The sequence below is a fragment of the Blautia sp. An81 genome (assembly GCF_002161285.1).
Lineage (GTDB): Bacteria > Bacillota > Clostridia > Lachnospirales > Lachnospiraceae > Blautia > Blautia ornithocaccae.
Genome location: NZ_NFHH01000012.1, coordinates 56,083 through 113,753, shown reverse-complemented (window position 1 = coordinate 113,753; position 57,671 = coordinate 56,083). Strand labels below are relative to the sequence as shown.

At 44.8% G+C, this 57,671-nt stretch carries 54 protein-coding genes and 3 pseudogenes (2 of these 57 only partly in view); 50 read left to right on the top strand and 7 right to left on the bottom strand.

The annotated features are described in order from the left end of the window. From B5G33_RS11910 to B5G33_RS11900, 3 genes are all read left to right on the top strand, one after another. Positions 1-1,027, top strand: the 3' portion of a protein-coding gene (locus B5G33_RS11910; RefSeq protein ID WP_087417805.1) for an AAA family ATPase. It extends 923 nt beyond the left edge of the window; only the last 1,027 of its 1,950 coding nucleotides appear in the window; its start codon lies beyond the left edge, outside the window; it ends in the stop codon at positions 1,025-1,027. A gap of 75 nt (positions 1,028-1,102) precedes the next feature. Further along, on the top strand, positions 1,103-2,848 hold the full coding sequence (locus B5G33_RS11905; protein WP_087417804.1) for an ABC transporter ATP-binding protein: 1,746 nt from the start codon (positions 1,103-1,105) through the stop codon (positions 2,846-2,848). Then, positions 2,787-4,772, top strand: coding sequence for an ABC transporter ATP-binding protein (locus B5G33_RS11900; RefSeq protein WP_087417803.1), 1,986 nt, complete (start codon positions 2,787-2,789; stop codon positions 4,770-4,772). The genes B5G33_RS11905 and B5G33_RS11900 overlap by 62 nt, the downstream gene beginning before the upstream one ends. A 4-nt stretch (positions 4,773-4,776) precedes the next feature. Here B5G33_RS11900 and B5G33_RS11895 read toward each other — a convergent pair whose 3' ends face one another. Continuing rightward, positions 4,777-5,211, bottom strand: a complete 435-nt coding sequence (locus B5G33_RS11895) for a hypothetical protein (RefSeq protein ID WP_087417802.1) — start codon at positions 5,209-5,211, stop codon at positions 4,777-4,779. 113 nt (positions 5,212-5,324) lie between these two features. Between B5G33_RS11895 and B5G33_RS21130 the strand changes: the two genes are divergently transcribed. The 8 genes and pseudogenes from B5G33_RS21130 (at position 5,325) to B5G33_RS11860 (ending at position 10,400) form a co-directional block, all read left to right on the top strand. Beyond that, on the top strand, positions 5,325-5,477 hold the full coding sequence (locus tag B5G33_RS21130; RefSeq protein ID WP_204247382.1) for a hypothetical protein: 153 nt from the start codon (positions 5,325-5,327) through the stop codon (positions 5,475-5,477). A gap of 124 nt (positions 5,478-5,601) precedes the next feature. Then, positions 5,602-5,985, top strand: a complete 384-nt coding sequence (locus tag B5G33_RS11890; RefSeq protein ID WP_087417801.1) for a DUF5655 domain-containing protein — start codon at positions 5,602-5,604, stop codon at positions 5,983-5,985. Between the two features lie 102 nt (positions 5,986-6,087). Next, positions 6,088-6,519 (top strand): MarR family winged helix-turn-helix transcriptional regulator, encoded by a 432-nt coding sequence (locus B5G33_RS11885; protein ID WP_087417800.1) that lies wholly within the window; start codon positions 6,088-6,090, stop codon positions 6,517-6,519. A gap of 95 nt (positions 6,520-6,614) precedes the next feature. After that, positions 6,615-7,946, top strand: a pseudogene (locus tag B5G33_RS11880) (citrate/2-methylcitrate synthase). A gap of 16 nt (positions 7,947-7,962) precedes the next feature. Then, positions 7,963-8,520 (top strand): hypothetical protein, encoded by a 558-nt coding sequence (locus B5G33_RS11875; RefSeq protein ID WP_087267715.1) that lies wholly within the window; start codon positions 7,963-7,965, stop codon positions 8,518-8,520. 77 nt (positions 8,521-8,597) lie between these two features. Then, complete coding sequence (gene bcp, locus B5G33_RS11870; RefSeq protein WP_087417799.1) at positions 8,598-9,050, top strand: thioredoxin-dependent thiol peroxidase; 453 nt, start codon at positions 8,598-8,600, stop codon at positions 9,048-9,050. Between the two features lie 37 nt (positions 9,051-9,087). Next, positions 9,088-9,918 (top strand): TrmH family RNA methyltransferase, encoded by an 831-nt coding sequence (locus B5G33_RS11865; RefSeq protein ID WP_087417798.1) that lies wholly within the window; start codon positions 9,088-9,090, stop codon positions 9,916-9,918. A gap of 125 nt (positions 9,919-10,043) precedes the next feature. Then, complete coding sequence (locus tag B5G33_RS11860) at positions 10,044-10,400, top strand: molecular chaperone Hsp90 (protein WP_087267724.1); 357 nt, start codon at positions 10,044-10,046, stop codon at positions 10,398-10,400. A gap of 67 nt (positions 10,401-10,467) precedes the next feature. Here the strand turns inward: B5G33_RS11860 and B5G33_RS11855 are convergent, their stop codons facing one another. Then, positions 10,468-11,562 carry a uroporphyrinogen decarboxylase family protein gene (locus B5G33_RS11855; protein WP_242974685.1) on the bottom strand — a complete coding sequence of 365 codons (1,095 nt, stop codon included), beginning with the start codon at positions 11,560-11,562 and terminating at the stop codon, positions 10,468-10,470. A 330-nt stretch (positions 11,563-11,892) separates the two neighbouring features. Between B5G33_RS11855 and B5G33_RS11850 the strand changes: the two genes are divergently transcribed. The 15 genes and pseudogenes from B5G33_RS11850 to B5G33_RS11780 form a co-directional block, all read left to right on the top strand. Then, complete coding sequence (locus B5G33_RS11850) at positions 11,893-12,765, top strand: AraC family transcriptional regulator (RefSeq protein WP_087417797.1); 873 nt, start codon at positions 11,893-11,895, stop codon at positions 12,763-12,765. Positions 12,766-12,865: 100 nt separating this feature from the next. Further along, positions 12,866-13,216 carry a DUF2200 domain-containing protein gene (locus B5G33_RS11845; protein WP_087267735.1) on the top strand — a complete coding sequence of 117 codons (351 nt, stop codon included), beginning with the start codon at positions 12,866-12,868 and terminating at the stop codon, positions 13,214-13,216. A gap of 250 nt (positions 13,217-13,466) precedes the next feature. Next, positions 13,467-17,852, top strand: coding sequence for an acyl-CoA dehydratase activase (locus B5G33_RS11840; protein ID WP_087417796.1), 4,386 nt, complete (start codon positions 13,467-13,469; stop codon positions 17,850-17,852). A 1-nt stretch (position 17,853) separates the two neighbouring features. Then, entirely contained in the window at positions 17,854-18,873 is a 1,020-nt protein-coding gene (locus B5G33_RS11835) for a sugar kinase (protein WP_087267741.1), read from the top strand. Positions 18,874-18,981: 108 nt separating this feature from the next. Beyond that, positions 18,982-19,284 (top strand): Dabb family protein, encoded by a 303-nt coding sequence (locus B5G33_RS11830; protein WP_087267744.1) that lies wholly within the window; start codon positions 18,982-18,984, stop codon positions 19,282-19,284. A 21-nt stretch (positions 19,285-19,305) separates the two neighbouring features. Further along, complete coding sequence (locus tag B5G33_RS11825; RefSeq protein ID WP_087417795.1) at positions 19,306-20,322, top strand: aldo/keto reductase; 1,017 nt, start codon at positions 19,306-19,308, stop codon at positions 20,320-20,322. Positions 20,323-20,563: 241 nt separating this feature from the next. After that, entirely contained in the window at positions 20,564-22,588 is a 2,025-nt protein-coding gene (locus tag B5G33_RS11820) for a HelD family protein (protein ID WP_087417794.1), read from the top strand. Positions 22,589-22,722: 134 nt separating this feature from the next. Further along, positions 22,723-22,935: a FeoA family protein gene (locus B5G33_RS11815; protein ID WP_087417793.1), complete on the top strand. Its 213-nt coding sequence runs from the start codon at positions 22,723-22,725 to the stop codon at positions 22,933-22,935. Between the two features lie 174 nt (positions 22,936-23,109). Beyond that, on the top strand, positions 23,110-23,424 hold the full coding sequence (locus B5G33_RS11810; RefSeq protein ID WP_087267752.1) for a hypothetical protein: 315 nt from the start codon (positions 23,110-23,112) through the stop codon (positions 23,422-23,424). Beyond that, a complete protein-coding gene (locus tag B5G33_RS11805; protein WP_087267755.1) occupies positions 23,402-23,881 on the top strand; it encodes a hypothetical protein in 480 nt (159 codons plus the stop codon). The genes B5G33_RS11810 and B5G33_RS11805 overlap by 23 nt, the downstream gene beginning before the upstream one ends. 50 nt (positions 23,882-23,931) lie before the next feature. Then, on the top strand, positions 23,932-24,150 hold the full coding sequence (locus B5G33_RS11800) for an aspartate dehydrogenase (RefSeq protein ID WP_087267757.1): 219 nt from the start codon (positions 23,932-23,934) through the stop codon (positions 24,148-24,150). Between the two features lie 19 nt (positions 24,151-24,169). Continuing rightward, positions 24,170-24,832, top strand: a complete 663-nt coding sequence (locus B5G33_RS11795) for a YkgJ family cysteine cluster protein (protein WP_087417792.1) — start codon at positions 24,170-24,172, stop codon at positions 24,830-24,832. Further along, positions 24,829-25,011 (top strand): annotated as a pseudogene (locus B5G33_RS22615) (DUF3990 domain-containing protein); the annotation flags it as partial. The gene B5G33_RS11795 and the pseudogene B5G33_RS22615, both read left to right, overlap by 4 nt. Before the next feature lie 3 nt (positions 25,012-25,014). Continuing rightward, positions 25,015-25,476, top strand: a complete 462-nt coding sequence (locus B5G33_RS11785) for a hypothetical protein (protein WP_087417790.1) — start codon at positions 25,015-25,017, stop codon at positions 25,474-25,476. A gap of 162 nt (positions 25,477-25,638) precedes the next feature. Further along, positions 25,639-25,863, top strand: a pseudogene (locus B5G33_RS11780) (HAD family hydrolase); the annotation flags it as partial. Between the two features lie 54 nt (positions 25,864-25,917). Here the strand turns inward: B5G33_RS11780 and B5G33_RS11775 are convergent. From B5G33_RS11775 to B5G33_RS11760, 4 genes are all read right to left on the bottom strand, one after another. Beyond that, positions 25,918-26,697, bottom strand: coding sequence for a prolipoprotein diacylglyceryl transferase (locus B5G33_RS11775; RefSeq protein WP_087417788.1), 780 nt, complete (start codon positions 26,695-26,697; stop codon positions 25,918-25,920). A 229-nt stretch (positions 26,698-26,926) separates the two neighbouring features. Next, positions 26,927-27,394 carry a hypothetical protein gene (locus B5G33_RS11770; RefSeq protein WP_087417787.1) on the bottom strand — a complete coding sequence of 156 codons (468 nt, stop codon included), beginning with the start codon at positions 27,392-27,394 and terminating at the stop codon, positions 26,927-26,929. 166 nt (positions 27,395-27,560) lie between these two features. Next, positions 27,561-28,139, bottom strand: a complete 579-nt coding sequence (locus tag B5G33_RS11765; protein ID WP_087417786.1) for a hypothetical protein — start codon at positions 28,137-28,139, stop codon at positions 27,561-27,563. 83 nt (positions 28,140-28,222) lie between these two features. Beyond that, positions 28,223-28,783, bottom strand: coding sequence for a DUF2798 domain-containing protein (locus B5G33_RS11760; RefSeq protein WP_143276520.1), 561 nt, complete (start codon positions 28,781-28,783; stop codon positions 28,223-28,225). 237 nt (positions 28,784-29,020) lie between these two features. Between B5G33_RS11760 and B5G33_RS11755 the strand changes: the two genes are divergently transcribed. The 9 genes from B5G33_RS11755 (at position 29,021) to B5G33_RS11715 (ending at position 38,379) form a co-directional block, all read left to right on the top strand. Next, entirely contained in the window at positions 29,021-30,250 is a 1,230-nt protein-coding gene (locus B5G33_RS11755; protein WP_087417785.1) for an exonuclease SbcCD subunit D, read from the top strand. Continuing rightward, complete coding sequence (locus B5G33_RS11750; RefSeq protein WP_087417784.1) at positions 30,225-33,692, top strand: AAA family ATPase; 3,468 nt, start codon at positions 30,225-30,227, stop codon at positions 33,690-33,692. The genes B5G33_RS11755 and B5G33_RS11750 overlap by 26 nt, the downstream gene beginning before the upstream one ends. Positions 33,693-33,706: 14 nt before the next feature. Further along, the gene (locus B5G33_RS11745; protein WP_242974687.1) at positions 33,707-34,222 is read left to right on the top strand and encodes a pyridoxamine 5'-phosphate oxidase family protein; all 516 of its coding nucleotides are present in this window, start codon (positions 33,707-33,709) and stop codon (positions 34,220-34,222) included. After that, entirely contained in the window at positions 34,209-34,745 is a 537-nt protein-coding gene (locus B5G33_RS11740; RefSeq protein WP_087417782.1) for a DUF2284 domain-containing protein, read from the top strand. Before B5G33_RS11745 ends, B5G33_RS11740 begins: the two co-directional genes overlap by 14 nt. Before the next feature lie 59 nt (positions 34,746-34,804). Further along, positions 34,805-35,080: a YabP/YqfC family sporulation protein gene (locus B5G33_RS11735; protein WP_087267792.1), complete on the top strand. Its 276-nt coding sequence runs from the start codon at positions 34,805-34,807 to the stop codon at positions 35,078-35,080. Between the two features lie 13 nt (positions 35,081-35,093). Further along, complete coding sequence (locus tag B5G33_RS11730) at positions 35,094-36,323, top strand: sporulation protein YqfD (RefSeq protein WP_087267795.1); 1,230 nt, start codon at positions 35,094-35,096, stop codon at positions 36,321-36,323. Then, positions 36,316-37,323: a PhoH family protein gene (locus B5G33_RS11725; protein WP_087267798.1), complete on the top strand. Its 1,008-nt coding sequence runs from the start codon at positions 36,316-36,318 to the stop codon at positions 37,321-37,323. The genes B5G33_RS11730 and B5G33_RS11725 overlap by 8 nt, the downstream gene beginning before the upstream one ends. Before the next feature lie 3 nt (positions 37,324-37,326). Beyond that, complete coding sequence (gene ybeY, locus B5G33_RS11720; RefSeq protein WP_087267800.1) at positions 37,327-37,827, top strand: rRNA maturation RNase YbeY; 501 nt, start codon at positions 37,327-37,329, stop codon at positions 37,825-37,827. A 72-nt stretch (positions 37,828-37,899) separates the two neighbouring features. Then, positions 37,900-38,379: a hypothetical protein gene (locus B5G33_RS11715; RefSeq protein WP_087417781.1), complete on the top strand. Its 480-nt coding sequence runs from the start codon at positions 37,900-37,902 to the stop codon at positions 38,377-38,379. 156 nt (positions 38,380-38,535) lie between these two features. Here the strand turns inward: B5G33_RS11715 and B5G33_RS21680 are convergent, their stop codons facing one another. Then, positions 38,536-38,754, bottom strand: coding sequence for a hypothetical protein (locus B5G33_RS21680; RefSeq protein ID WP_204247381.1), 219 nt, complete (start codon positions 38,752-38,754; stop codon positions 38,536-38,538). A gap of 310 nt (positions 38,755-39,064) precedes the next feature. Between B5G33_RS21680 and proB the strand changes: the two genes are divergently transcribed. The 15 genes from proB to B5G33_RS11635 all read left to right on the top strand — a co-directional run. Continuing rightward, positions 39,065-39,919: a glutamate 5-kinase gene (gene proB, locus B5G33_RS11705; protein WP_087268485.1), complete on the top strand. Its 855-nt coding sequence runs from the start codon at positions 39,065-39,067 to the stop codon at positions 39,917-39,919. 20 nt (positions 39,920-39,939) lie between these two features. Then, positions 39,940-40,161, top strand: coding sequence for a DUF896 domain-containing protein (locus B5G33_RS11700; RefSeq protein ID WP_087267809.1), 222 nt, complete (start codon positions 39,940-39,942; stop codon positions 40,159-40,161). Beyond that, positions 40,139-40,690, top strand: a complete 552-nt coding sequence (locus tag B5G33_RS11695; protein WP_087417780.1) for a 5-formyltetrahydrofolate cyclo-ligase — start codon at positions 40,139-40,141, stop codon at positions 40,688-40,690. Before B5G33_RS11700 ends, B5G33_RS11695 begins: the two co-directional genes overlap by 23 nt. 109 nt (positions 40,691-40,799) lie before the next feature. Further along, positions 40,800-42,275 (top strand): tRNA (N6-isopentenyl adenosine(37)-C2)-methylthiotransferase MiaB, encoded by a 1,476-nt coding sequence (gene miaB, locus B5G33_RS11690; RefSeq protein ID WP_087267814.1) that lies wholly within the window; start codon positions 40,800-40,802, stop codon positions 42,273-42,275. A gap of 9 nt (positions 42,276-42,284) precedes the next feature. Continuing rightward, positions 42,285-44,960, top strand: a complete 2,676-nt coding sequence (gene mutS / locus B5G33_RS11685; protein ID WP_087417779.1) for a DNA mismatch repair protein MutS — start codon at positions 42,285-42,287, stop codon at positions 44,958-44,960. 6 nt (positions 44,961-44,966) lie between these two features. Further along, entirely contained in the window at positions 44,967-46,955 is a 1,989-nt protein-coding gene (gene mutL, locus B5G33_RS11680) for a DNA mismatch repair endonuclease MutL (RefSeq protein ID WP_087417778.1), read from the top strand. A gap of 9 nt (positions 46,956-46,964) precedes the next feature. After that, positions 46,965-47,909, top strand: a complete 945-nt coding sequence (miaA, locus tag B5G33_RS11675; protein WP_087417811.1) for a tRNA (adenosine(37)-N6)-dimethylallyltransferase MiaA — start codon at positions 46,965-46,967, stop codon at positions 47,907-47,909. Beyond that, positions 47,909-49,198, top strand: coding sequence for a methionine gamma-lyase family protein (locus B5G33_RS11670; RefSeq protein ID WP_087417777.1), 1,290 nt, complete (start codon positions 47,909-47,911; stop codon positions 49,196-49,198). The genes miaA and B5G33_RS11670 overlap by 1 nt, the downstream gene beginning before the upstream one ends. Before the next feature lie 11 nt (positions 49,199-49,209). Beyond that, entirely contained in the window at positions 49,210-50,424 is a 1,215-nt protein-coding gene (locus B5G33_RS11665) for an NAD(P)/FAD-dependent oxidoreductase (protein ID WP_087417776.1), read from the top strand. 4 nt (positions 50,425-50,428) lie between these two features. Then, complete coding sequence (locus tag B5G33_RS11660; protein WP_087417775.1) at positions 50,429-52,036, top strand: NAD(P)/FAD-dependent oxidoreductase; 1,608 nt, start codon at positions 50,429-50,431, stop codon at positions 52,034-52,036. 78 nt (positions 52,037-52,114) lie between these two features. After that, entirely contained in the window at positions 52,115-52,801 is a 687-nt protein-coding gene (gene radC, locus B5G33_RS11655; protein WP_087267832.1) for a RadC family protein, read from the top strand. An 18-nt stretch (positions 52,802-52,819) separates the two neighbouring features. Next, positions 52,820-53,815: a rod shape-determining protein gene (locus B5G33_RS11650; protein ID WP_242974684.1), complete on the top strand. Its 996-nt coding sequence runs from the start codon at positions 52,820-52,822 to the stop codon at positions 53,813-53,815. A gap of 25 nt (positions 53,816-53,840) precedes the next feature. After that, positions 53,841-54,698 carry a rod shape-determining protein MreC gene (gene mreC, locus B5G33_RS11645; RefSeq protein ID WP_087417773.1) on the top strand — a complete coding sequence of 286 codons (858 nt, stop codon included), beginning with the start codon at positions 53,841-53,843 and terminating at the stop codon, positions 54,696-54,698. After that, the gene (gene mreD, locus B5G33_RS11640; protein ID WP_087267840.1) at positions 54,699-55,232 is read left to right on the top strand and encodes a rod shape-determining protein MreD; all 534 of its coding nucleotides are present in this window, start codon (positions 54,699-54,701) and stop codon (positions 55,230-55,232) included. After that, positions 55,217-57,671: the 5' portion of a penicillin-binding transpeptidase domain-containing protein gene (locus tag B5G33_RS11635; RefSeq protein ID WP_087417772.1), read on the top strand. The gene runs 446 nt beyond the window's last position; the window shows 2,455 of its 2,901 coding nt (coding positions 1-2,455); it begins with the start codon at positions 55,217-55,219; the stop codon falls past the right edge of the window. Before mreD ends, B5G33_RS11635 begins: the two co-directional genes overlap by 16 nt.

Sequence of the window (57,671 nt, the reverse complement as noted above, 5' to 3'; positions counted from 1 at the left end):
TTCCCTGGAAAAAGCCATGCTTACCGGTGTTCAGAGAGTGGCAAAGGAGAACATTTTTTCCGGTCTGAATAATCTGATGGTATGTACTGTAAAAGACCCGGAATATAAGGATTGCTTTGGGTTTACAGAGGAAGAAGTACGAGAACTTCTGGATTACTGTGAAGCGGAGTTTTCCGGGCAGGTAAAGGCAATGTACGATGGCTACAAAATAGGGGATACGGAACTTTATAATCCCTGGTCCATATCCTGTTACGGGGCCAGAAAAAAACTGGAGTCTTACTGGGTCAATACCAGTGAAAACAGTATTTTGAAGAATGCCCTTCGTGAACAGGGACAGCTTTTTTTCCAGTCCTATGAGGAGCTGCTGGAACGGGGCCAGGTTACAGTGAATGCAGATGCGGCAGGGGCTTATTACGAAAACCAGAATGAGACGGCTTTCTGGGGACTTCTGCTGAACGCAGGTATGGTGACCATAGAGGAGGAGATCCGGGAAGATCTGTATAAAGTCCGGGTACCGAATCTGGAAGTTTGGAAAGGATTTCAGGATTTGACGGCCTCTTATTTACAGGTGGAGGAGGGAAAAATAGACAAAATGCTGTATTATCTCCAGACAGGAGATATGGAGCGCTTTTCCCGAGAATATAAAAGGATCCTGCTGGAAATTCCCTCTTATTACAATCTGAAAGACGAAAACAGCTACCATATGATGAGGCTGGGGATGTGTGTTTTTCTGCGTGGAACTTACCAGGTGAGAAGCAATCGGGAGAGTGGCAGAGGAAGAGGAGATATCCTGCTGTATTCCAGAAAATGGGGATGTCCCAGTATGATCCTGGAATTTAAATATACCAGAGATAAGTCGGAGAACCTGGAAGACCTGGCACTGAAAGCTATCGGACAGATCAAGGAGAAAAATTACAGTGCAGACATGACCGGTCAGGTCTGGTATGTGGGCCTCGCTCACCGGGGAAAGGAGGCGTCAGTAAAGTGGGAAATGCAGATTGACTTTCCAGATAAGAGAAGAATATAATGAAAGAAGCGAGCAGTGCTATCACGTAAGTCCGGCGGATACCACTGCTCTTTTTTTACAGAAAGGAAAAGAAAAATGGTAAGACAACTGGCGAAAAGTATCAGGGAATACAAAAGAGCTTCCATTGCCACGCCTCTGCTGGTAAGCGGGGAAGTGCTGATGGAATGTACCATTCCTTTTATCATTGCGCGGCTGGTCAATGAAGTGAAAGGCGGCTGCGATATGGGGGTGATCCTGGGGTATGGAGGGATTCTGGTCTGTATGGCCATGTTGTCCCTTTTGTTCGGAGGTCTGGCCGGATCCACCTGTGCCACAGCCTCCTGTGGCCTGGCGAGAAATCTGCGGAAGGATATGTTCTACAGTATCCAGGGATATTCTTTTGAGAATATTGATAAGTTTATGACCTCTTCTCTGGTCACAAGGATGACTACAGATATCACCAATGTACAGAATGCTTATATGATGATCATCCGGACAGCGATCCGCTCGCCGCTGATGCTGATCTTTGCTTTTGTGATGGTATTTGTCATGGGCGGCAGGATGGCGTGGATCTTTCTTTTCGTGGTTCCCGTGCTGGCCTTTGGCCTGTCACTGGTTATTTATAAGACTATGCCCCTCTTCCGGAAAGTGTTTAAAAAATATGACAGGCTGAACAGCTCTATTCAGGAGAACATCAAAGCCATGCGGGTGGTGAAGTCTTTTGTCCGGGAAGACTACGAGCAGGAAAAGTTTAACCGGGCGGCTGAGGACGTATGTACAGATTTTACCAGGGCAGAGCGTATCCTTGCCCTGAATAATCCTCTAATGCAGTTCTGCATCTATACAGTTATGACCTTTGTGCTGTCTTTCGGCTCTTACACTATCATTACCTCCAGAGGGCTGGATCTGGATGTGGGACAGCTTTCTGCGTTGCTGACCTATAGTTTTATGATGTTGAACAGTCTGATGATGCTGTCCATGGTGTTTGTCATGATCACAATGGCTGTGGAATCAGGAAAGAGGATCGCAGAAGTGCTGGAGGAAAAAAGTTCTTTATCCAATCCGGAAGCCCCTGTATATGAAGTGAAAGATGGCTCCATCTCCTTTGAACATGTGAGCTTTAAGTATTCAAAGGAGGCAAAGCGGCGGGTTTTAAAGAACATTGATCTGGATATCCGTTCCGGAGAGACCATTGGCATTATCGGAGGCACAGGCTCTTCCAAATCTTCCCTGATCCAGCTGATTTCCCGCCTGTATGATGTGACGGAAGGAGCTGTGAAGGTAGGAGGGGTGGAAGTAAGAGATTATGACCTGGATACTCTGCGGAATCAGGTAGCGGTGGTTCTCCAGAAAAATATTCTTTTTTCCGGGACGATCCGGGAAAATCTCCGCTGGGGGAATAAGGAGGCTACAGACGAGGAACTGGTCCAGGCCTGTAAGATGGCCTGTGCCGATGAGTTTATTTCCCAGTTCCCTGAAGGATACGATACTTACATAGAGCAGGGAGGAGCCAATGTATCCGGCGGCCAGAAGCAGCGGCTCTGTATTGCCAGAGCTCTTTTGAAAAAGCCCAAAATCCTGATTCTGGATGATTCCACCAGTGCGGTGGATACCAGAACAGACGCCAGGATCCGGAAAGCAATGAAAGATTACATCCCGGAGACCACCAAGATCATTATTGCCCAGCGGACAGCTTCTGTAGAGGACGCAGACCGGATCATTGTGATGGAGGGCGGAGAGATCAATGCCATAGGAACTCATAAGGAGCTGCTGGCGTCCAATGAAATATACAGGGAGATCTATACCTCCCAGAATAAGGAGGGAAACCAGCTTGGAGAATAAAAAGAAAAATACGATTGTAAGACTGTTGAAAACCATGCTGGGTTTTTACCCGGTTATGCTGCCGGCAACGATTGCCTGCATAGTATTTAATGCAGTGGTAAGTTCTATACCCTCTGTCTTTATGCAGAATATTATCGCTGTTATTGAGAAGAACTGGCAGAAAGGAGACTGGGGCGCAGTGGGCGGCCAGATCCTGAGACTGGTTTCCATACTGGCAGTTTTTTATATTCTCTCTCTGGCAGCAGGCTTTACTTTTAATCAGCTGATGGCGATTATGACCCAGGGAACGCTGAAAAAAATGCGGGAAAAGATGTTTGGAAAAATGCAGCGCCTTCCCGTTAAATATTTTGATACCAATGATCACGGGGATATTATGAGTTATTACACCAATGATATCGACACGCTCCGCCAGATGATCTCCCAGAGCTTTCCCCACCTTCTTATATCCGGCGTAACGGTGCTTACCATCTTCGGGATCATGGTGTATTATTGTCTCTGGCTGACCCTGGTAGTGGTCCTTGGGGTAGCGGTAATGACTGTACTCATCAAGAAGGTAGGGGGCGGTTCGGCGAAATTTTTCATTAAGCAGCAGAATGCCCTGGGAAAAGTGGAAGGCTTTGTAGAAGAAATGATGTACGGACAGAAAGTCATCAAAGTTTTCTGCCACGAAGAAGAAAGTGAAGCAGACTTTGACCGTTATAATGATATCCTTTTTGAAGAATCCAGAAAGGCAAACCAGTATGCTAATATACTGGGCCCTATTTTGAATAATATCGGAAATATCCTTTATGTATTGGTAGCTATTACAGGAGGGCTTCTTCTTACTCTGAACGTCCAAAATGTGAGTATATCCGGTATTCCCATTGGAATCAGTATTGTAGTGCCCTTCCTGAACATGACGAAACAATTTGCAGGAAATATCGGCCAGGTATCCCATCAGGTGAATGCGGTAGTTATGGGAATCGCCGGCACGGAAAGGATCTTCAGCCTGCTGGATCAGGAGTCAGAACAGGATCAGGGGTATGTGACTCTGGTCAATGTCCGGGAAAAATCCTGCAAGAGTCAGGCGGGGGCAGATGATCAGCAATCCGGAGAGGGAGAAGTGCTATTTGAGGAATCCAAGGAGCGGACCGGACTGTGGGCCTGGAAACATCCCCATCGGGAAGCCGGCACAGTAACTTATACCAAACTGGAGGGGGACGTGAGGCTGCAAAAGGTAGACTTTGGATATGAACCTGGAAAGACCGTACTTCATGATATTTCTCTCTATGCGAAACCGGGGCAGAAGGTAGCTTTTGTAGGAGCCACCGGCGCAGGCAAAACGACTATCACAAACCTGCTCAACCGTTTTTACGATATCGCTGACGGCAAGATCCGCTATGACGGGATTAACATTAACAAGATCAGGAAAAGCGATCTCCGCCGTTCCCTGGGGATCGTACTTCAGGATACCAATCTGTTCACCGGTTCGGTGATGGAGAATATCCGGTATGGAAAACTGGACGCTGCAGATGAAGAGTGTATTGCCGCAGCAAAGCTGGCGGGAGCGGATGATTTTATCACCAGGCTTCCGGAAGGCTATGATACCCTTCTCACAGAAAACGGCGCAAACCTGTCCCAGGGACAGCGGCAGCTTCTGTCCATTGCCAGAGCGGCTGTGGCAGACCCGCCGGTCATGATCCTGGATGAGGCTACTTCTTCTATTGATACCCGTACAGAGGCTATCGTACAGCGGGGAATGGACGCCCTGATGAAGGGAAGGACTGTTTTTGTTATTGCTCACCGTCTGTCCACGGTGAAAAATTCCGATGTGATCATTGTACTGGATCACGGGCGGATCATCGAGAAAGGAAATCACCAGGAGCTGCTGGAAAAGAAAGGACAGTATTATCAGTTGTATACGGGAGCTTTTGAACTGGAGTAAAACGCTATGCCCGGTCCCCGAGAGCTCCGTAAATAATGGATTTATATGGAGCCAGTTTATCCCAGATCCACCGGTTGCTGTCAACTTCTGTTTCCCCGCAGTCAATAATCTCTGTATGGCTGCGGATACTGTGGATCAACTGTTTCAATGCCTGACGGAGAGAGAGGGGGAGCAGGGGCTGTGCAGCGGAAACCGCCTGGGAAAAAGAATCTACATAGGTATGGGCGAGGATTTCAATAGCCAGTGAATCCCGGCTGATCTTCAAGGGGGTATGCTGGCAGTTCTGATATTCTTTCAGGATATAATCAGCCAGCTGCAGAGAACCGTTGCCTTTTTCCCGGAGATAGTCCTTTAGATTTTGATCACAGACAATCTGTACCAGTTGAGGCTGATAATGAATCGAAATTTCATGAAATAAATTTTTTTCTGATGGTGTCATAGAGTATTCTCCTTTGTAATAGAATAAAGGTATTTTATCTCAGAACTTCAGGAAAGGCAAGGCAAAGATAAAGCGGAGTATGATGGATACAATGGAAAAGTAAAAATTAGGACTTGCCCGGAAGAATAAAGTGCGGTAAGATCGGTTCAAATCGTGTGGCGGCTGACGACAACCCTATGAAGCTTATAGCACTGGCCATGCGCCCCTTCGGAAGTTCCGGGATTTCCAGAGCAGATGTCCGGGAAATGACTGCTACTATGGAATAAATGTTTCAGGCCCTTTTCCAGGCAGGAACCGAGGGGAAGGGCCTGAAGATAAAAAAAGATAAAAGCACAGGACAGACCAGGAAAGATGTGATAGGATATAGAAAAAGGTATGGGAGCATATGGTATGGATACAAATATATTTTTATTTTTTGAAAAACATCAGGGGGCCCTTCCTCTGTATGAAAAGCTGGAAGAAGCGATCCAAAGAGAAATTGACAATGTAACGGTGAAAGTCCAGAAAACCCAGATCACTTTTTATAAGAAACGTCTTTTTGCCTGTGTATCTTTTGCCAGGGTGCGGAAAGCGGCTCAGCTTCCGGATCCTTATATGGTTGTGACCTTTGGTCTGGAGCATAGGGAAGAATCTCCCAGGATCGATATTGCCACAGAGCCTTATCCAAACCGGTGGACTCATCATGTCGTGATCCATGAAAAAGAGGAAATTGATGAAGAACTGATGGGCTGGATAAAAGAGGCAGCGGTTTTTGCAGAGACCAAGAAGAGATAGAAAGCCCGGGAACAGATAGGGAAAAACTCTTGACACAGAAGTGTGACAGGATATATACTTTAATAGTAAAATATTTATAATTAAAATAAATTAGAGGAAACCATGAATTATTCACTTGATACTCTGTTATATGGGATGCAATTCCGTAGACTGATGGAAAAGGAGATGGCTCCTATTGAAACAACCTATGGGCTGCAGAAAATCGATATGCAGATTTTGATCTATCTGAAACATGCAAAGGAACTGAATACGTCTAAAGATATCATGAAGATGAATATGTTTACAAGAGGACATATTTCCCAGTCTCTGAGCCGACTCCAGAAAAAAGGATACGTAAGAATGGAGCAGGATCTGGAGGACAGAAGATGTACCCATAATTATCTGACAGAGGACGCTCAGACTATTATCGTAAAGCTTGAAGAAATTTACCGAAAGATCAGGAATATTGTATTTGATGGAGTGACGGAAGAGGAAAAAAAGACCCTGGCTGCGGTAGCACAGAAAATGAACCATAATATCAGTAAATTTTTGTAAGAAAAAGAAAGGGATGTTTTACCGACACCCCTATCTTTTTTAAGTAAATAGTTTAAAAATAAAATATTTATAAATGACTGAAAGGAGATAGGCAAATGGATCAGAATAAACTGAGTGTTTATGCACAGAGCAAACAGGAAACCTGTATTTCAAATGATAAAATCCCCAAAAATCTGTATGAAAAATACGGGGTAAACTGCGGGCTTCGCGATAAAAACGGAAAAGGGGTCCTGAAAGGGCTTACGAGGATTTCTAAAATTGTCTCTTTTAAAGACTAGGATGGAAAGAAAGTTCCCTGTGACGGGGAATTATGGTACAGGGGCTATAATATTCACACATTGATTCGTTCAATTTCAAAAGAAGAGTATGGATTTGAAAAAATCGCATATCTTTTACTATTCGGAGAGTATCCGGACAGCCAGGAAACAGAGCGTTTTTCTGAAATTTTAGGAGAAGCCAGAGAACTGCCCCAGAACTTCACCAGAGATGTGATCATGAAGGCTCCTACAAAGGATATTATGAATACCATGACGAGAAGTATCCTGACCCTGGCCGCTTATGACAGCGGTACACAGGCGAATACCCTGGAAGACAATATCCGCCAGGCGGTTCAGTTGATCGCAGAATTCCCTCTGCTGGCGGTATACGGCTATCATGCCTATAACCATTATGACAATAACGGCAGTATGTATATCCACCGCCCGGATCCAAAACTGTCTACTGCCGAGAATTTCCTGCGGCTTCTGCGCCCCGATGCTTCTTACACAGAACTGGAGGCTAAGGTGCTGGATGTTGCGCTGATCCTTCACATGGAACACGGAGGAGGAAACAATTCCACCTTTACTACAAGGGTAGTGACTTCCTCAGGCTCGGATATCTATTCTGCTGTGGCAGCTGCCATGTCTTCTCTGAAGGGGCCTAAGCATGGAGGAGCCAATATCAAAGTAATGGAGATGATGGAGAATATCCGGGAAAATGTGTCAGACTGGAAGGATATGGACATGATAAAAAATTATCTGGGAAAGATCCTGGACAAGGAAGTCTTTGACAAAAAAGGTCTGATCTACGGTATGGGCCATGCAGTTTATTCTGTTTCAGATCCCCGGGAAAGAATACTGAAAGAGTATGTAGAAAAGCTTGCTGTGGAAAAAGACCGGGAAGAGGATATGAATCTGTATCAGGCCATCGAAAAACTGGCGCCGGAGATTATCGCAGAAAAACGGCATATTTATAAAGGGGTCAGCCCAAATGTAGATTTCTACAGTGGATTTGTCTATGACATGCTTGGAATCCCGCAGGAGCTTTATACGCCTTTATTTGCCGTGGCAAGGATCGTGGGCTGGAGCGCCCACAGGATCGAGGAACTCATTGATATGGACAAGATCATACGTCCGGCTTATATGAGTGTAATGGAAGAAAAAGAATAAGAAAGGTGGAAGCTCTTTGGACAAGTTCGTTATTTTTTATGATGACAGGAAAAACAGCTGCATAAATTGCGCAGAAAAATTCGGCCAGTATGAAAATGTAGAATGCAGGAAAATTTCGGATTATCAGGATCAGAGCCTGGTATATACCACCGGGGCCAGAGTGGGACTGATCTTTGAAAGTGAAAACGGGAAGCTGCCTTATGGAGTTTCTCACATCATATGGAAGATCGTTGCAGATAAAAACAGAAATCATATGATTTTGATCACCGGAGGAAGCCGGGAACTGAAAGCTGCCCGGGCTGCGGTAAGTGACCTGGATGAAAGAGGATATCATATATTAAATCTCTATACCAGATATGTCATGGAAAAAAACAAAATTACCCCAGAGGAAGCTGTAGAGTGGATCTTAAAAGATATTGAAACAGAAAAACCAAAACGCATGAAAGAGCGGGTAAAAGAAAAATATCAGGGCATGTCCAGGCGGGAGCTGAGGAAAGAGCTGCACAGAGAGCTAAAAGAATACAGAGAATATCAGAAAAAGCAGATCAAAATCCGTAAGCAGAAATTATCCTAGACGGAAGAGATTCCATTGCTATTATAGGAAAAGCAGGTTATAATGAGCAAGAACAGATACTATGAGGAGGATAAATTATGCTGGAAATCGGAACCAAGGCGCCGGCTTTTGAACTGCCGGACCAGAATGGCGATATACACAGGCTGGAGGAATATAAAGGGAAGAAGGTAATTCTTTACTTCTATCCAAAAGACAATACTGCCGGCTGCACAAAGCAGGCTTGCGGCTTCGGGGAACTTTATCCTCAGTTTTTAGAAAAAGGTGCGGTAGTGATCGGGGTAAGCAAGGACAGTGTAGCTTCCCATAAGAAATTTGAAGAAAAATATCATCTGCCCTTTACTTTACTGTCAGATCCGGATCTTACCTGCATCCAGGCCTATGATGTTTGGAAAGAGAAAAATATGTATGGAAAGAAAACCATGGGCGTAGTGCGTACTACCTATCTGATCAATGAAGAAGGTGTGATCCAAAAGGCTTTCGGGAAAGTAAAGGCTGCGGACAACCCAGCTCAGATGCTGAATGAATTATAGCCCCCTTTTGAAATTTACTACCCGAAGGAATTTTACTATGGCAGAAATTATTGAAATAAAAGATTTTAATACCCCTGAACTGGATGTTTATGCCAGGCTGACGGAGAACCAGCTTTTGAACCGTCATGAACCGGAAAAGGGGATTTTCATTGCAGAAAGTCCTAAAGTCATAGAGCGGGCTTTAAATGGAGGCTGCGTTCCACTTTCTTTTCTTGTGGAAAAACGGCATCTGGAAACCCAGGCCAGAGAAATTTTGGAGAGATGTTCTCAGATTCCTGTATATACAGCGGAATTTGACGTGCTGACCCAGCTTACCGGATTCAAACTTACCAGAGGCATGCTATGTGCGATGAGGCGTCCCAAACTTCCAAATCCAGAGGAAATATGCAGAGACGCGAAGAGGATCGTTATATTGGAAAATGTTGTAAACCCTACAAATGTAGGGGCAATTTTCCGTTCTGCCGCAGCTCTGTATATGGATGCAGTGCTCCTGACCAGCGGATGCAGCAATCCTTTATACCGGAGAGCCGCCAGAGTCAGTATGGGAACAGTTTTTCAGGTTCCATGGACTTTTCTTGAGGGGGACTTTTCCTGGCCGGAACAGGGAATTTCCCTCCTTCGTAAAATGGGATTTAAGACAGCAGCTATGGCTCTCAGGGAAGATTCAGTGAGTATTGATGATCCGGCACTTATGAGGGAAGAAAAACTGGCAGTAGTTTTGGGAACAGAAGGTGATGGACTGGCTTCTTCTACTATTGCAGACTGTGATTATACAGTAAAGATTCCCATGTCTCATAAAGTGGACTCTTTAAATGTAGCAGCAGCAAGCGCTGTGGCATTCTGGCAGTTAGGGAGAGGGCAGGACTAGGAAAAGCTTCGTCTCTATGATGCTATGGAACACCAGGAAAAATGTCTGCAGCAGGCGGGGAAGGGCATGGCGCCTGGAACAATGCCTGTTGATATATAAGTATATAAGAAGAAAGGATGCGTATTATGGAACAGAGCGTAAGAGAGTATGTAAGTGAAAAAGTAAAAGAGCTGATGAGTGCTCCTTCCTGCTGTGCAGAGGCAAAGACGGCCTGTGAAAACTGGCTGAAGGCAGCAGGAACAGACCAGGAAGCGGAGCAGACGAAAAAACTGATTGCAGAACTGGAAATGGACATTATGCCTGTAGACGGTCTGATTGCTTTTGCAGGATCAGAAGCAGGAGCTAAGGTGTTCGGAGCAGAGAAGGCAAAACAGATAGAGGCCCACGGAAAGGAAATTAAAGCGGCAGGAGCCAAATACTGCGACTGCCCTGCATGCGCGGCTGCAGAGGCAATTCTGGAAAAGAAAGACCAGATGCTATAAGTTTTTTAGACAGAGAAACACCGTTGTTATACCCAGGCATACCCGGGATAACAGCGGTGTTTTTTAACTATTTATCTCCGTTAAATTCTTTGATGGCCTCAATCATGGCCGCAATATTTTCAATAGGAACGTTTGCCTGAATATTATGGATAGTATTGAAAATATATCCGCCATCTTTAGAAAATATGTCCAGACGTTCTAATACCTGTTCCCGAACATCCTCTGGTTTTCCGAAGGGAAGTACCTTTTGAGTGTCCACGCCCCCACCCCAGAAAAGAATGTCTTTTCCATAAGTTTCCTTCAGCCTTTTTGGCTCCATTCCTTCAGCAGAGCATTGAACTGGATTAATGGCATCAAATCCCCCTTCAATGAGATATGGCAGGATAGGAAAAATCCCTCCACAGCAATGTTTTAGGGTTTTCCAGGTAGTATTTTCATGGACCCAGTTATTTACCTTTTTATAATAAGGCATATAGAGTTCTTTAAAAATTTCCGGGTTAATTAAAGGCCCTTTCTGGGTACCGAAATCTGTACCACAGATATACATTATGTCAATATCACTGCCAAAAGCATCCCAATATTTTTTTAGATTCTCAATTACGATATCTGTACCCTGCTCAAAAATTTCTTTTACGTATTCCGGATAGAGAAGGGGTGCAGTATACCATTCCTCAATGCTTCGGATACCTTTTGGATTTTTTAAATTTGGACCGGGAATATTATTGGCATCTCCCAGACCAAAATAACCTGGTGCCACCTGTATGGCCCTTTGGTTATTCTTTACGCTATCCAGAACTTTTTTGTGATAGGAAATCTGATCATCGGAGACCAGCATATAATCCTCCACATTATCTGCTGGATCTGCATGGTCTTCATCAAATTCCGGGGAACGCGTGAGATTGTCAAAATAGTAGCCATTTGCAGTCATATGCCCAGAGGGAGGACAGGATGTATCTCCTTTAGGATATACGTAATAGCCTCCCTGACCATCGTCAGTCACAGAGGCATCAGCAGGAATCAGCACAGGAATTCCCTGATAAACCCATTCCTTCCAATCTGTATTCGTATGTCCATAAGTATCTCCATAATTGTAAAGCTGTTGTATATCACAGCCCAGACAGTCTGCAAGGTCAGGCTCTACATAGGCAGTCATGGTAGACATATCATTAATCTTTGGAGGACGATATTCCAGCCCATAGTAGTCCCTTAGACTGTTTAATACAAAGCGTTGATCATGGAACAGCTCATGCCCCCAAAATCTACAGGTACTTTGTCTGGCTCTTTGTGGGCGAAGGCTGCCAGAACTCTTTCTTTTGATGTCATAAACATACTCCTTTCTACGGTATATTATAATAATTTTGTGCTTTAATTTTAAACTTTGATTTTTTCTGATATAATGTATAATATAACAAAAAAACCAGTCTGGCACTGTTGAAATTTGCCTGTTAATATACATTTTGTGCTATGTTAGAACTACCCATGGAGGAAGGATATGGAATTGGAAGAAATAGAGAAAAAAGTTGTCATACCCAATGAACAGGGAATTTTGAGCAAAAAGGGGCTTTATTTTTACGCACCTTCAGATTTTGCACGGAGATATCTGTTCTCCGTATTGTGGGGAGGCGAATACACGTGCGCTCCACCTTATCAGATACAAAGGGAAGGGCTAAAACTTTTTCTGGCTTTTCGTATTCTTTCAGGCAGACTTTATTTCCAATATGAAGAGCAGATTTTTATAGCCCAAGAAGGAGATATTGTCCTTCTCGATTGTATGAAATATCATTGCTACTATGCGAAAGAACAAGTTTCCTTTCAATTTTTTCATTTTACCGGCAACTGTTCCCAGGAATATCTAGAATTGCTTTATGAGAGAACAGGCCCCCTTTTTGGCCATAAATCTGGTACGGGTGTTGTGTTTGCCGAAATTCTGGAAGAATTGTCTAAAACTCAGCCGGAAGAGCACAGACTTTCTTATCTGCTCCATAATCTTCTTGGAATCCTGGCTGAGAACGAACCGGTTTCTATGGACACTGCTGTCATTCAAGCGGTCAGTTACATGCAGGAACATTATAAGGATGGGATAACCGTGGAAAATATTGCAGATAATGTATCTTTAAGTAAGTATCATTTTTCAAGAATCTTCCGAAAGCAGACAGGACAGTCTCCTCATCAATATCTTACAGCTCTCAGGATTAGGAAAGCTACGGAACTGATCATGGAAACCCGGCTGTCCATAGAAGATATCGGCGCCAGATGCGGTTATTCAGGAGCCTCTCATTTTATACGGGCTTTTAAAAAGGAAATGGACTTTACACCTGCTTCTTACAGAAAATATTTTGACTCTTCCGGCTTTCGAAAAATGTAAAGTATTCCAGATGATTTTAACAATCTTAAATATTCACTCAGCTCGTTGCTTTGTGATATAATGTCGGCAGGCAAAGTAATAACGGAAGGGAGGAAGACCCATGGAAGCTCATAAAATTTTTTCCATGAGTTTTGCGAAAGTTTATCCTCTGTATATTCAAAAGGCAGAGAGAAAGAATCGGACTAAAGAAGAAGTGGATGAGATTGTTTCCTGGCTTACCGGGTATAGCCGGGAAGAGCTGGAAGGCCAGATCAAGAAAAATGTGGACTTGAAGACGTTCTTTGAAGAGGCGCCCTGTATAAATCCCAATGCAGCTTTGATAAAAGGAGTGGTATGCGGTGTGCGGGTAGAAGAGATAGAGGACCCGCTTATGCAGAAAATACGATATCTGGATAAACTGGTGGATGAACTGGCAAAAGGAAAGAGCATGGAAAAAATATTGAGGAAATAAAAAAGGATGCGTAAAAGTCCCAGGTGACTTTGTTGCGGTAACTATGCAGGAGAGATGAAGAATATAAGCAATAAAAAAGTATTATTAATAATAAATAAAAGTATCTTACATTTCTGTCCATAATCTGGTAAACTAATATACTATGGATTAAATTATATGATGCCAAAAACAAAAGGCGGTATCATAGGGGCAAATTACTTTTGAACCCTTACCTCATTATATGTAACAAAAGATATAGGGAGTGTTAGTAATGATTCCAGAAAAAGAAAACAGGCAGCCGGAGCTTCTTGTGGGGATTGATGTAGGCTCTACCACTACGAAGCTGGTTGCAGCAGATAAGGACAGCAAAGAAATACTATATTCCAGTTATAAGAGACATAATTCCAGTCAGGTGCAGAGCGTTCAGGCTGCTTTGGGACGTCTGAAAGAACAGTTTCATGACAGACCGGTACGTGTGGCTATGACCGGGTCAGGGGCAAAGCCTGTGGCAGAGGCTCTGAATGTTCCTTTTATCCAGGAAGTTGTAGCCAACTCTGTGGTTTTGTGCGAGAAATATCCAAATGTCAGAACTGCCATAGAGCTTGGCGGACAGGATGCGAAAATTATTTTTTTCCGAAGAAACCAGGAAGACGGGAATCTTGCGGTTTCTGATATGCGTATGAACGGAAGCTGTGCAGGAGGTACCGGCGCTTTTATTGACGAGGTAGCATCGATTGTTAAGGTTCCTGTGGAGCAGTTTAATGCCCTGGCTCAAAAGGGCTCCTGCGTTTATGATATTTCCGGAAGATGCGGCGTATATGCCAAGACGGATATTCAGCCGCTGCTTAACCAGGGAATCGCAAAATCTGACCTGGCTCTTTCTGCTTTCCATGCCATTGCAAAACAGACAATCGGAGGACTGGCCCAGGGGCTGGATATTGAGAAACCAGTAGCCTTTGAAGGCGGTCCTATGACTTTTAATCCTGTGCTTATCCAGGTTTTTGCCCAGAGGCTGAACCTGTCCCGGGACGAGATCATCCGACCTGAAAGACCGGAGATCATTATTGCTTACGGTGCAGCTCTTTCCTTGAACACCATGTTTCAGGATCGAAAAGAAATTTACAGAATTGAAGAACTGGAAGACAGGCTGGGAGAGATCAAACACAGAAAAGAGCTTTCAGTGGGTAAGAAAGGAAGGCCTTTTTTTGTTGAAAAAAAAGAGTACAGGGAATTTATAGAGCGCCATAAGCTTCCGGCCATAGCAACACCTGAACTTCAGGAAGGGGAGACTCTTCATGTCTATCTGGGAATTGATTCCGGAAGCACTACCACAAAATTTGTGCTTATGGATGAAGAGGAAAATATCCTGGATTCCTTTTATGCGCCTAACGAGGGTGACCCACTCCTGGTAGCCAAAGGCGCGCTGATTTCCATGAGAGAAAAGTATAAAGAAAAAGGAGTACAACTGGATATTATCGCCGCCGGCACTACTGGATATGGAGAACAGCTTTTTTCAAAAGCCTTTGAGACAGAATGCCATGTGGTAGAAACGGTAGCTCACGCCCGGGCAGCCAGAAAGTATGTAGAGAACGCTACATTTATACTGGATATTGGCGGACAGGATATGAAGGCCATCTGGCTGGATAATGGAATTATCACCAACATTGTGCTCAACGAAGCATGCTCCTCGGGATGCGGTTCTTTTCTGGAGAATTTTGCAGCATCGCTGCATATTCCGGTGGGGAAAATCGCTGAAGCCGCATTTGCATCGGAGAATCCTGCAGAATTGGGCAGCCGGTGTACGGTGTTTATGAACAGCAGCATCATCACCGAACAGCGAAATGGCAGACTGCCTGGAGACATTATGGCAGGTCTTTGCCGTTCTATTATAGAAAATGTATTTACGAAGGTGATCCGTGTTTCTAACCTGGACAGTCTGGGGAACAAGATCGTTGTTCAGGGAGGAACTTTTCAGAATGATGCAGTGCTGAGGGCCATGGAACAGTATCTGGGGCGGAATGTGGTAAGAGCCCCATATCCGGGAATCATGGGAGCTATCGGGGCAGCATTGATTACAAAGGAAAGATTTCATGAACAGGGGGAGAAGAAAACGTTTATCGGCCTTGAAGCAATGGATGACTTTTCTTATACCCAGGAATCTAATTCTCCCTGTCCCTTCTGTACCAACCATTGTAAAAGAACCATTGTCCGTTTTTCTAATGGAAACTCCTGGATCACCAATAACCGCTGTGAGAGAGGAGAGGTTCTGGGAGACCCTAAGGACAAAGAGGTTCAGGCGAAAATCAGGGAGAAAAAGCAGGCGCTGAAAGAGGTGCCAAATCTTTTTAAACTCCGGGAAGAGCTTCTTATGAAAAAATATCCTTACCCGGAACCTGAAACAAACAGAGAGATTACCATTGGAATTCCAAGAGTCCTTTCTTTCTGGGAGACTATGCCGTTCTGGGGAACTTTTTGGAAAGCCCTGGGATTCAAAGTCAAAGTATCTCCTGCCAGTACAAGGAAGATATATGAAGAAGGGCTGTCTGCGGTGACTTCAGATACGGTATGCTTTCCGGCCAAACTTGTCCACGGACATATCCGCAGTCTGGCTAAAAGCGGAGTAGACAGGATTTTTATGCCCTCCATTACAACGGTAGAATCAGAGAATACAGAGGACACCAGCCAGTCTATGTGTGCAGTGGTAAAGGGGTATCCTATTGTTGTCAGAAATTCAGATAACCCTGAAAAACGTTGGAATATACCTTTTGATGCGCCATTATTCCACTGGTCTACTTATGGTGATCGGGAAAGACAGCTGACAAAGTATATGGAGGAGACTTTCCAGATATCACCGGAACAGACGCGAAAGGCCATAGAGGCAGGAGATGAAGCTCAGACATCTTTCCGTCAGGAACTTCTGCATGCAGGAGAAGAAGTGTGCCGGATGGTTCAGGAAAAAGGAACCTATGCGGTAGTTCTGGCTTCCAGACCTTATCAGAATGACGCGTTGGTAAATCATGACTTGCCGGATATGTTTACGAAAATGGGAATCCCTGTGCTCACCGCAGATTCTCTCCCAGGAGCAGACCATGGAGAATTAAAGAAAAGCCGGCTGGATGTTGTAAATAATTTTCATGCCAGAATGCTTTCCTCTGCTATTTTGACAGCAGAAAAAGACTATCTGGAATATGTGCAGATCGTAAGCTTTGGCTGCGGCCATGATGCCTATCTTTCTGATGAGATCATCCGTCTGATGAAAGATATTTCGGGAAAAACGCCGCTGATCCTGAAGATGGATGAGAGCGATATACAGGGACCTCTCCGTATCCGTATCCGTTCTTTCACAGAGACGGTGGCTATGCAGAGGAACAGAAGAAAGAAGCTGACAGTTCATGAACTGCCGGATCCTTATCCTGTAAAATATACGAAAACGTCCAGAAAAGAAAAAATAGCGCTGATTCCAAATACCTCTCATGCCTTCAGCAGGGTGATGGCTGCAGCTTTTGCCGGACAGGGAATCCGCACAGAACCTCTGGAGCTGGGAAGAGAAGAGGCAATCCGTCTGGGAAAACAATATGTACATAATGATATCTGTTTCCCTGCCCAGATTGTTATCGGAGAAGCATTAGCTGCATTGAAAAGCGGAAAGTATGATGACAAAGAAGTGGCTATCGCTATGGCGAAATATGTGGGAGACTGCCGCCTTACCCATTACAGCGCTCTTTTAAGGAAAGCTCTGGATGATGCGGGATATTCCCATGTACCGATACTGACCAATGATGACAAAGATTCTCATAACCTTCATCCCGGATTCCGAATGAATCTCCTCACTTCTGTCAGGATTGCATTCGCCATGCCTATGATTGATGTCCTTGAGGAGCTTCTGCGGAAGATACGGCCTTATGAGAAAGTTCCGGGAAGTGCAGATAAGGCTTTTGAAAAAGCTTTGGACCAGGTAATAGATGGTCTGGAAAAACATGGGATAATGGGAGCCAGACATGGCTTTGAGAAAGCTATAGACATTATGAATCAGGTAGAATATGACCGGTCTCATCCTAAACCCAGAGTACTGATCGTAGGTGAATATCTGCTGAATTTCCATCCGGGGGCAAACCATGATATTGAAGCTTATCTGGAAAAGAACGGATTCGAGATTATTGAGGCCAGAATGACAGATGTTATCAGAAAGACTTATTTCTATCAGGATGCCCAGATCCGGGAATATCATCTGGATAAACCAGTTCCTCAGAAAGTATGGCTGCGGACAGCAGATGTGGCTTTTAACCTGGCCCATGATGTGACAGATAAGATTGCCAGGAAGAGTCCTCTTTACACGCCGGCCTGCCGTATGCAGGATCTGGTAAAGGACAGCGATCCTATTATCCACCATACTTTTGATGCAGGAGAGGGAGTCCTGATTCCAGGAGAAATCCTTCACCATGCTAAAAATGGATGCAGGGCCTTTATAATCCTTCAGCCATTTGGCTGCCTGCCGAATCATGTGGTAGGCCGGGGAATTATAAAGAAATTAAAGGAACTGTATCCAGATGCCAGCATACTGCCTTTGGATTATGATCCAGATGTGAGTTTTGCAAATATTGAGAATCGTCTGCAGATGTTGATCATGAGTTTTCGAAATAAACAGGAGGACAGCTGATATGAAGATACTGACTTTTGGAGAAATTATGCTGCGGCTGAAGACCCCGGAGAACTTAAGGATTCTTCAGGCTCAGGATTTTGAGGCCAGCTATGGAGGAGCGGAGGCGAACGTAGCCGTGTCTCTTGCCATGATGGAAGATCCTGTAGATTTTGTGACAAAATTGCCGGATAATCCAGTAGGACTGGCCGCCCATAATGAGATCCGCCGCTTTGGAGTGGATACTTCAAAAATCCTGAAAGGCGGAGAGCGTCTTGGAATCTATTATTTTGAGAAAGGCACCAATATCCGACCTACCAATGTAGTCTATGACCGGGCATACAGTTCCTTTGCCCAGGCTGGTACGGAAGAGTTTCACTGGGAAGAGCTTTTAAAGGATGTGGATATTTTTTATTTTTCCGGAGTTACGCCTGCGGTAAGTGAGAATATTGAAAAGGCGGTGCTGGAGGCTGTAAAATACTGTAAGGCCCATTCTATTGAAGTGGTCTGCGATCTGAATTACCGGGGAAAAATGTGGAGTACCCAGAAGGCTCAGAAGGTTATGAAGGAATTGATGAATTATGTGACGCTGTGTATTGCTAACGATGAAGACTTTGAGTCTGCTTTGGGTATTCATGCCTTTGATGGGGACATGGCCCACGGGATTGACCAAATCCATACTTATAAGCAGGGAATGGAGGAAATCCTTCGCCAGTATCCCAACTGCAGGGCAGTGGCCAGCGTTCTCCGGAATATGAGGACTGTGGAAGACGGAGACTGGATGGGAATTTATCTGAAAGACGGGAAATTCTATGAAAGCCCGGTTCACAGGGTTCACAGCCTGGAAGCTGTGGGAGCCGGAGATGCCTTTGCAGGAGGTCTGCTCCACAGTCTGGCCCGTGGCTTTTCTCCACAGAAAACCATAGATTTTTCTATTACAGCCAGTGTATTGAAATTGATGATCCAGCACGATTTTAATGTGGTGAATGAGGCAGATATCCTGAAGATCATGAAATCCGGGGATACAAACCTGCAAAGATAAGAAAGATTATAACAGGGGACTGGATAAACCAGGAAACAGGTTTATTGACAGGCCCCTTTCCTTTATATTAAAATAATAGAAAAGTCAAAAAGATAGGAGAGAATACATATGGTACATCATATTGTAATGTGGAAATTTAAACCAGAAGTTGAGGAGAGCAAAAAACCAGAATTAAAGAAAGCAATGGCAGAAAATCTGAAAAGCCTGGTAGGCAAGGTGCCAGGGCTTCTTACTGTAGACTTTGTTTCAGAGCCTCTTCCTTCTGCTACCCATGATATGGCATTGGTAACGACTCTGGAAAAAGCAGAGGACATTAAGGTATACGGTTCTCATCCTGAACATGTAAAGGTGGCAGATACCTATGTACGGCCTTATACTACTGAGAGAGCATGTCTGGATTATGAAGACTAAGATTTCCGGAAGGGAGACATCATGGATAAAGTCATTTTAGGAAAAACAGGGATTGAAGTAAACAAAAACGGCTTTGGAGCGCTGCCAATCCAGCGGATCACCAAGGCAGAAGCAGTTTATATCCTGCAGAAAGCATTCTATAACGGAATCAATTATTTTGATACGGCAAGAGCTTATACAGACAGCGAGGAAAAGATAGGAGCTGCATTTTCCTATATAAGGGATAAACTGATCATCAGCACCAAGACTGCCGCTAAAACCGGAGAGGGATTAAAGAAGGATTTGGAGGAAAGTCTTCGGATGCTCCAGACAGATTATATTGACATCTATCAGTTTCACAATCCGGATTTCTGTCCCAGACCTGGAGATGGTACAGGACTTTACGAAGCAGCCCTGGAGGCAAAGCGTCAGGGAAAGATCAGACATATCGGTATTACCAACCATCGGATTCCCCTGGCAAAAGAAGCGATAGAGTCAGGACTTTATGAAACTCTTCAGTTTCCATTTTCTTATCTGGCTGCAGAAACTGATTTGGAACTGGTTGACGCTTGTAAAAAAGCAGATATGGGATTCATCGCTATGAAGGCCTTGTCAGGAGGACTGATCCAGAATTCCGCCTGCGCATACGCTTTTATGGCACAGGCCCAGTTTGAACATGTGGCTCCTATCTGGGGAATACAAAGAGAAAGCGAGCTGGATGAATTCTTATCTTACCAGGTCTGTCCGCCAAGCCTAACAGGGGAGCTGAAAGAAGTAATGGAAAAAGACAGAAAGGAACTTTCAGGAGACTTCTGCAGAGGCTGTGGATATTGTATGCCCTGTCCTGCGGGAATTGAGATCAACAACTGTGCCAGAATGGGACTGCTGCTGAGAAGATCTCCTCAGGCATCCTGGCTGTCTGCAGAATGGCAGGAAAAAATGAAAAAAATAGAGGAATGCAAGCACTGCGGTCAATGCATGAAGAAATGCCCTTATAGTCTGAATACACCGGAACTGCTGGCGAAAAACTACGAGGACTATAAAACATTTTTAGATTAAAGACAGACAGTGGGTTTACAGGTACATAAGTGAGGGGATGCCTCGCTGTGAGCATAAGAAAAGTTCTCCCAGGACAGACAGGGAGAACTTTTTTTGCCATAACAGGGCAAAGGAATAACATGAGGTTGGAAATCTTACGAAAATAGGATATAATAAACAGATACGCAGAGGCGTTTGGGCCCTTGTACACGAGGGTATGGTTTCATTTGTAATAGATTTGACGGCAACAGAAGGTGAATACATGAGTGAAGGAAAAAGATATTTAGATAAAGTAACCGGACAACTGAAGGAGAGGATTGGAGAAGTGAGAGAATCCATTCTCCAGGGACAGAAAGATATTGAGGGGATGCATGAGTATTACTGGGAAAACTATACAGAGATGGACCAGTACGGCTATGAGGATTTCGATAACCAGCAGGCACTTCTCCATCAGGTCAATGCAAACCAGGAGCAGCAGGCTTATCTTCACAGGCTGGAGAAAATGCTGGATTCTCCTTTTTTCGGAAGAGTAGATTTTCGCTATGAGGGGGAGGAGGAGTCAGAAAAGTTTTATATAGGGATCGGAAATTTTTCTCAGAAAGCAGGACACATGCCCCTGATTTATGACTGGCGGGCGCCGGTAAGCGGTTTGTTTTATGATTTTGACAAGGGGCCTGCTTCCTATGAGGCCCCTCTCGGTCTTATGGAAGGGGAGATTACCTCTAAATGGCAGTATAAGATCCGGGGTGGCCGGATGATTTACGAATTTCAAAGTGATATGAAGATTGATGACGAGATCCTGAAGGCAGAATTGGGCGGCAATGGAGATGTGCAGCTGAAAAACATTGTCCGGACCATTCAGAAAGAGCAAAATGCCATTATCCGGAATACGAAAGACCGGATAATGGTGATCCAGGGAGCAGCAGGATCCGGGAAAACTTCTATTGCGCTTCATCGGATCGCATATCTGCTGTACCATGATCGGAAAAATCTGAAATCGTCGGATATTTTGATCCTGTCTCCAAACAGTGTGTTTTCAGACTATATTTCCCATATCCTTCCGGAACTGGGAGAAGAAAATATCCAGGAAATGAGTTTTGATCTTTTTGCCTACCGTGAACTGCGGGATGCGATCAGAGACTGTCATGACCGGTATGATCAGATAGAGCTGGAATTACAGGGACTGACGAAGGAAGAGAAAAGAAGGCTGGAAGAAAAACAGTCAGAGACTTTTGTGTCTCAGGCGGAGGGATTTCTTGCATTACTGGAAGACGAGCTGATGGCCTTTAAAGAAGTGGAGTTCAGAGGATTAAAACTTACGGAAAATGAACTGATTCATCTGTTTTACTTTAAGTTTCAGGATATTCCTCTTTTGTCCAGGATGGATGCAGTTATGGAATATTTTATAGACGAATATGAAACTCTTCATGACTGTACTCTTTCAGAAGAAGATCTGGATACTATTGCCAAAAAATTTCAGAAACTTTATGTGACCAGGGACTTATATAAGATCTATAATAAATTTCTGGAAGAAAACGGCTATCCCATACTTCCTGATGTACCCCAGGAAAAGCGGGTGCTGGCCTACGAGGATGTATATCCTCTTTTGTATCTGAAGTACAGACTCTGCAGGGTCCGGGATCATAGAAATATCAAACATCTGGTCATAGATGAGATGCAGGATTATTCTTATCTCCAGTATCTGATCCTACGGCAGATGTTTAACTGCAGAATGACCATATTGGGAGACCGGGCCCAGACCATGGAGGAACGGAACCACGATGTTCTGGAATTTCTGCCGGGGATCTTCGGAAAGGATATGCGGAAGATCATCCTGAACAAAAGCTACCGGAATACAGTGGAGATTGCTGAATATGCCAATAGGACTGCAGGTATTCGGGATATGGAGATCTTTCAGCGCCACGGGAAAGAAGTGGAGGAGAAAAAGCTGGATGGAAAAGAGGAGGCTGTGGAGGAAATTTTCAAAAATCTGGCCCTGGGTTCCAAAGGCTATGAGACAGCCGCTCTGCTGACAATGAGCGAGGAAGAAGCCCTGGAGGTTTATAAGAATCTGAGGGAAAAAGAAATCCCGGCCTTTTATGTGGACAGAAACAGTTCTTCTTTTAAAAAAGGATTGACCGTTACCACCTTTTATCTGGCAAAAGGCCTGGAGTTCGATCAGGTATTTGTGCTGGCCAGAAAGAAGAAGACGCCTCTGCTGATCCAGGCAGAGTATATCTGTGCCACCCGGGCACTTCATGAATTGTATGTTTACGAATGTTTATAAAATCATAAATTTGGGCAATCCTATCCGTAAGGAGAATGTATCTTTTCAAAAGTTATTTACTGTTGACTAACTGGGAAGGGACATTTTAGAATATAGGAAAGATAACAGCCTTGACAACGGAGGGAGGTATTCTTATGCAGGCATTGTCGCAGACAAAGCGTGGTGAAAGCTACACCATTAAATGGATGTTCGGAATACCTGAGGTGCTGGAATTTATGAAGCGTTACCAGATTCAGGAGGGCAGTCAGGTTCAGGTGATCCAGAATCATAAGGACTGCGTGATCATTGGCGCCCGGGATAAGAGACTGGCAATCGGTAAAGAGATCGCAGACCGGATAAAGGTATGAGGATTCAGCCCATTATGAAATGCAGCGTTCAAAGAAGAACAAAAAGACTTCTTTGGACGCTGCATTTTTGCTAGGAATTTTGCCGGGGGTGTTATATAATGATACCAAAGTGGAAGAACAAATATTTTTGCGGACAGAAAATGACGTCTGTATAGCAGGAAGGGAGCAGAGGATATGAATACGATTGAATTATTAGATAAACTGCAGAGACAGGCTATGAGCGATGAAAAACTTAGAAAGGAGCTTCTGGAGACCAGAAAGGCAGAGAATCCACTGGGAGCTTTTTGCAGGAAATGCCGGGAATTAGGCTATGAGATCTATGAGATGGAACTGGTCACTGCAGGAGAAGAATTTTATGCGGAGATGAAGAGAAGTACCAATGGCGGAGGAGAGAATTCTCCGAAACTGGACGGGGAAGACGATTTTTATGAGATGTTCTTAGCAAGCATGGAGGAGGAAGAGGAGTATGAGCAGGGTAAAAAGAAGTGAAAAACTGAACTCTCTGTTTTCGGAGGACTATCGGGTGATCGATTTTCTTCCCTACCATGTGGCAGAACATGGCAACAGTATTTTTGAAGAGGTGGAAAGTTATTTCCTTCAGGATAAACAGCTTCAGGAATTCTGCGATAAAGCCATTGCCATTATTTTAAAGGTTATCTGTTATTATCCCTTTGAAGTATATGTAGAGGAGTATCCCCCTTTAAAACCGAAAAGAAACGGCTGGCTGAAAGAGAAACGATGTGATCTTCTGGTGAAGATCTTAAAAAGAGTCATTATGAAGAAAAAGGGGCAGGTAGATATTCTTCTGGGAAAAGAAAATTCTATCATCAGCATTACAGGAGGAGTCCTCAGCATTGCAGTATACAATGAGAGCGAATCCCTGAAAGATCTGCTGGATAAAGTGGTGGAGACAGAAGGACTGTATTATTGGAAATACAGGGTATGAATTTTTGAGGGTTAAGCCCGGTTTATTCTATCCGAGAGAGGAAAAGGAATATGTTCTTTAAGAAAAAAGAAAAGCGGCTGTCCTTTGACCGGAACAGACAGATTCCGGTAATACGTTCCAGTATCTGTACGGGAGAAAAGACTGCCGGATTTAAAGATCAGGAAACAGGAAAATTCCAGGATATCTGCTGCATCCGCAGCGACAAAGATCTGGAAGAATTTATGAAGACTTACGGAATCTCCAGGGAGGAGATCAGGACAGAATATTAAGACAGAGGAGAATACATATATGTTGAGAGAGATCAATCTGGCGGAAGTTTCCGACGGAAAGCTGTACACATCCAGAGATATGGTAAAAGCCGGCTGCGACGATTGCCGTGGATGCTGTGACTGCTGCAAAGAAATGGGAAAATCGGTGGTTCTGGATCCCTATGATGTATTCCGCCTGGAAGCGGGACTGGGCCAGAGTTTTCAGGAGCTTCTGACCTATGCCCTGGAGTTAAACGTGGTGGACGGGATCATACTTCCCAATCTGAAAATGGCCGGCGAGGCAGAACGGTGCAGTTTTCTTGATCCGGAAGGAAGGTGCAGCATTCATCCCCATCGACCTGGATTCTGCCGGATGTTCCCTCTGGGACGGATCTATGAGGAGGAGGGATTTCATTATTTTTTCCAGGTTCATGAATGTCCGAAACAGCCGAAGACCAAAGTAAAAGTAAGCAAATGGCTGGACACTCCGGAACTGAAAAAATACGAGGCCTATGTTTTGTCCTGGCATAACTTTTTAAAGAAAGCGGAAAAAATCCTGGGACAGTTCCAGAATCCGGAGGAAGCAAAAAATGTATCTATGTATATCCTGAAGAACTTCTTCCTGGCGCCCTGGGACTTTACCGAAGATTTTTATGGGCAGTTCGAAGAAAAGCTGAAAGTGGGGGAGAAGTATTTTTTCTGATTGGCGCAATGGCAAATGACCAAATTTATAACTATGTCTCGGATTATATGGATGGTGTCATTACAAGAGAACAATTCTGGGTATTAGCAAAGTTTAAATATCCTACACATCAGATTAACTTCTGTACTAAAGAAGCATTACAATGTTTAAAATACAGGGGCTATGAGGAGGTTAAATAGGTTATGGAGAATCAGGGAAGAGAAGACCGGAAGGATAATGATCTGTTTTTTACATGCAGCCTGATAGACTATATTGCCAGAAAGACAAAAAATAAGAGAGCCACAGTCGTTCAGTTATTGGGTAAAAAAAGGCTGGAAAAAATATATGATTTAGCAGATATTTACCACAGCGATAATATTGAACGGGTCAGCGATGATTTTATAGAGGAGGCCCATATTCCAACAGGAAACTTTGACAATGTGGGTGATTGTAAATATGCGATACCAACCCATTGGGATATTGGAAAAGTTTATAAGAGATTAATTAAAAACGTTGCCCAGGAAAAACATATAGGTGTTATTGAAGCGCTACAGATGGTGTATAATTCTTTTATCAGTGAAAAAATAGATGATTATAATAGTAGCGTATATTATGAAAATCCTTCATATTTGTATGAATGCTTTGTAGAAAATAAAATGCTATAGATCAGGCATCACAGAAAAATCTGCCAGAAAGCACTGGGGAATCGAGGACCGGGAAATCAGATGGATAATTCCGGAATATATGAAGAAGGTTATAAAAATTTTGATCTATTATAAAAATCTTGTAGATAGTATCACACCGGCTCCAGCACCAGAGCCAGTAAATATAACAGTATCGAAAATATAAGAAAAAGTCTGGGATTTTCCAAGAAGGAGATTGCAGTTTTTGGAGACGATATGAATGACTTGGAAATGCTGTCTGGATATGAACACAGTACTGCAATGGAAAACGGGGAAGAAAGAGTAAAAAATGCGGCAGGATTTATTACTTTGGACAATGACAGCAATGGGATTATTTATGGATTAAGCAAATATTTGGATATAATATAAAATTTCTCCCGTCAGGCTCACAGTTTTCGCTGTGTTCCCGGCGGGAGATTTTTACTATTCTTCAGGGGAAGTGGTGACCGCTTTTTCTGCCCTGTGGAAGAGCTTGCTGCTAAAAAACAGGATCAGTCCCACAGCTACAATCCCAATGGAGATAAATTGAGAGGTAGACAGGCTTCCCACAGTTCCCCGGTCATCTGCCCGCAAAAACTCAATGAGGAACCGTCCGATACCATAAAGAATCAGATAAAGAGCTCCGGTTCTGCCTTTTGGCCGTGTCTTTCTGCTGTAGAGGAGAAGAATGGCCATGATCAGAAAATCCCCTGCCGAAGAGAAAAGCTGAGTGGGCAGCAGCTTTACCCCTGAGGGAGCCATGCTGTGTTCCGGAAAGACCACACCCAGGAAGGAATCTGTTTCCCTGCCATAACAGCAGCCTGCCAGAAAGCAGCCGATCCGTCCGAATCCCTGAGCAACGGCGATGGAGGGAGCAAGTAGATCAAAGTACTCCAGGAATACCAGTTTTTTCTGCCGGCAGTAAATAACTGCGGAGAGAACACCTACAATGATTCCTCCATAGACCACAAAGCCCTCGCCGCCCATAACGGACATAGGATCTTCTATAAACTGATCAAACTCTACAATTACATAAAGCAGTTTTGCTCCGATAAAGCCGGAGAGCACGCCGATAATGGCGATGGTCAGAACTGCGTCATCACTCATTCCACGCTTCTTTGCACGGTACATTCCCATAGCAATGCATACCAGAATTCCCACAGCGATCATCAGCCCATAACTGTATATGGTAAATGGTCCTATGGAAAATAATTCCATTCTCATATCTTTTCAGCTCACTTTCCTGTATAAAATTTCGTCTCCTCATTATAGCATTTAATCCCAGAAGGAACAAGAAAGATTTGCCGGAGGAATTCTGAAGATTTTCTAAACAGGAGCGAGGCCGTAATAAATTTAAGACATGGACCCAACATATATAGCATAATTAATGTCTTGCTTTGTATAGTAGGCGATAGCTACTTGGCTGTCAACTGATATAGGGTCTGAAATCGGATCACAAACAGATAACAACGTAGTATTCGATAGTTACTTGGATTCCCGGGCTGATAAGATTATCTTTGGCAGGATTGAACTCTGAGATATTGGTTTGAACTTGCTCAGCATTCGATATATCAAATGCTACCTTACGATCTTCTCCTTCTCCAGGATAAAGTCTGCTGCCAGTGTTTTTTAAGTCTGCATACATTGTATTTTCATCAACGGAAAGGACATAACCTACGGTAGTCTGGATATCCGGGGTAGTCTCTGCTTCATCAGCATTTACGGAGGAAGCAGCGTATGAGGAATCTTCCACGTCAGATGAAGGCGTAGTTTCGTCTTCCGATGCTGCATTGTCCGATTCAGTAGTGTCCGCATTTGGCGCAGAAACTTCTATATCGGAAGAAGGATTGAAAAATGAACAGCTAGAAGTAAATGGTAGAGTAAAACAAGTTATGATGCTTAAGAGAACATATTTTTTCACAAAATTACCTCCTCGCTTTTTGTTTATAGAATAACAAATCATAATAATAATTCAACCTTTAAACTGACCAAAGGATTTAAACTTTTTATAAATTCTTATAAAGTATAGATAAAGATACTCAATGGCTTGGAAAAGTATCATCTAAAGGATGTTTTTAGATATTTTGTTATTGTCTTTGTGGTGGATTTTTTCGATTTTTAAAATATCTATGAATTTTTCCATAAGGAATCACAACCAATATAGCAGCCAATAATAGGCCGATAGCCGGAAGAAACGATAGAATAATTTCTTTTATATCATAAATCCGTTTGCTGTTTTGCACAATCCAATCATAGAGGCTTCCCATAGCAGATGCGGAACAGTGATAAGAAAATTGAATCAGCCGATTTTCTCCTTGGATTTCATTGTGAGAAATTTGGTATCCGTCAGGCATGGCAGAACTATCGATGGTCTCATCAGCCGGAACCTGAACTGTAACAGATATATAGCTCCATTCTGCATCAAAAGTATGCTGATAATAGCGCAACTTTAAAATCTTTGTGCTGTCAGGTAAAATGGACGGCCAAGGAATATTATCGCTAATAATGGCAATATTGTCCTCTATTTTTTCTGAAATGTCGTAAATCATATAAGGACTGTCTTTTAAAGCGATAGCAAGGAGCATTGCCAGGCAGCTTGCGAATAGTAATACAACGCATACAACTATACGAATCACCCCAAAGATCCATAAGCCTATTTTTTTCATAAGCTTTTCACCACCAATCTATAATAATTTGACATTATTATAGATTATTCATATTTTGCAATCAAGAGGCTGCTTTTTCTGTCTCAACCTTCCTTTCGAACCCGAAAAATCTTACGGAACAGGAAGCGTACCAGGGGCCCGCAGTAAAATACCTGCCAGATAAGAGCCATAGGGAAGTTGCAGGCAACGGTCTGGAGCCATACAGGAAGGAAATGGATCCCGGGATGTTTGAAGATAAAAGTGGCCCAGAGGCTCATGATCGGACACATAAAGGCAACGGTTACACAGGCCCTTACGGTAGTGACCAGCAGGGGATTATCTTTTCCCGGAACCGCCATTTTAAAAGCGATTTTAGGAGCCAGACGGTCAATGAAGAAAAACCCCATGACAAAGCAGATGGGAAACATAAAACGCATTTCTGACAAAGCATTGGGCAGGGCACTGTAAGTCAGCCCTCCGTCTCTCAGCCCTGCATTATAAAGCTCCATGGCGATGACCATGAAAAAGGTCATCAGCACTCCATAAGTCAAATCCTGTAGTTTGCTACAGGATTTGACTCCTGCGGCAGTCGCCAAATGGTCCTGCTGGGGCACGCCCGCTTGGCTCGTTGCCCGCAGAAATTCCTGAAATTTTGTTTTTGGCATAATTTAAGTCCTCCTTTGTTTTTTAGACAAACAAAAACGCAGTCTATACACATAGACTACGCCTGAAAGACTTATTTCTATTGTTTATGTAAGACATACGTATTGTCAGCTTTTTGCGGAACATATTATAGCAGGAAATATTTTGAACTTTAAGAGAAAATCAGACTTTTTTTCTATGGCCGCCAATGGTAGAATAGGAAAAGAATCTTATGTGATAGGAAGCCGAGGGCAGAAATTATGAAAATTTTACATACAGCGGACTGGCATTTGGGAAAGCTTCTGGAAGGAAGGAGCCGTCTGGAAGAACAGAAAATTGTTATGGAGCAGCTGGTGGCTATGGCCGAAGAAGGGCAGGCGGATATGGTCTGTGTGGCCGGAGATATTTTTGACAACGGCCATCCTTCTGCGGGAACGGAAGCTCTTCTCTACCAGACTTTGAAGGATCTGAGCAATGGAGGGGAAAGACTGGTGGTCCTGATTGCAGGGAATCATGATCAGCCATCAAGGCTGGAGGCGGTGATCCCTTTGGTAAGAGAACACGGGATCCTGATCTATGGAACGCCCCGCTCAAAGATTGAATCGGGACAGTATGGAAAGTTTCAGATAGAGTCCCTGGATGAGGGAGTCTTTTCTTTTGAAAAAGGGGGAGAGCAGGCAGTAGTTGCCTGCGTGCCCTATGCCAGTGAAAGGACCCTGAACGAGGTACTCTACCGGAACCAGGAAGAAGACCAGGAAAGAGCAGTTACCTATGCCCAGAAAATGCAGGAGCTTTTTGCCAAAAGAGCCCGGTGGTTTTCAAAAGACACTATAAATATCCTGATGGCTCATGTTTTTACTCTTGGCTGTATCAAGGACGGATCAGAGCAGAGTCTGAGCCTGGGGAACAGTTATCTCCTTCCTATGGAGACTTTTCCGGAAGAGGCAGATTATGTGGCGCTTGGCCATGTGCACCGGCCACAGAAGGCTGTGGGGAGTCAGGGCAGGATCCGATACAGCGGATCTCCTCTCCCTTACCGGCTCCAGGAAACTACGGTGGCAAAGGAATGTCTTCTGGTGACTTTGCACCCGGGCCAGAAGCCGGAGACAGAAGATCTGTATTTTGACAATCCAAAGCCTATTGAAAAATGGGTATGCGGGGACTACCAGGCAGCTTTGGAAAAGTGTATGGAAAATCAGGACAGGCCCTGCTATGTTTATCTCCATATCCATACGGACAGCTTTATAAGAGAAGAGCAGATCAAAGAACTGAAGAAATACAAAGAAGATATTCTGGAAGTGGTTCCTCTTTTTCCTTCCCGGGACAGGGAGGAAGAGAAGGGAAACTTTCTGGAAAAGAGTTTTCAGGAGCTTTTTACCGAATATTATGCGGAGAGAAAAGGCGTAGAACCGGAAGCGGAACTTTTGGAGACTCTCACAGAGATCATAGAAAAGGAGAGGGAATATGAGACCGATCTGGATAAAGATTAAAGGACTGAACAGCTTTCTGGAGCCTCAGGAGATTGACTTTCAGGAACTGACCGGAGAAGGGCTTTTCGGGATCTTCGGGCCGACGGGAAGCGGGAAAAGCAGTATCCTGGACGGGATCACCCTGGCTTTATACGGAACCACAGCCAGAAACAGCACGAATTTTATCCATGTGAGTACAGACAAAGCGTTGGTAGACTATATTTTTTCTGTAAAGACAAAGGAAATCCATACCTACCGGGTGACCAGAGGATTTAAGCGTTCAAAAGAAGGCAGCATCCGCAGCGACGGCGCCCGTTTTCTGGAAATCCTGGAAGACAGAGAAGAAGTGCTGGCGGATAAGGTGGGATCTGTAAATGAAAAATGCAGAGAAATTATCGGCCTGTCAAAAGAAGATTTTTTCCGGACCGTAGTCCTTCCTCAGGGAAAATTTTCCGAGTTCCTCAAGCTGGACGGTATGGAACGGAATAAAATGCTGGAGAGATTGTTCCATCTGGAAAAATACGGGGAATCTCTGGTCCAGATCATCCGGGGGAAAGTCCAGCAGTGGCAGGGGCAGGAGAAGGAGCAGCTTGGGGCCCTTTCCAGATATGGAGAAATCACCCGGGAGAAAGTCCGGGAGCTGAAGGAGAAAGAAAAGACCTGCCAGGAACAGTTCCAGAAGGATGCCCTGAAGCTTCAGGAGTCCAGAAAAAAACTGGAAGAAGAGAAAGTCCGGTTTGAAGCCCAGAAAGAGTACGACAGTCTGGAAAAAGAAGCCCGGCTGCTGGAAGGACAGCAGGGAGAAATGCTTCTGGCAGAAGAACGGATCGGACAGGCACAGAAAGCAGAGCGGCTTTGGAAGGTCCTGCAGGATTTCCTTCAGGGACAGGAGAACCTGACAGAGCGGAGAGAAAAACTGGAGCAGCTTTTGGGAGAACAGAAAAAACTGGAGCAGGAAAAAGCAGTTCTGGAAGAACAGGTAAAAACGGCCCAGGAGAAAAAACAGAAAGAGCTCCCTGCCCTGGAAATCCAAAGGATCCGGCTGGAAGAGGGAATCGCCCTTCTGGCAGGACTGAAAACCCTGGAAGCGGAATCACGAAATAAGAAAAAAGCCCTGGAAGACCGAAACCGCCAATTACAGGAAGACCAGGCCAAGCTGGAAAAACTGGAGAACGATCTGAAGCTGTACGAAGAAGAAAGAGAAAAGGCTGCTTTTGCTCTGAATAAGGTTAAAGTAACAGTCCAGGAGCAGGAGACGATCCAGGAGGGGTACCGGCTCTGGCTGGAACTGGGAAGAAGAAAAGAGGAAGAGAAGAGAAAAAAAGAGGAACTGGGACAGCTTTTGGCCCGGCAGGAAAAAGAAAATGGAGATCAGCAGAAACTGGCTGAGGAGAAGGCCCAGGCAGCGTCCCGGCTTTTAGAAGTCCAGGAAAAGAGAAAAGAGGATGAGGCTGCTCTGGCAGGGCTTGCTCATCTGGAAAGCTTTAAAGAGAAGCTTTTCCGTGTAGAAGAAGAACAGGTCAGGAAAAAGGCCCTGGAAGAGCAGAAAAAGGAACTGGCAGCCCAGGAAGAGAAACTTATGCAGGAGCTTCAGAGAGCCCAGGAAGTGAAGAACCTGGCTATGGAGGAAAAGGCCCGGGCAGATGAAGCCTACCGGAAGAATCTGGCTTACATACTGGCCAGAGATTTAAAGGAAGGACAGCCATGTCCGGTCTGCGGCAGCATACACCATGAAAGCCTTTCCTCTTCTATGGAGGACCAGGAAAATCCTGAGGAAAAGAGAGAACAGGCAGAAAGAAAGCTTCAGGAGATTTCCGGAAACATTACCCGGTTTAAGACTCTTCTGGAGAATAACCGGCAGCAGGAGAAAGTCCGCAAAGAGGAGGAGGGACGGCTGAACCGGGAGTTTCTTCATATGGATCTGGAGGAGGAGAAAAAGAACCTTTCTGTCAGAGAGCAGGAAAGAGAGAAACTGACAGAAAAGACAGAAACTGAAAAGAAAACAGAAACAGAAATCCAGAACAGGATCCTTGAGCTGGAAAAGTCCATTGCAGGGAAAAAGGCCCGAATAGAGAGCCTTGGAGGAGAAGGGACCAGAAAGCAGAAGGAGCTGGATAAGCTGCAGGAGGAAATAGTGGACCTGGAAAAAGGGTTTGAAAGCCTGCCCCGGAAAGTTTCAAAAGAAGATTTCCCCGGCATTTATCAGGAACTTCAGGAGAAAAATCAGCGCAGGGAAAGGTGTCAGGAATATCTGGAAAAATTAGAGACTGCCATTGAGGCCAGAAGAAAAAGCAGGGAAAAGGGATCCAGGATTATTCAGGAGGAACAGAACGAAAAGACCAGGCTGGAAGCAGAACTTTTGAGAATGGAAAAAGAGCTTCAGGAGAAGAAGGAGCAGATCCGGGAAAAGACAGGAGCTGCAGAAGGGCTGGAAGAGAAAAAGGAAAGCCTTCTCAGAGAAAAACAAACGCTGGAAACCTATATAAAAGAGCAGGAGGAGCAATGGCAGCTTTTTCAGGAAAGAGAAAAACGTATCGGACAGGAACTGGCCTCAGGCCAGGCTCTGGCAACAGAAGGAGAAAAAGAAGTCCGGAAACGGGAAGTAGCTCTGAAAGAGAGTATGGCAGAGGAGGAAGTAGAGAGTATTTCCTGGATCCAGGCCCAGCGGATGGAAAGGGAGGAGCTGGAAACTTTCCGGGAAAAACTGGAAGCTTTTCAGAATAAGGTTCTGTCTGTGAAATCCCAGATGGATTCTGTAAAAGCCCGGTCAAAGGGAGCAAAGATATCCGAGGCCCAGATGGAGGAGCGAAAAAAGGGAGTACAGGATCTGGAAAACCGTCAGGTCGAGACAAACCGGATCCTGGGAGGTCTGCGGAAAGAAAGAGAGCAGACTGAGAAAGCCTGGAAAGAAAAAGAGGCTCTGGAAGAAAAGATGGGACAGATCCGTCACAAGCTGGATCTTTTACAGGAGCTGGAAGGACTTTTCCGGGGAAAGAAATTTGTAGAATATGTAGCCCGGTATTATATGGAGTATGTATCCAGAGAGGCAGATGAGAAGTTGAAAGAAATGACCGGAAACAGTCTGGGACTGGAGACAGACCAAAGCGGTATGTTTATTATCCGGGATTATAAAAACGGCGGCGCCACCCGTCCGGCTTCCACTTTATCAGGAGGCGAGACTTTTATGGCTTCTCTGGCCCTGGCTCTGGCCCTTTCTTCCCAGATCCAGATGAAAGGAGCAGCTCCTATGGAACTGTTTTTCCTGGATGAAGGCTTTGGAACCCTGGATGAGAAGTATCTGGAGATCGTTATGGAAGCCCTGGAGAAAATCCGGGACCGGAAGCGGAGCGTAGGGGTGATCAGCCATGTGGAAGAGATCAAAGCCCGGATTCCGGTAAGGCTTATCGTAGAGCCCTCAAGGGCAGGAGAAGGCGGAAGTAAAATACACATAGAAAGGGAGTAAATCTTGTGAGAAAAATGCGGCTTGCAAAAAGAGAGATACAGGAGAAAAAACGGCTTATGGAAATCCTGGAGCAGGCAAAAGTGCTGCGGATCGGCACCATGGACCAGGATGGGATCTATATTGTCCCGGTAAATTACGGATATTCGTGGGAAGAAGGAGAACCTCTGAGATTTTATATCCATTCGGCAAAAGAAGGGAGAAAAGTCCAGGCCTTTGCCGCCAGGGAAGACGTGGGGTTTGAACTGGATCTGGAGCAGGGCGTGATCCGGGGAACTTACACCTGCAGTTATTCTTATGCTTATCAGAGTATTACAGGGACAGGAAAGATCCGGCTTTTAGAAAATAGGGAAGAGAAAGAACATGGACTTTCCAGGATCATGGAGCATATGGCCCCGGAGGCAGAACTTTCCTTTTCCCCGGATATGCTTCAGGCGGTAAATGTATATTGTCTGGAAACGGTTTCTTTTAGAGGAAAGGAGCGGAAACCGAAAAAAACTGAAGAGGAGGAAAAGACAGATGATCAGTTATGAACAGATCGAAGAATTTATCTGCCAGTACCCGGTGTATCAGTACGCTTTTTTTTCTCCAGAGGACATAGAGTTTTCTGAAAGAGTAAGGTGGATCTGCCAGAATGAATGTGAAAGATATGATACTACCTGGGCCTGCCCACCGGCAGTGGGAACTGTGGAGGAGTGCAGAGAAAAGTGTCTTACCTATAAAGAGTGCTTTCTTTTTTCCACTATTGCCTCAGTGTCAGATGTAATAAATTTAGAAGAGACTTTGGCTACCAGGGGAGAACATGAAGAGATTACAGCTTCTATTGAGAAGTTCATCAGAAGCCAGGGAACGGAGTGTATCGCTCTTTCTACAGAATCCTGTGATATTTGTGAACACTGCGCCTACCCTGAGGGACCTTGCAGATTTCCGGAGAAGATGCATCCCTGTCTGGAAAGCCATGGCATTATCGTCAGTGAGCTGGCAGACAGGTATTCCATGGATTTTACCCTGAGCCCTACGGAGATACTTTGGTTCAGTCTTATCTTTATGAAGTAATTTTTTCATAGAATCTGTCATAAGCTGTGGTAAGGACTATAGGCAGGGGGACGGAACTGTTGAAGAGAAGGCTGGGGGATTTTACAGGCAGGATCGGAGATTCTCTGGATATTCCCAGAGACCTGTCATACCGGGAATCTGTGCTGACCCTTACCGGGTCCAGAGAAGTATTTATTGAAAATTATAAATGTATCCGAAAATATCAGGATACCTGTATCCTGGTCCTTTCTAAAGAAAATAAGATCCAGATTGAAGGCACCAGACTGGCTATCGCCTATTACACAGATGTGGAAATGAAGATTACGGGAAATATCTGCAGAATTATTTTTCTGTAAAGGAGGCTGGAGCTTGCAGAAATTGGAATCCTATCGAAAAGGCTATGTGCGTATCCGCTTTTGGGGAGAATCCCCGGAGCGGTTCCTGAATCTCTGTGCCTATCATAAAATCCCTGTCTGGAATCTGGTGAGCAGAGACAATGCCTATGAGATGAATATGACCGTAGAAGGTTTCCGGCATATCCGGGGAATCTGCCGGAAGTCTCATGTGAAAATAAAAATCATCGGAAAGTATGGACTGCCCTTCTTTTTTTACAGAAATAAAAAGAGAAAGGCATTTTTTCTGGGCTTTTTTCTGGGGTTATGTCTTCTTTTTCTTTTGTCCAGACATATCTGGAACATCCATGTGGAAGGAAATGTATATAACAGCACCCAGAGCATCCTGAATTATCTGGAAGAACTGAATGTCCGTCATGGCGTACTGAAAAAGAATCTGGACTGCTCTTATATAGCTGCCCGGATGAGAGAAGAATTCCCGGATATCACCTGGGTATCTGCTAAGATTTCCGGCAGCAGGCTGATCCTGGAGATAAAGGAGAACGGTTCTCTGGAAGAAAGGGAGACAGGAGAGGGGGTGCCAGTAGATCTGACTGCTCAGACAGAGGGGATTATTGTATCTATGGTTACCAGGAAGGGAACGCCGCTGAAAAAGCAAGGAGATACCTGCACTGCCGGAGAGATACTGGTAAGCGGAAGGCTGGATATTAAAAATGACAGCGGGGAAATCATAGGGTATGAATATACCCAGGCAGATGCGGATATTTATATCCAGCATGACCTGGAATACTATCAGGAATTTTCCATGGATTATAAAGAACCGGTGTACACAGGGGAACAGAGAAAGGGAATCCTGCTGCAGGTTGGAGATTATTATCTCCGCCTGAAAAGAAAAAGTGCCTGGGAAGATTATGATACAGTCACGGAACTGAAACAGGTAAAACTGACAGAAAATTTTCGGCTGCCTGTTTACTATGGAAGTGTGACAGATTATGCTTATGAAGAAAAGACTTTCACCTATTCTCAGACAGAAGCCAGAGAAAAAGCCCAGGAAGACCTGAACAGCCTTTTAAGAACTTTAGAGGAAAAAGGGGTTCAAATCTCTGAGAATCATGTTAAAATAGGAACACAGGGCAAAACCTGCACTGCCAGAGGAACCCTGACAGTAATCGAGAAGAATGAGCAGAAAACTCTTACTGAAATATTAGAACAGCCTACAGAAAGGAACACACAGGAGAATGAGTAATATTTGTGAAGAGAGGATGGAATTTCCTGCGGAACATGAGAGGAATGTTTTCGGACAGTTTGATGAATATGTAAAAAAAATGGAGAGGACTTTGGGGGTGACGGTAATCTCCAGAGACGGGCAGCTGAAGATTCTGGGACCGGAGCATGCCTGCCGCCAGGCGGTAAAAATCTTTACCCAGCTTTTGGAACTGTCAAAGAGAGGAAACACGATTACAGAACAAAACGTAAATTATGCCCTGTCTCTGGCGGCGGAGGAAAGAACTTCCGCTATTACAGAGATAGATAAGGATTATATCTGTCATACTTTAAACGGCAGGCCCATCAAGCCTAAGACCCTGGGACAGAAAGCCTATGTAGATGAGATACGAAAGAAAATGATCGTCTTTGGACTGGGGCCTGCAGGAACGGGAAAAACTTACCTGGCTATGGCCATGGCCATTACAGCTTTTAAAAACGACGAGGTAGGAAGGATCATCCTTACCCGTCCGGCTATTGAGGCAGGAGAAAAACTGGGATTTCTCCCGGGGGACCTGCAGAGCAAAGTAGACCCTTATCTCCGGCCTCTTTACGACGCCCTCTATGAAATCATGGGAGCAGACAGTTTCTCTAAAAATATGGAGAAAGGGCTGATCGAAGTGGCGCCTTTGGCCTATATGAGGGGACGGACTTTAGATAATGCTTTTATTATCCTGGACGAAGCCCAGAACACCACTCCGGCCCAGATGAAAATGTTCCTTACCAGAATCGGTTTTGGCTCCAAAGTCGTGATCACCGGAGACCAGTCTCAGAAAGACTTGCCTCATGATGCAAAATCAGGACTTGATGTAGCCATCCAGGTGCTCAGAAAGGTAGAAGACATTGCTTTCTGCCAGCTTACCAGCAAAGACGTAGTGAGACATCCTCTGGTACAGAAAATCGTACAGGCCTATGATGATTACGAGAAGAAACAGAAACCTGAGAAGAAAGAAAAATATGTAAGAAAAGACAGAAGGAGATAAGATATGACGCTGAATCTGGATATGGATGCAGACTATCAGAAAGAGTTTGATTTTGACCTGGAGGAAACTGGAAAAAAAGTCATGGAAGGGACCCTGGATCATGAAAACTGTCCCTATGAGGCAGAAGTGAACTTGGTGCTTACGGACAATGAAGAGATCCGCAGGACCAATCGGGAGTTCCGGGATATAGACCGGGAGACGGATGTGCTTTCTTTTCCTATGCTGGAATATGGCCGGCCAGGGGATTTCTCTCATGCCGAGGAGGACGAGTCCTGTTTTAATCCGGATACAGGAGAGTTGATCCTGGGGGATATTATGATCTCTGTGCCGAAACTGAAAGAGCAGGCGGAGGCTTATGGACATTCCCAGTTAAGAGAGTATGCTTTTCTTATTACTCACAGCCTTCTGCATCTGATGGGCTATGACCATATGGAGGCAGAGGAGGCTGTTCTCATGGAAAACAGGCAGAGAGAGATCCTGGAAACCCTGGGGATCACAAGATAAATGTATAAAGTAGAAAAATCAGTCGATACTATAAACAAAAATATTTCAGGAATCGGATAAGGAGGATTCTGTATGAGAAGAATGGTTTATGGTATCGGCTTATTTCTTGCCTTTCTTTTTCTGGGGGCAGGTTTTTTTCTGAGCTATCAGGTGGCGGATCTGAGGCAGGAGATGTCTAAACTTCAGGAGAGCAGCGCCCAGGAAAGACAGCAGGTATCCACCCTTGTTTCTTCTAAAGATCAGGAACTGGTATTTGAGACTTATGAGGAAGGCAGCCTTTTACGAAACCGTTATCGGATCACTGCCTATGGACCGGAACAGATTGTTTTGCGTCAGGAGGAAGAAGAAAGCAATGGGTCTGACCAGGAATTTCTGCTGAAAGTGGAAAACGGCTGTATTACGGTATATGACAAAGAAAGCGGGGAGGTTTTTGAGCATACCAATATCCCCCTGGAAACCCTGCCCCAGGAGCTTCAGGCGGAAGTTCTTCTGGGAAAGACGCTGTCAGGAGACCAGGAACTTTACAGTTTTTTAGAGAACTACTCAAGCTGAAGATGTGAGAAATTCCAAGCCTACTGTATATGCACAGATGATTCCACTGTCTCCTGGTCTGACAGTGCTGTATGGGCCTGGTCCGCTGTAGCGACCAGATCGCCTAAAAGCTCAAGTTCTCCGTAAGCGTCACTTAAAATCGTAAGAATATACGGATTATCTTCTTGAAAAGGCGGCGTCCCATGTGATAGTCATCTCAGAACTTTCTGCTTCAAGAATGTTGATAAAAGGTTCTTCGGTTTCTTCATTGACTTCAGTTTCTGCGGCTGTTTTAGCTTCAGCCCCTTCTTTAGATATGTTCTCTGCTTTATTTGTCTGTCCGTCTGAAATTTTCTGGAATGCAGCAGCAGACAGAAAGACTACAGATCCCATCATGACTGTGCACTGAAAAAGTTTTGTGATTTTTTCTATAAGCCATATCTGTTCTCGTATCGTAATAATTTTGAAAAAAATATACATAATTTCATAACAAAAATAGTAGCATGCACTTTAACAAAATACAAGAATGCTGAGGAAAAGTTCGCAGTTTTTTCACAATTTATCCTTCAGTGATCAATCGACGAAAAAAACAAGATACTGAAAGTATAGACGAACCGGGAAAAATAGTGTATGATTTACCGTATCAGTTCAGCCCTGTACAGGGTGGAACCGTTAGGAAGAACAACATTTCATGAGGTGCGGACAGATGAATATTCGTGAAAAACTGAAAGATAAGAAAAGAGTTGTGATAAAAATAGGCTCTTCTTCTCTGACTCATAAGGAGACTGGCCGCCTGGATCTGATCAAAATGGAGATTTTGGTCAGAGAGCTGGCAGACCTTCACAATCAGGGGAAGGACGTCATTGTGGTATCTTCCGGAGCCATTGCGGTGGGAAGAGCAGTTATGGGAATCCATGAGCGCCCTTCCGCATTAGCCCAGAAACAGGCCTGTGCAGCCATTGGTCAGGCCAGGCTGATGATGATCTATCAGAAGCTATTTGCAGAGTATAATCAGACGGCAGCTCAGGTACTGCTGACAAAGTATACCATGATCAATCCCAAAACAAGAGATAACGCCAGAAATACTCTCCAGAGCCTTCTGCATATGGGGGCTATTCCCATTGTCAATGAAAATGACACCGTGTCTACAGATGAGATTGAGTTTGTAAATACTTTCGGAGACAACGATACCCTTTCTGCCCTGGTGGCAGCACTGACAGATGCGGATATGCTGATCCTTTTGTCAGACATTGACGGTCTCTTTACAGACGACCCCCATTTGAATCCGGATGCGGAGTTTATTGACGTAGTAGAAAAGATTGACGACCATTTTATGAAAATGGGAAAGGAAAGTTCCGGCAGCAGTGTGGGTACCGGAGGCATGGCTACCAAGCTTTCCGCAGCCAGGATCGCTACCGGTGCGGGAGCGGATATGGTTATTGCAAATGGAGCAGATTTTCATGTGATACATAAGATCATGGAGGGAAGAAATTATGGAACTCTGTTTCTGGCAGACAGAAAAGAGAGAGATGCCCTTCACAAAATGTTTGAAAATTTATAGATAAAGGAGTACGCAGATACATGGATCAGAAAACCATTGACAGAATCAATGAACTGGCCAGAAAGGCTAAAACAGAGGGACTTACCCCTGAAGAAAAAGAAGAACAGAAAAAGCTGAGAACAGAATATATTGCGGTGATCCGCATGAACCTCCGGGCACAGCTTGACAATATTGATATTCAGGAAAAAGATGGAAGTATAACAAACTTAGGAGAAAAATATGGCCTCAAAAAAGGAAATTAGAAAATATGTCTTTGCAAAACGTAAAGAAGTGACACAGGAAGAGGCAGACAGACTCAGCATGTCTATCTTTGAGAAGGTAGTCAGCCTTCCCGAATTCAAAGAAGCCTCCTGTGTATATGCCTATGTAGATTATAATAAAGAGGCATCCACCAGGGAGATCATCCGAAAAGCCTGGGAGAATGGAAAACGGGTGGCAGTGCCAAAGGTAACAGGCCCTCATGAGATGAAATATTATTATCTGGAGGACTTTTCTCAGCTAAAGCCCGGCTATTTTCAGATACCCGAGCCGGAAGACTGTCCGGAAGCAGCAGAGGAAGATGCTTTCCTTATCGTTCCCGGGGTGGCCTTTGATGAGAACCGCCACCGGGCCGGTTATGGGCAGGGATTTTATGACCGATATCTTGCAGGACACAGAAAACACAAGACGGCAGCCATTGCTTTTGAGTTTCAGATTGTGGAGGAAGTGCCGGCGGAAGATACAGATATCTTTCCAGATAAAGTAATTACGGAGAAAAGAATTATTTGCTGATGGACAGCTCCATTTGGGGCTGTCTTTTCTATTTGACAAATTTAGTTGAAAAAGTTAAATTGTTAATATATACTAATTAGATAATGCCCGGAAAGGACTTTGATATAAAATGGAAAATAAAGAAATAGTGTTTACTACAGAAATAGATCAGCTCATAGAAAACATGGATCTGACCCAGGAGCCGCCTATAAAGGAGCCGGAAAGGCAGTACTGGTTTATGAAGAAGGCCCGGCAGCTTGTCCAGGAAAAGGAACAGGAACTGGGACGTCCATTAACTGCCTGCACAGTGACTTTCGGCTGCCAGATGAATGCAAGAGATTCAGAAAAACTGGCTGGTGTACTGGAGCGTATCGGCTATGTGGAGACAGAAGATGAGAATGCAGACTTTGTTATCTACAATACCTGTACGGTCCGAGAAAATGCCAACTTGCGCGTCTATGGAAGGCTAGGCTATCTACACAGCCTGAAAAAGAAAAACCCCCATATGATGATCGCTCTCTGCGGCTGTATGATGCAGGAGCCCCAGGTAGTGGAAAAGCTAAAAAAAAGCTATTCTTTTGTAAACTTGATCTTCGGTACTCACAATATCTATAAATTTGCGGAGCTGGTAGTTTCGGCTCTTTTGTCTGACCGTATGGTCATCGACATTTGGAAAGATACAGACAAGATCGTGGAGGATTTGCCCACAGAGCGAAAATATCCTTTCAAATCCGGGGTAAATATCATGTTTGGCTGCAACAATTTCTGCAGCTACTGTATTGTTCCCTATGTAAGAGGACGGGAGCGGAGCAGGAATCCCAGGGATATTATCCGGGAGATTGAACGTCTGGTAGCAGACGGGGTGGTGGAAGTTATGCTTCTGGGACAAAATGTAAATTCTTATGGAAAAAACCTGGAAGAGCCTATGACTTTCGCACAGCTTCTTCAGGAAGTGGAAAAAATCCAAGGATTGAAGCGGATTCGGTTTATGACCTCTCATCCTAAGGACTTATCCGACGAGCTTATTGAGGTGATGAAAAACAGCAAAAAAATCTGCCGCCATATTCATCTGCCGCTCCAGTCAGGAAGCAGCCGGATATTGAAGCTGATGAACCGGCGGTATGATAAGGAAAGGTATTTGGAGCTGGTGAGAAAGATTCGGGAGGCTATGCCGGATATTTCCCTTACTACAGATATTATTGTGGGATTTCCCGGGGAGACTGAGGAAGACTTTTTGGAGACTATGGATGTAGTTGAGAAAGTCCGCTATGACAGCGCCTTTACCTTTATCTATTCCAAGAGAACAGGTACTCCCGCAGCAGTGATGGAAGACCAGGTGCCGGAAGAGGTGGTAAAAGACCGTTTTGACCGGCTGCTAAAGAAAGTACAGGAAATCGGAAGAGAGATGTCCTCCAGAGACAGGGGAACTGTCCAGGAAGTACTGGTAGAAGAGCAGAACAACCAGGATCCCCATCTGGTTACAGGAAGGCTCTCAAACAATCTGCTGGTACATTTTCCAGGAGATACTTCTCTTATCGGCCAGCTTTGTCAGGTAGAGCTTCTGGAGTGCAGAGGATTTTATTATATGGGCAGGAAAGTAGGATAAAGAGGCAGAATGGGAATTTCAATAAAAGAAGTGGATGTATCTGTGGTTTCCCCCATGATGCAGCACTATATAAAGACAAAAGAAGAATATAAGGACTGTATTTTATTTTATCGTCTGGGCGATTTCTATGAAATGTTTTTCGAGGATGCAGAAACCGTATCCCAGGAGCTGGAGTTAACCCTGACGGGAAAGGACTGTGGTTTGGCCGAGCGGGCGCCCATGTGCGGCGTCCCCTTTCATGCTGCGGACAATTATATTAACCGGCTGGTGGAAAAAGGCTATAAGGTAGCTATCTGCGAGCAGGTGGAAGACCCTAAAAAAGCCAAGGGCATTGTAAAGCGGGAAGTAATCCGGGTAGTTACTCCGGGAACAAATCTCTATACCCAGGCCCTTGATGAGACAAAAAACAACTATATTATGTCCGTAGCCTATATCTCCAACCGTTTTGGAATTGCTTTTGCAGACGTGACCACAGGAGCCTTTATGGTTACAGAAGTAGAGAAGCTTCGGAATCTTCTGGATGAAATCTACAAATTTTCCCCGGCGGAAATGATCTGCAACGAGGCTTTCTGCATGAGCGGCGTGGATTTGGAAGAGCTGAGAAACCGGCTCCATATATCTGTGTCGGCTCTGGATAACTGGTATTTTGATGATGACCTGTGTGACAGGACGCTAAAGGAACATTTTCATGTGGGTACGCTGGAAGGGCTTGGATTGAAGGACTATGACTGTGCAGTGATTGCGGCAGGGGCTCTCCTCACTTATCTTCTGGAGACTCAGAAGACTTCTCTGGAGCATATGCGAGAGATCACGCCTTATATCACGGATAAGTATATGCTGATCGACAGCTCTACCAGGAGAAACCTGGAGCTGACAGAGACTATGCGGGAAAAAGAAAAAAAAGGGTCTCTTCTCTGGGTGCTGGATAAAACCAAAACCGCCATGGGAGCCAGGATGCTTCGGTCTTTTATTGAGCAGCCTTTGATCGAGCAGGAGGCGATCAACCGGCGTCTGGATGCCGTAGAGGAAATTAATCGTCAGGAAATGGACCGGGAAGAAATACGGGAATATCTGGGGCCGGTTTATGACCTGGAGCGTCTGATCAGCCGGGTCAGTTATCAGTCTGCCAATCCCAGGGATCTGATCGCTTTTAAGACTTCTATAGGGATGATTCCCCATATCCGCAGGCTTCTGGCCCAGTTTCAGAGCGAGGAGCTGCAGAAAGTCTATGAAGATATGGACGAGCTCCAGGATCTGTACCAGGTCCTGGATAAGGCTATTGTAGAAGATCCGCCTTTGGCTATGAAAGAGGGCGGGATCATCAAAGACGGCTATGATCATCAAATTGATGATTTCCGTCAGGCCAAGACCAAGGGAAAAACATGGCTGGCTGAACTGGAGGCAGAGGAAAGAGAGAAAACAGGAATTAAAAACCTGCGGATTAAATTCAACAAAGTTTTCGGCTATTATCTGGAAGTGACCAACTCTTTTAAGGATATGGTCCCGGATTATTATACGAGAAAACAGACTTTGACCAATGCTGAGCGGTATATTACTCCCCGGCTAAAGGAACTGGAGGATATGATCCTGGGGGCGGAAGACAAGCTTTATGCTCTGGAATATGACCGGTTTGCTGAGATAAGAAATATGATTGCCGGGGAAGTGGAACGTATCCAAAAAACTGCCCGGGCTATTGCAAAGCTGGATGCCTATCTTTCTTTGGCATTGGTGGCCTCCAGGAATCAATATGTCCGGCCAAAGATTAATACGAAAGGCATTATCGACATAAAGGACGGACGCCACCCGGTAGTGGAGAAGATGATCACCAATGACATGTTCATTCCTAATGACACTTATCTGGATAACGGAAAGAACCGGATATCTGTGATTACAGGCCCCAATATGGCAGGAAAGTCCACTTACATGCGTCAGACGGCACTGATTGTTTTGATGGCGCAGATTGGTTCTTTTGTACCGGCCAGTAAGGCAAATATCGGTATTGTAGACCGGATTTTTACCAGAGTAGGAGCTTCTGATGATCTTGCCAGTGGTCAGAGTACTTTTATGGTGGAGATGACAGAAGTAGCCAATATCCTGCGGAATGCCACTGCAAAAAGCCTGCTGATCCTGGATGAAATTGGAAGAGGCACCAGCACTTTTGACGGTCTGTCCATTGCATGGGCTGTAATCGAACACATCAGCAATCCAAAGCTTTTAGGCGCCAAGACTCTTTTTGCCACTCACTATCATGAACTGACGGAACTGGAAGGAAAGCTGCCGGGAGTAAATAACTACTGCATCGCCGTGAAAGAGCGGGGAGATGACATTGTGTTTCTGCGTAAGATCGTCAAAGGCGGTGCAGATAAAAGTTACGGTATCCAGGTGGCTAAATTGGCGGGAGTTCCAGATTCAGTTATTAACAGAGCCAAGGAATTGGTGGAAGAACTGGTCAGTGCGGATATCACCGCTACGGTGAAAGATATTGCCTCGGAGGGAAAGAAAACGAAGCTCAAACAGCCGGTTCACTATGACGAGGTAGACATGGAACAGATTTCTCTTTTTGATACGGTAAAGGATGACGATGTATTAGAGGAGCTGAAATCTATTAAAATTGATGAGCTGCGTCCGGTAGATGCTTTAAATGTACTGTACCGGCTCCAGAATAAGCTGAAAAACAGATGGTGATAAATTGTGAAAGAAATTGCAGTATTAGACCAGAATACAATTGATAAAATAGCAGCAGGAGAAGTGGTTGAGCGGCCAGCTTCCGTGGTAAAAGAGCTGGTGGAAAATGCTATTGACGCAGGAGCCACGGCAGTAACTGTGGAAATCAAGGAAGGCGGTATTTCCTTTATCCGTGTTACAGACAACGGCAATGGTATTCCTAAAGACCAGGTACCTATGGCTTTTCTTCGTCATGCTACCAGTAAAATCCAGAAGGTGGAGGACCTGCTTCAGATTTCTTCTCTGGGATTTCGGGGAGAGGCTCTTTCCAGCATTTCTGCCGTGTCTCAGATGGAAGTGATCACTAAGACTTCGGAGGCCATGACAGGCGTTCGGTACCTTATAGAAGGGGGCAGAGAAAAATCTCTGGAAGAGATCGGCGCCCCAAATGGCACTACCATGCTGGTACGGAACCTGTTCTTTAATACCCCTGCCAGAGCCAAATTTTTAAAAACAGCTATGACAGAGGCCGGTTATGTCAGTGCCTATATGGAACAGCTTGCTCTTTCTCATCAGGACATTTCCTTTAAATATATGGTAAATGGACAGATGCGTCTCCACAGCTCAGGAAATTCCAACCTGAAAGACGTCATCTATGGGATATACGGCAGAGATATTACCAGAGAGCTGCTGGAAGTCCGGTTTGAACGTCCGGGAATTTTGATAGAGGGATTTATTGGAAAACCAGTGATTTCCAGAGGAAACCGAAATTTTGAAAATTATTATATTAACGGAAGATACGTAAAGAGCAAAATCCTGATGAAAGCCATTGAAGAGGCTTATAAGCCTTATATGATGCAGCACAAGTATCCCTTTGTGTGTCTTCAATATACCATTTCCGGAGAGGAGATTGATGTAAACGTCCATCCAACAAAGATGGAAGTCCGGTTTCAGAACCAGGGGGCTGTGTACAACGCTACTTATGATATGATCACCCAGACTTTGTCCCGACGGGAAATGATTCCTCAGGTGGAGCTGGAAAGCCAGAAGGAGAAGAGAGAGGCTCAGAAAGCAGAAAAAAAGAACCAGATAAAGAGCCCTGCACCGGAGCCTTTTGAAACGGGATTTCGAAAAAAACAGGCGGCTTTATCCCAGCAGATAAGGGAAGAGAGAAATTCTTACAGAACTTCTGATAAAGAGGAACAAGAAAGAATTTCTCCAAATACAAAAGAGGAGAGGACCAGCTCAGGAATCCGGATTGCCACGGTGCCTCCGACTCCTCCTGCTGATTCGGCTCCGGAAATCTCTAAAACGCTGGAGAAGCCGAGCCCCTCTCTGAAAGAAGCTTTACTGACTTCTGAGGAAAAAGTGAAAAAGACTCAGCCGGCCCCTCAGCAGATGGAGCTTTTCGATGACCGTCTGTTATCGAAAAAAGCCAGGGCCCGGCACAGGATCATCGGCCAGCTTTTTGAGACCTACTGGCTGGTAGAATATGACAACAAGTTTTATATTATTGACCAGCATGCTGCCCATGAAAAGGTTCTTTATGAGAGGTTTATGAAAGAATTTGAAAGCCGGGAGGTGACTACCCAGATGGTGTCTCCTCCTCAGGTAATTTCTCTGAACCTCCAGGAAGATATGCTTTTAAAGACCCATATGGAGGTGTTTAGAAGATTCGGATTTGAGATTGAAGAATTTGGCGGCAGAGAGTACAGTATTCACGGAGTTCCCGCAAATATATACGGGATTTCCGTTCAGGAACTTTTCGTAGAGATTCTGGACAGCCTGGAAAATGAAAATACCAGACAGCCTTTGGATATTATTGCGGGCAGGATCGCCACGGCTGCATGCAAAGCGGCGGTAAAAGGAAATAACACCCTTTCCTTTGAGGAAGCGGACAGACTTATAGATGAACTGCTGGGGCTGGAAAATCCTTACCATTGTCCCCATGGAAGGCCCACGATCATATCTATGACGAAATATGAATTAGAAAAGAAATTTAAAAGAATTGTGTAGGTGATTTTTTTGAAAAAGCCTTTGATCGTTCTCACAGGCCCTACAGCAGTAGGAAAAACCAGCCTTTCCATTGCTTTGGCAAGGGCAGTGGAGGGTGAGATTATTTCTGCAGATTCTATGCAGGTATATAAGCACATGGATATCGGTTCCGCCAAGATAAAAAAGGAAGAGATGGAGGGTATCCCCCATTATCTTATCGATGTCCTGGAGCCGGATGAAGAATTTCATGTAGTCCGTTTTCAGGAAATGGCCAAAGAAGCTATGAAAGAAATCTATTCCAAAGGGAAAATCCCTATCCTTACAGGAGGAACGGGATTTTATATTCAGGCAGTGGTAAAGGATATTGACTTTTCTCAGGATACGGAAAAATCCTCTGTAAGAGAAAGATTGGAAAACCTTGCCCAGGAAAAGGGAGGGGAATATCTTCATGAACTTTTGGCCCAGCGGGACCCGGAATCTGCCGAAAAAATCCATCCCAATAATATTAAACGGGTTATCCGGGCGCTGGAATATTACGAACTGACCGGGGAAAAGATTTCTCTTCATAATGAAAGAGAAGGAGAAAAGGTTTCTCCCTATAATACGGCCTACTTTGTCTTAAATGACCACCGGGAAAGACTGTATGAGAAGATTGACCGGCGGGTGGACCAGATGCTGGATGAAGGGCTGGTAGAAGAAGTCCGCCGTCTGGCACAGATGGGATATACCAGGGATATGGTATCCATGCAGGGACTGGGCTATAAAGAAATCCTGGCTAATCTTGAAGGAGAATATTCTCTGGAAGAAGCCGTTTATGTGCTGAAAAGAGATACCCGGCATTTTGCCAAACGCCAGCTTACCTGGTTCCGCAGGGAGAAGGATGTGATCTGGGTGAATAAGCCGGATTTTGATTATGATGATAAGAAAATTTTAGAATATATATTGGAAAACTGTAAGAAAAGAGGGATTCTGTAATGGGTGAAATGGAAGCAATGTACCGGGAACTGGGCATCAGTTCTCAGGTGCTGGCTTATGGAGACAAAATAGAAAAAGAACTGAAAAGCCGCTTTGACGAAATTGATAAAACTGCGGAGTACAACCAGCTTAAGGTACTCCATGCCATGCAGAAAAATAAAGTCAGTGAAGCCTGCCTGTATCCTTCTACGGGATACGGATATAATGATATGGGAAGAGATACTTTAGAATCTGTATATGCAGATACTTTTCACACAGAGTCTGCCTTGGTGCGGCCTCTTCTGGCCTGCGGCACCCATGCTCTGGCAGTGGCTCTGGCAGGAAATCTCCGTCCTGGAGACGAGCTTCTCTCTCCAGTAGGAAAGCCCTATGATACTTTGGAGGAGGTTATCGGTATACGGCCATCGAAAGGCTCTCTGGCAGAGTATGGCGTGACTTACCGTCAGGTAGAGCTTCTGGAAGACGGAACCTTTGATTATGATGGAATCCGGGCAGCTATTAATGAAAACACAAAACTTGTGGAAATCCAGAGATCCAAAGGGTATCTGACCCGTCCTACCTTTTCCGTAGAGCAGATTGGAGAGCTGATTTCCTTTATTAAGGGGATCAAATCAGATGTGATCTGTATGGTAGACAACTGCTACGGAGAATTTGTAGAAAGGCTGGAACCCAGCGACGTTGGGGCCGACTTAGTGGTGGGTTCCCTTATTAAAAACCCTGGCGGCGGACTGGCTCCTATTGGAGGCTATATTGCAGGAAAAGAAGAATATGTGGAAAACGCTGCTTACAGGCTTACCTGTCCAGGCCTTGGCAAGGAAGTAGGCGCCAGTCTGGGCGTGAATTCAGCCTTTTATCAGGGATTTTTCCTGTCTCCTTCTGTGACTGCCGGAGCTTTAAAAGGAGCTATTTTTGCGGCAAATATATACGAAAGACTTGGATTTGCAGTGACTCCGGACAGTAAAGAAGAGCGTCATGATATTATCCAGGCAGTGACTTTCGGAACACCGGAAGGGGTCATTGAATTTTGTAAGGGAATCCAGGCAGCGGCTCCGGTGGACAGCTATGTAGAGCCGGAACCCTGGGCTATGCCTGGCTATGACAGCGATGTGATCATGGCTGCAGGTGCTTTTGTTTCAGGTTCTTCCATTGAACTGTCTGCAGACGGCCCGATCAAGCCTCCTTATACTGTATATTTTCAGGGAGGACTGACCTGGTATCACGCTAAGCTGGGAATTCTCATGTCCCTTCAGAAGCTTGTGGATAAGAAACTGGTAACTCTTCCTGAATAATAGGAGCTTCTATGGAAAGAAAAAAAATCTGTATCATCGGAGGAGGCGCTTCCGGACTGATGGCGGCTATTATGGCGGCCAGAGAAGGGGGAGAGGTCACTCTTCTGGAACATAATGAAAAAACAGGAAAGAAACTTTTAGCTACAGGAAATGGAAGATGTAATCTCACCAATACCTGCCAGGAGCCTTCCTGTTATCACAGCCTTTCAGGGAATCTGGCCTGGGAGATCCTCCAGGGATTTTCTTTCCAGGATACTATTCGCTTTTTCTCTCAGATCGGCGTCTATACGAAAAACAGAGAAGGCTATCTCTATCCGGCCAGTATGCAGGCATCCAGTGTGCGGGATCTGCTGGAAATGGAAGCCAGATACCGAAAGGTAAAGATTAAATGCAAAGAGCATGTAAAAGATATCAAAAAAGAAGGAGAAGGGTTCCTGGTGGTTACGGAGACCTGGAGCTATCCGGCAGACAAAGTAATCCTGTCTGCAGGCTCACGGGCCTCAGCCATACAGGGAGCAGACGGCAGCGGATATGAACTGGCAAAAAATTTGGGCCACAGCCTTATACCGCCTCTGCCGGCGTTGGTCCCTTTAAAGGGAAAAGGAAACTGGTTTTCTAAATGGGCAGGAGTCCGCACAGAAGGGAGAGTTTCTCTTTTGGCGGAGAACCATATTTTTGACCAGGCCCAGGGAGAAATCCAGCTTACGGATTATGGAGTTTCAGGCATTCCCGTGTTTCAGGTCAGCGGCAGGGCAGTGCGTCTGAGAGAAGAGGGGCTTAAGGTAACCCTTCTTCTGGATTTTCTTCCGGACTTTGACCGGGAGGGATTGGCGGCTTTCCTCAGAGCCAGACAGGAACAATGCCCTTATAAGTCTGTAAAACAACTTCTGATAGGTCTTCTGCCGGAGAAACTGGCAGAGGTGCTGATGACGGGAAAGCCGGATATCTCAAAGCTGGCGGAAAAAATCAAGGAATTTCCGATAGAGATTACTGGTGGAAAATCCTATGAGCAGGCCCAGGTATGTTCTGGAGGCGTGCCTCTTTCAGAGGTCTATTCGGACACTTTGGAATCCAGAAAGGTGCCGGGGCTGTATCTGGCAGGAGAGATTCTGGATACAGACGGTATCTGTGGAGGCTACAATCTGCAGTGGGCCTGGACTACAGGAGCCCTGGCAGGGAGAAGCGCTGCTCGGAATATCAGAAAAACTTTACAGGAGAGGAGTTGAGCTCATGCTGACTTTACAGCAGATAAAGCTGCCTGTTTCCCATACCAGAGAAGATCTGGAGAAAAAAATATTAAAAACTTTAAAAATATCTCCCCAGGAACTTCAGTCCTGGAAAATCCGGAAGCAGTCTCTGGATGCCAGAAAAAAACCAGAATTGTATTTTGTATACACGATTGATGCGTCAGTGAAAAAAGAAAGTAAGGTTTTGAAAAAGGTTAACAGTAATAACATTATGTTAACTAAAAGAAAAAAATTTTTATATCTGACAGCACCGGAAGGTCTCAGCATGAAAAACCTGGAATCCTGCCGGCCAGTAATCGTAGGCAGCGGTCCGGCTGGCCTTTTCTGCGCTTATTATCTTGCACGCGCAGGGCTGCGTCCCATTGTTCTGGAACGGGGAGATGATGCAGATAAACGTCTGGAAAAGGTAAGCTGCTTTTGGGAAAAAGGAGACCTGGACACAGAGAGTAATGTGCAGTTTGGAGAAGGAGGAGCAGGAACTTTTTCTGACGGAAAGTTGAATACCCTGGTAAAGGACAGCCAGGGAAGGAATACTGAGGTGCTGAATATTTTTGTGCGAGCAGGTGCCCCGGAAGAGATTTTATATGTGCAGAAGCCTCATCTGGGAACAGACCAGCTTGTAGAAATCGTAAAGAATATCCGGAATTATATTGAAGAACACCAGGGAGAGGTTCGGTTCCGGAGCAAAGTAACGGATTTGCTTATAGAAGAAGGAAAAGTCAGGGGTGTAGTGGTCAACGGACAGGAAGAAATCCTTACGCCTTTCGTAGTCCTGGCAGTAGGCCACAGTGCCAGAGATACTTTTTCCCTGCTGGAAAAAAGAAATATCAATATGGAGCCCAAGGCTTTTGCTGTAGGACTTAGAGCAGAACATCCCCAGACCATGATCAACCTCTACCAGTATGGCAAAGAAGAACCGGGAAATCTAGGGGCTGCGTCCTATAAGCTTACCCACCGGGGAAAAAACGGGCGGGGGATTTACAGTTTCTGCATGTGCCCTGGAGGCTATGTAGTCAATGCTTCCTCAGAGCCGGGAAGACTGGCAGTTAACGGTATGAGTTATCACGACAGAGGCAGCCGAAATGCCAACAGCGCTCTGATCGTAACTGTAACTCCTGAGGATTTTTCTGGTTCGGGACCTTTGGCTGGTGTGGAGTTTCAGCGGGAGCTGGAAGAGAAAGCCTGGAATCTGGGGCAGGGAAAGATTCCTCTTCAGCTTTACGGAGACTTCTGCCAGAATCAGGACTCCTCAGTCCTTGGTCAGGTGACGCCTTGTACCAAGGGGGCATGGAGTTTTTCCAATCTCCGAAAACTTTTTCCTGATCAGATCAGCGAGACACTGATAGAGGGGATTCAGGCTTTCGGAGAGATCATTCCCGGCTTTGACCGGAAGGACATGGTTCTTACCGGTGTGGAGAGCCGTACTTCCTCACCAGTGAGGATTCCAAGAGATGATAGTTTCCAATGTAATGTGGAAGGGATTTATCCCTGTGGAGAAGGCGCTGGCTATGCAGGAGGCATAACTTCCGCAGCCATGGACGGCCTGAAAACAGGAGAAGCAATTGTGAAAAAAATCAGAAATTTATTTTAAGGCATATACATCATTTTCAAACTGTGCTACAATGAACCTGCGAAAACTATATGCCGAAGAGAGTATCGCAGCGAAAAAATGAAGAAAATAATGGATATGGCAAAAGAGGACAGACCCTATGAGAAGTGCCTGCGTTTAGGAGCCGGCTCCCTGAGTGACGGGGAGCTTTTAGCTGTGCTGCTGCGTACAGGTACAAAGGGATGTCCTTCTGTGGCTATGGCAGATGAAATCTTAAATCTTTCCAGAGACAAAGAAGGCCTTCTGGGACTGTATCAGCTAAGTCTGACTCAGCTCCAGTCTGTAAAGGGCGTGGGAAAAGTAAAGGCAGTTCAGATTAAATGTATCGGGGAACTGTCCAAAAGAATCGCCACGGCTACAGCCAGAAAAGGGCTTTCCTTTAATCAGCCTGAGACGATAGCAGAATATTATATGGAGAGACTTCGTCATGAAGAACAGGAGATGTTGATCTGCATGATGCTGGATACAAAGAACCATCTTCTGGGGGAGGAAATGGTTTTTAAAGGCACGGTAAACAGTTCTCTGGTAAACCCCAGAGAGATTTTTCTGGCGGCAGTTTCCTACCATGCAGTGGGAATCCTGCTGGTACATAATCATCCCAGCGGAGATCCGGCTCCCAGCCGGGCAGACCTGGATTTTACACAACGGGTGTCCAGAGCAGGGGATATTCTGGGAATCCCTTTGATCGATCATATTATCATTGGTGATCATAGATTCCTGAGTTTTCGCCAACGGGGGATTTTTTAATGATAGAAAAAGGGGAGCATGAAGATGCCGTTGCATAAAGCGTTTGGAGTAGACCTGGGAAGCAGCGCTGTGAAAATATATTCCCAGCACCAGGATACTATTATAGCGGAAAAAAACATGATAGCCATACGCAATCAGGACCAGATCCTGGCTGTGGGAAATGACGCATATGAGATTTTTGAGAAGAATCCGTCTAATGTGTCTGTGATTTCTCCTGTCCTTGGGGGAAAAATCGCAGATATCAATCATACAGAGATGGTCTTAAAGGCTTTGCTGGAAAAGACAGATGCCCAGGCTCTGTTAGGGTACAGCCTCTATCTTGCTATACCTTCCGATCTTTCTGAAATCGACAGGAGAGCCTATTATACCATTGGAAATTCCAACAGAAAAAATAAAATTTATATGGTAGACAAAACCATTGCAGATGCAGTGGCTTTAGGAATACCGATCCTTCATACAAAAGGCACTATGATCGTTAACATGGGAGCCCAGAGTACGGAAATATCCGTAATCGAACAGGGACGGGTAGTGGTGAGCAAGATGCTGGACATCGGAGGAAAACAGCTTAATGAGGGAATTGCCAATGAAGTACGGAGACGTTATAATCTCCACATTGGAAACCGGACAGCCCGCCGTCTGAAATTCTCTCTGGCTTATCTTGGCGAGGATATTATGGAAGCCAGAAAGATTGTTGGGGTAGACAGTCTCAGCGGCCTTCCCAGAGAGGAAATCGTTCCTTCCGATGTGATTCATGAGACTATCCTGGCTCCTGTAAGAAAGATATGTGAAGAGATTCAGTTCTTTCTTGAGAGAATACCTCCTCAGATACGCCATAATATCGAGGACCAGGGAATCTTTGTGGCTGGAGGTACCAGCAGGATCCCGGATATGGAATGGTTTCTGAAACAGGAGACAGGGCAGAAAATCCGGCTTTCCGATTACTTTGAATTCTGTACAGTCTGTGGACTGAAAGAGATCATGGGAAACCGTACATTGAGAAAATGGGTGAGATAACAAGTATAAAGCTGAGGTTTTGAGAATGAAGAAAAAATTTAACTGGGTGATAAAAAGCAAACATATTCTGGTCATCATGATTCTGATCTGCATCAGTCTGATGGCTCTGGCGGCTACGGTAAATCTGCCTGTGGGCCCTGTAAAGAATGTAATAGGCTATGCCATCATACCTTTCCAGAACGGGATCAACAGTATTGGAAAGGCTCTTGACGGAGCTACTGCAGGCCTTCAGAGTAAACAGCAGCTGGTGGAAGAAAATCAGCAGCTCCAGGAGAAGGTGAACCAGCTTACGGAACAGAACAGTCAGCTTACGCAGGACCTGGATGAACTGGATCGCCTTCAGGAACTCTATTCCCTGGATCAGCAGTACAGTGAGTATGATAAGGTAGCGGCTCAGGTCATTGCCATGGACGATGAAAATTGGTTTTCTACCTTTACTATTAACCGGGGAACCGATGATGGAGTCCAGGTGGACTGTAATGTAATCGCAGGAGGCGGACTGGTAGGTATTGTGACAGAAGTAGGAAATAACTGGGCTACGGTCAGATCCATTATTGATGATTCCAGCAATGTCAGTGCAATGACGGTAAGTACCTCAGACAGATGTATCGTGGCAGGAGACCTCAGGCTTATTAACGAAGGAAAACTTCAGTTTATCCACCTAAAGGATGACGAAGACCGGATACAGGAGGGCGAAAAGATCGTTACATCTGACGTGAGCGAAAAATTTCTCCCGGGTATCCTGATCGGTTATGTCAGCGAGGTAGAAGAAGACCCGAATAACCTTACAAAAACAGGAACCCTTACACCGGTTGTGGATTTTGAACATATTCGTGAAGTCCTGGTAATCAAAGAATTAAAGCAGCAGAAAGGGGATTCGTAAATGAGAATTAGGCGAAAACTTGTTTATCTCCTGGTGATCCTGGTCTGCTTTATTTTACAGACAACTGTCTTTCAGGGGCTGGCTATTGGCTCTATCGTGCCGAATCTGCTGCTGATAGTTACGATTTCATTCGGATTTATGCGGGGGAAGGTTGCCGGGATGTGGACCGGTTTCCTCTGCGGAATTCTGAAAGATATCTTTTATGGAAATCTTCTGGGCTTTTATGCACTGATCTATCTTTGCATAGGATATGGTGCCGGATGCTGCATGAAGATTTTTTATGACGAGGAAATCCGCGTTCCCATGTTTTTAGTGGCAGTGGGGGACGTTCTTTACGGCTTGGCCGTATATGGATTCCAATTTCTCCTTCGGGGCAGGACGGATATGTTTTTTTACATTCGGAGAATCATTATCCCGGAGGCAATCTATACGGTACTGATCACAGTGATTTTGTACAAACTGCTTTTTATACTTAACAAAAAACTTACAGCACTGGAAATGAAAGAGAGAGATTCCTTTTGGTTAAGAAAATAAAAAAATTCATTAAACGTATAGGGCTTAGAAGAACTACGGTACTGACTCTTTTATTCATCGGACTTTTTGCCATTCTTCTGCAGAGACTGTTTTCTCTCCAGATCATACATGGACAGGAATATGCAGATAATTTTAATCTGAGTATTACCAGAGAAAGGACCATCAAAAGTACAAGAGGGAATATCAGAGACAGAAACGGACAGCTTCTTGCCTATAATCAGCTTTCCTATTCAGTCACTCTGGAAGATAACGGAACTTATGATACTACCAGAGAGCAAAATCTTACGCTGAACCATGTGGCCTATGAACTGCTGCAGATTCTTCAGAAGCACGAAGAAAGCACAGACATCAGTTTCTATATCGATCTGGATGATAACGGAGAATACGTATATACTGCCAGCGGGTTTACATTAAACCGATTTAAAGCAGACGTATATGGGGAAGCAGAAATTGACAGCCTGGAAGAGGATGAGCTCAATGCTACTGCTCAAGAGCTGATGGATTATATGTGCAGTGAAGAAAGATTCGCCTTGGTAAACAATAAGAGCCCCTACACTGCTCAGGAACTTTCTGATCATGAGCTCCCTGAAAGTTTTACTCCAGAGGAGACTCTGGAAGTGGTAAAAATCCGCTATATTCTATCTACTAACAGTTACCAGAAATATATCCCTGTGACCATTGCCACAAATGTCAGTGAAGATACTGTGGCAGAGATCATGGAGCGGAAGGACAGCCTTCAGGGTGTGGATATTGAAGAGGATTCCATCCGCGTTTATGACGATGCGGAATATTTCGCAAATATCATCGGATATACCGGAAAAGCTTCTGCAGAAGAGCTGGAGGCGTTGGAAGAAGAGGGATATGATGACTATTCCACCGATGCGATCATCGGAAAATCCGGGGTGGAACAGCTCATGGAGACTCAGCTTCGGGGACAGGATGGCTCAGAGGAAGTGGTCGTAGACCGGCTGGGTAAGATTTTGGATATAAATGAGAATTCCAAAGTAGACCCGGTGGCAGGAAATGATGTGTATCTGTCCATTGACAAGGATCTGCAGAAGGTGGTCTATGACGTTCTGGAACAGAAAATCGCCGGAATCCTTGTGGAGAATATTGTTAATACAAAGACTTTTGAATATGTAGAGGGAATGGATACTGCAGAAATCAAAACCCCCATTTACGATGTATATTATGCGCTGATTGAAAACAGCGTATTGGATATCGGACATTTTTCTGCAGAAGATGCAACTACCCTGGAACAGACGGTGTACAGCCTCTTCCAGCAGCGACAGTCACAGGTGTTTTCGGAGATCGGCTCAGAGCTGACCAGTGAAAATCCGACTGCTTTCCAGGACTTGTCTGAGGAGATGCAGGAGTACCAGCAGTATATCGTCAGTGATTTTTTAATACAGGATACCGGGATTCTATCTGAAGGCGCCATTGACGTTTCTGACTCTGTATATAAGGCATGGCAGAACGGAACCATCAGTTTAAAAGAGTTCCTTACCTATGCTGCAGGAGAAAACTGGATTGATATTTCCAGGTTTTCTGCGGAAGGAGAGTATCTGTCTTCTTCAGAAGTATATACGGCCCTGTCAGAATATCTGACAGAATCTCTCAGTGATGATGAGGGATTTTCAAAGATTATTTATAAATATATGCTCCAGTCCGACATGATCTCCGGCACACAGCTTTGTATGCTTCTCTATGATCAGGGAGTGCTGGAACAGGATGAGAATACCTACAACTCCCTTGCATCCGGTTCTCTGAGAGCATATGACTTTATGATCCAGAAGATCACCAGTCTGGAAATTACACCGGCTCAACTGGCTCTGGATCCCTGTTATGGTTCAGCAGTGGTTACAGATCCTAAGACCGGAGAGACGCTGGCCTGTGTTACCTATCCTGGATATGACAATAACCGTCTGGCCAATAATATGGATTCAGACTACTATAACCATCTTTTGGAAGACCTGTCACGGCCCTTATATAATAAGGCCACCCAGGAGACAAGAGCCCCCGGTTCAACTTTTAAAGTTGTCACCGCTATAGCAGGTATTGAAGAGGGAATCGTTGACAGTAATTATGGTGTGGTCTGTGACGGCGCCTTCCATTTTCCAAATTCATCAGATTTTGTGAAATGTACCAATATTTATGGACATGGCTATATGAGTGTTGTAAGCGGTATCGCAAACTCCTGTAACGATTTCTTCGGACAGGTTGCTTATGACCTGGGAACAGATTCCAACGGTGAATTTTCAGATTCACTTGGTTTGGAAACTTTGAACAAATATGCTAAAATGTTCCGCCTGAATGAAAAAACAGGTTTGGAAATAGAAGAATCAGAGCCTCAGCTGGCAGATGCAGATGTAGTCCGTTCTGCTATCGGACAGAGTAATGCCCAGTATACCACATCGCAGCTTGCCAGGTATGTAACCA

Coding starts and splice junctions, on each gene's coding strand:
- B5G33_RS11850 (WP_087417797.1), top strand. CDS start 11,893: ATGGAATTGGAAGAAATAGAGAAAAAAGTTGTCATACCCAATGAACAG.
- B5G33_RS11715 (WP_087417781.1), top strand. CDS start 37,900: ATGAGAAGAATGGTTTATGGTATCGGCTTATTTCTTGCCTTTCTTTTT.
- B5G33_RS21680 (WP_204247381.1), bottom strand. CDS start 38,754: ATGATGGGATCTGTAGTCTTTCTGTCTGCTGCTGCATTCCAGAAAATT.
- B5G33_RS11745 (WP_242974687.1), top strand. CDS start 33,707: ATGCGGCTTGCAAAAAGAGAGATACAGGAGAAAAAACGGCTTATGGAA.
- B5G33_RS11890 (WP_087417801.1), top strand. CDS start 5,602: ATGGATACAAATATATTTTTATTTTTTGAAAAACATCAGGGGGCCCTT.
- B5G33_RS11740 (WP_087417782.1), top strand. CDS start 34,209: ATGATCAGTTATGAACAGATCGAAGAATTTATCTGCCAGTACCCGGTG.
- B5G33_RS11885 (WP_087417800.1), top strand. CDS start 6,088: ATGAATTATTCACTTGATACTCTGTTATATGGGATGCAATTCCGTAGA.
- B5G33_RS11750 (WP_087417784.1), top strand. CDS start 30,225: ATGAGACCGATCTGGATAAAGATTAAAGGACTGAACAGCTTTCTGGAG.
- bcp (WP_087417799.1), top strand. CDS start 8,598: ATGCTGGAAATCGGAACCAAGGCGCCGGCTTTTGAACTGCCGGACCAG.
- B5G33_RS11805 (WP_087267755.1), top strand. CDS start 23,402: ATGAGCAGGGTAAAAAGAAGTGAAAAACTGAACTCTCTGTTTTCGGAG.
- B5G33_RS11815 (WP_087417793.1), top strand. CDS start 22,723: ATGCAGGCATTGTCGCAGACAAAGCGTGGTGAAAGCTACACCATTAAA.
- B5G33_RS11765 (WP_087417786.1), bottom strand. CDS start 28,139: ATGAAAAAAATAGGCTTATGGATCTTTGGGGTGATTCGTATAGTTGTA.
- B5G33_RS11695 (WP_087417780.1), top strand. CDS start 40,139: ATGGCCTCAAAAAAGGAAATTAGAAAATATGTCTTTGCAAAACGTAAA.
- B5G33_RS11845 (WP_087267735.1), top strand. CDS start 12,866: ATGGAAGCTCATAAAATTTTTTCCATGAGTTTTGCGAAAGTTTATCCT.
- radC (WP_087267832.1), top strand. CDS start 52,115: ATGAAGAAAATAATGGATATGGCAAAAGAGGACAGACCCTATGAGAAG.
- B5G33_RS11725 (WP_087267798.1), top strand. CDS start 36,316: ATGAGTAATATTTGTGAAGAGAGGATGGAATTTCCTGCGGAACATGAG.
- mreD (WP_087267840.1), top strand. CDS start 54,699: ATGAGAATTAGGCGAAAACTTGTTTATCTCCTGGTGATCCTGGTCTGC.
- B5G33_RS11895 (WP_087417802.1), bottom strand. CDS start 5,211: ATGACACCATCAGAAAAAAATTTATTTCATGAAATTTCGATTCATTAT.
- mreC (WP_087417773.1), top strand. CDS start 53,841: ATGAAGAAAAAATTTAACTGGGTGATAAAAAGCAAACATATTCTGGTC.
- proB (WP_087268485.1), top strand. CDS start 39,065: ATGAATATTCGTGAAAAACTGAAAGATAAGAAAAGAGTTGTGATAAAA.
- B5G33_RS11800 (WP_087267757.1), top strand. CDS start 23,932: ATGTTCTTTAAGAAAAAAGAAAAGCGGCTGTCCTTTGACCGGAACAGA.
- ybeY (WP_087267800.1), top strand. CDS start 37,327: ATGACGCTGAATCTGGATATGGATGCAGACTATCAGAAAGAGTTTGAT.
- B5G33_RS11860 (WP_087267724.1), top strand. CDS start 10,044: ATGGAACAGAGCGTAAGAGAGTATGTAAGTGAAAAAGTAAAAGAGCTG.
- B5G33_RS11775 (WP_087417788.1), bottom strand. CDS start 26,697: ATGAGAATGGAATTATTTTCCATAGGACCATTTACCATATACAGTTAT.
- B5G33_RS11700 (WP_087267809.1), top strand. CDS start 39,940: ATGGATCAGAAAACCATTGACAGAATCAATGAACTGGCCAGAAAGGCT.
- B5G33_RS11840 (WP_087417796.1), top strand. CDS start 13,467: ATGATTCCAGAAAAAGAAAACAGGCAGCCGGAGCTTCTTGTGGGGATT.
- B5G33_RS11835 (WP_087267741.1), top strand. CDS start 17,854: ATGAAGATACTGACTTTTGGAGAAATTATGCTGCGGCTGAAGACCCCG.
- B5G33_RS11760 (WP_143276520.1), bottom strand. CDS start 28,783: ATGCCAAAAACAAAATTTCAGGAATTTCTGCGGGCAACGAGCCAAGCG.
- B5G33_RS11785 (WP_087417790.1), top strand. CDS start 25,015: ATGGAGAATCAGGGAAGAGAAGACCGGAAGGATAATGATCTGTTTTTT.
- B5G33_RS11825 (WP_087417795.1), top strand. CDS start 19,306: ATGGATAAAGTCATTTTAGGAAAAACAGGGATTGAAGTAAACAAAAAC.
- B5G33_RS11650 (WP_242974684.1), top strand. CDS start 52,820: ATGAAGATGCCGTTGCATAAAGCGTTTGGAGTAGACCTGGGAAGCAGC.
- B5G33_RS11795 (WP_087417792.1), top strand. CDS start 24,170: ATGTTGAGAGAGATCAATCTGGCGGAAGTTTCCGACGGAAAGCTGTAC.
- B5G33_RS11660 (WP_087417775.1), top strand. CDS start 50,429: ATGCTGACTTTACAGCAGATAAAGCTGCCTGTTTCCCATACCAGAGAA.
- B5G33_RS11820 (WP_087417794.1), top strand. CDS start 20,564: ATGAGTGAAGGAAAAAGATATTTAGATAAAGTAACCGGACAACTGAAG.
- B5G33_RS11900 (WP_087417803.1), top strand. CDS start 2,787: ATGAAATATACAGGGAGATCTATACCTCCCAGAATAAGGAGGGAAACC.
- miaB (WP_087267814.1), top strand. CDS start 40,800: ATGGAAAATAAAGAAATAGTGTTTACTACAGAAATAGATCAGCTCATA.
- B5G33_RS11810 (WP_087267752.1), top strand. CDS start 23,110: ATGAATACGATTGAATTATTAGATAAACTGCAGAGACAGGCTATGAGC.
- B5G33_RS11905 (WP_087417804.1), top strand. CDS start 1,103: ATGGTAAGACAACTGGCGAAAAGTATCAGGGAATACAAAAGAGCTTCC.
- mutS (WP_087417779.1), top strand. CDS start 42,285: ATGGGAATTTCAATAAAAGAAGTGGATGTATCTGTGGTTTCCCCCATG.
- B5G33_RS11665 (WP_087417776.1), top strand. CDS start 49,210: ATGGAAAGAAAAAAAATCTGTATCATCGGAGGAGGCGCTTCCGGACTG.
- B5G33_RS11670 (WP_087417777.1), top strand. CDS start 47,909: ATGGGTGAAATGGAAGCAATGTACCGGGAACTGGGCATCAGTTCTCAG.
- B5G33_RS11855 (WP_242974685.1), bottom strand. CDS start 11,562: ATGTCTACCATGACTGCCTATGTAGAGCCTGACCTTGCAGACTGTCTG.
- B5G33_RS11865 (WP_087417798.1), top strand. CDS start 9,088: ATGGCAGAAATTATTGAAATAAAAGATTTTAATACCCCTGAACTGGAT.
- B5G33_RS11755 (WP_087417785.1), top strand. CDS start 29,021: ATGAAAATTTTACATACAGCGGACTGGCATTTGGGAAAGCTTCTGGAA.
- B5G33_RS11830 (WP_087267744.1), top strand. CDS start 18,982: ATGGTACATCATATTGTAATGTGGAAATTTAAACCAGAAGTTGAGGAG.